This is a genomic window from Alishewanella sp. HL-SH06 (assembly GCF_052656265.1).
This window is the reverse complement of sequence record NZ_CP199752.1, coordinates 2,097,501-2,155,171: the sequence shown is the minus strand read 5'-3', so window position 1 is coordinate 2,155,171 and position 57,671 is coordinate 2,097,501. Positions and strand designations below refer to the sequence as shown.

39 protein-coding genes, 3 tRNA genes, 3 rRNA genes and 1 pseudogene (2 of these 46 cut by a window edge) are annotated in these 57,671 nt (G+C 45.2%); 11 read left to right on the top strand and 35 right to left on the bottom strand.

Going from position 1 to position 57,671, the window contains the following annotated elements; genetic code table 11:
- On the bottom strand, window positions 1–225 hold the 5' end (the start) of the coding sequence (locus ACUJFK_RS09970) for an EamA family transporter (RefSeq protein WP_445424733.1). 621 nt of this gene lie to the left of the window's left edge; 225 of the gene's 846 nt are visible here — the first part of the coding sequence; its start codon is at window positions 223–225; its stop codon lies off the left edge, out of view.
- Window positions 222–1,343, bottom strand: a complete 1,122-nt coding sequence (locus ACUJFK_RS09965; RefSeq protein ID WP_445424732.1) for a 1-acyl-sn-glycerol-3-phosphate acyltransferase — start codon at window positions 1,341–1,343, stop codon at window positions 222–224. Before ACUJFK_RS09965 ends, ACUJFK_RS09970 begins: the two co-directional genes overlap by 4 nt.
- Window positions 1,344–1,574: 231 nt before the next feature.
- On the opposite strand from ACUJFK_RS09965, the gene ACUJFK_RS09960 reads away from it, so the two are divergent.
- A tRNA-Pro gene (locus tag ACUJFK_RS09960) sits at window positions 1,575–1,651 on the top strand.
- 415 nt (window positions 1,652–2,066) lie between these two features.
- Window positions 2,067–2,762, top strand: a complete 696-nt coding sequence (locus tag ACUJFK_RS09955; RefSeq protein WP_369413467.1) for a superoxide dismutase — start codon at window positions 2,067–2,069, stop codon at window positions 2,760–2,762.
- Window positions 2,763–3,123: 361 nt separating this feature from the next.
- On the opposite strand, the gene ACUJFK_RS09950 is transcribed toward ACUJFK_RS09955, so the two are convergent.
- Entirely contained in the window at window positions 3,124–3,492 is a 369-nt protein-coding gene (locus ACUJFK_RS09950; protein ID WP_445424731.1) for a hypothetical protein, read from the bottom strand.
- 687 nt (window positions 3,493–4,179) lie between these two features.
- Here ACUJFK_RS09950 and ACUJFK_RS09945 point away from each other — a divergent pair.
- A complete protein-coding gene (locus ACUJFK_RS09945; protein WP_445424730.1) occupies window positions 4,180–5,037 on the top strand; it encodes a pirin family protein in 858 nt (285 codons plus the stop codon).
- 181 nt (window positions 5,038–5,218) lie between these two features.
- Here ACUJFK_RS09945 and ACUJFK_RS09940 read toward each other — a convergent pair whose 3' ends face one another.
- Window positions 5,219–5,653 carry a DUF1801 domain-containing protein gene (locus ACUJFK_RS09940; RefSeq protein ID WP_445424729.1) on the bottom strand — a complete coding sequence of 145 codons (435 nt, stop codon included), beginning with the start codon at window positions 5,651–5,653 and terminating at the stop codon, window positions 5,219–5,221.
- Between the two features lie 537 nt (window positions 5,654–6,190).
- Between ACUJFK_RS09940 and ACUJFK_RS09935 the strand changes: the two genes are divergently transcribed.
- Window positions 6,191–6,736 (top strand): YaeQ family protein, encoded by a 546-nt coding sequence (locus tag ACUJFK_RS09935; protein WP_226751653.1) that lies wholly within the window; start codon window positions 6,191–6,193, stop codon window positions 6,734–6,736.
- 84 nt (window positions 6,737–6,820) lie between these two features.
- On the opposite strand, the gene ACUJFK_RS09930 is transcribed toward ACUJFK_RS09935, so the two are convergent.
- The 3 genes from ACUJFK_RS09930 to ACUJFK_RS09920 all read right to left on the bottom strand — a co-directional run bounded on the left by ACUJFK_RS09930 (window position 6,821) and on the right by ACUJFK_RS09920 (window position 9,075).
- The gene (locus ACUJFK_RS09930; protein ID WP_445424728.1) at window positions 6,821–7,396 is read right to left on the bottom strand and encodes a glutathione S-transferase family protein; all 576 of its coding nucleotides are present in this window, start codon (window positions 7,394–7,396) and stop codon (window positions 6,821–6,823) included.
- A gap of 186 nt (window positions 7,397–7,582) precedes the next feature.
- Window positions 7,583–8,176: a dCTP deaminase gene (dcd, locus tag ACUJFK_RS09925; RefSeq protein WP_226751655.1), complete on the bottom strand. Its 594-nt coding sequence runs from the start codon at window positions 8,174–8,176 to the stop codon at window positions 7,583–7,585.
- Between the two features lie 2 nt (window positions 8,177–8,178).
- Window positions 8,179–9,075 (bottom strand): Mrp/NBP35 family ATP-binding protein, encoded by an 897-nt coding sequence (locus ACUJFK_RS09920; RefSeq protein WP_445424727.1) that lies wholly within the window; start codon window positions 9,073–9,075, stop codon window positions 8,179–8,181.
- A 129-nt stretch (window positions 9,076–9,204) separates the two neighbouring features.
- Between ACUJFK_RS09920 and metG the strand changes: the two genes are divergently transcribed.
- Entirely contained in the window at window positions 9,205–11,265 is a 2,061-nt protein-coding gene (gene metG / locus ACUJFK_RS09915; protein WP_445424726.1) for a methionine--tRNA ligase, read from the top strand.
- A gap of 33 nt (window positions 11,266–11,298) precedes the next feature.
- Entirely contained in the window at window positions 11,299–12,789 is a 1,491-nt protein-coding gene (locus ACUJFK_RS09910; RefSeq protein WP_445424725.1) for an MFS transporter, read from the top strand.
- A 1-nt stretch (window position 12,790) separates the two neighbouring features.
- Here ACUJFK_RS09910 and ACUJFK_RS09905 read toward each other — a convergent pair whose 3' ends face one another.
- Complete coding sequence (locus ACUJFK_RS09905) at window positions 12,791–14,254, bottom strand: hypothetical protein (RefSeq protein WP_445424724.1); 1,464 nt, start codon at window positions 14,252–14,254, stop codon at window positions 12,791–12,793.
- 39 nt (window positions 14,255–14,293) lie between these two features.
- Complete coding sequence (locus ACUJFK_RS09900) at window positions 14,294–15,295, bottom strand: NAD(P)H-quinone oxidoreductase (RefSeq protein WP_445424723.1); 1,002 nt, start codon at window positions 15,293–15,295, stop codon at window positions 14,294–14,296.
- Window positions 15,296–15,390: 95 nt separating this feature from the next.
- Here ACUJFK_RS09900 and ACUJFK_RS09895 point away from each other — a divergent pair, with 95 nt between their 5' ends.
- On the top strand, window positions 15,391–16,596 hold the full coding sequence (locus tag ACUJFK_RS09895; protein WP_445424722.1) for a class I SAM-dependent rRNA methyltransferase: 1,206 nt from the start codon (window positions 15,391–15,393) through the stop codon (window positions 16,594–16,596).
- A gap of 208 nt (window positions 16,597–16,804) precedes the next feature.
- Here ACUJFK_RS09895 and ACUJFK_RS09890 read toward each other — a convergent pair whose 3' ends face one another.
- The 4 genes and pseudogenes from ACUJFK_RS09890 to ACUJFK_RS09875 all read right to left on the bottom strand — a co-directional run bounded on the left by ACUJFK_RS09890 (window position 16,805) and on the right by ACUJFK_RS09875 (window position 22,716).
- Window positions 16,805–17,104 carry a PilZ domain-containing protein gene (locus ACUJFK_RS09890; RefSeq protein WP_306178732.1) on the bottom strand — a complete coding sequence of 100 codons (300 nt, stop codon included), beginning with the start codon at window positions 17,102–17,104 and terminating at the stop codon, window positions 16,805–16,807.
- Between the two features lie 61 nt (window positions 17,105–17,165).
- Window positions 17,166–21,051, bottom strand: a pseudogene (hrpA, locus tag ACUJFK_RS09885) (ATP-dependent RNA helicase HrpA).
- A 161-nt stretch (window positions 21,052–21,212) separates the two neighbouring features.
- Window positions 21,213–21,632, bottom strand: coding sequence for a CBS domain-containing protein (locus ACUJFK_RS09880; protein WP_445424721.1), 420 nt, complete (start codon window positions 21,630–21,632; stop codon window positions 21,213–21,215).
- A gap of 76 nt (window positions 21,633–21,708) precedes the next feature.
- Window positions 21,709–22,716 (bottom strand): isoaspartyl peptidase/L-asparaginase family protein, encoded by a 1,008-nt coding sequence (locus ACUJFK_RS09875; RefSeq protein ID WP_445424720.1) that lies wholly within the window; start codon window positions 22,714–22,716, stop codon window positions 21,709–21,711.
- A 422-nt stretch (window positions 22,717–23,138) separates the two neighbouring features.
- Between ACUJFK_RS09875 and ggt the strand changes: the two genes are divergently transcribed.
- Both ggt and ACUJFK_RS09865 read left to right on the top strand, forming a co-directional pair.
- Window positions 23,139–24,818, top strand: a complete 1,680-nt coding sequence (gene ggt / locus ACUJFK_RS09870; protein WP_445424719.1) for a gamma-glutamyltransferase — start codon at window positions 23,139–23,141, stop codon at window positions 24,816–24,818.
- An 89-nt stretch (window positions 24,819–24,907) separates the two neighbouring features.
- Complete coding sequence (locus ACUJFK_RS09865) at window positions 24,908–25,888, top strand: extracellular catalytic domain type 2 short-chain-length polyhydroxyalkanoate depolymerase (RefSeq protein ID WP_226751667.1); 981 nt, start codon at window positions 24,908–24,910, stop codon at window positions 25,886–25,888.
- A 4-nt stretch (window positions 25,889–25,892) separates the two neighbouring features.
- Here the strand turns inward: ACUJFK_RS09865 and ACUJFK_RS09860 are convergent, their stop codons facing one another.
- Entirely contained in the window at window positions 25,893–27,089 is a 1,197-nt protein-coding gene (locus ACUJFK_RS09860; RefSeq protein ID WP_445424718.1) for a class I SAM-dependent methyltransferase, read from the bottom strand.
- A 42-nt stretch (window positions 27,090–27,131) separates the two neighbouring features.
- Between ACUJFK_RS09860 and ACUJFK_RS09855 the strand changes: the two genes are divergently transcribed.
- Entirely contained in the window at window positions 27,132–27,308 is a 177-nt protein-coding gene (locus ACUJFK_RS09855) for a hypothetical protein (RefSeq protein WP_445424717.1), read from the top strand.
- 150 nt (window positions 27,309–27,458) lie between these two features.
- Here ACUJFK_RS09855 and ACUJFK_RS09850 read toward each other — a convergent pair whose 3' ends face one another.
- The 16 genes from ACUJFK_RS09850 to ACUJFK_RS09775 form a co-directional block, all read right to left on the bottom strand.
- The gene (locus tag ACUJFK_RS09850; RefSeq protein WP_445424716.1) at window positions 27,459–27,974 is read right to left on the bottom strand and encodes a cell division protein ZapC domain-containing protein; all 516 of its coding nucleotides are present in this window, start codon (window positions 27,972–27,974) and stop codon (window positions 27,459–27,461) included.
- A 98-nt stretch (window positions 27,975–28,072) separates the two neighbouring features.
- Complete coding sequence (pyrD, locus tag ACUJFK_RS09845) at window positions 28,073–29,083, bottom strand: quinone-dependent dihydroorotate dehydrogenase (RefSeq protein ID WP_226751671.1); 1,011 nt, start codon at window positions 29,081–29,083, stop codon at window positions 28,073–28,075.
- Between the two features lie 71 nt (window positions 29,084–29,154).
- Window positions 29,155–33,981, bottom strand: a complete 4,827-nt coding sequence (locus ACUJFK_RS09840) for an NAD-glutamate dehydrogenase (RefSeq protein WP_445424715.1) — start codon at window positions 33,979–33,981, stop codon at window positions 29,155–29,157.
- Between the two features lie 251 nt (window positions 33,982–34,232).
- A complete protein-coding gene (locus ACUJFK_RS09835) occupies window positions 34,233–36,542 on the bottom strand; it encodes an efflux RND transporter permease subunit (protein ID WP_226751689.1) in 2,310 nt (769 codons plus the stop codon).
- A gap of 7 nt (window positions 36,543–36,549) precedes the next feature.
- Window positions 36,550–37,563, bottom strand: coding sequence for a WD40/YVTN/BNR-like repeat-containing protein (locus tag ACUJFK_RS09830; RefSeq protein ID WP_226751673.1), 1,014 nt, complete (start codon window positions 37,561–37,563; stop codon window positions 36,550–36,552).
- A 148-nt stretch (window positions 37,564–37,711) separates the two neighbouring features.
- Window positions 37,712–39,076: a DUF1329 domain-containing protein gene (locus tag ACUJFK_RS09825; protein ID WP_306178753.1), complete on the bottom strand. Its 1,365-nt coding sequence runs from the start codon at window positions 39,074–39,076 to the stop codon at window positions 37,712–37,714.
- A gap of 13 nt (window positions 39,077–39,089) precedes the next feature.
- A complete protein-coding gene (locus ACUJFK_RS09820) occupies window positions 39,090–41,165 on the bottom strand; it encodes a DUF1302 domain-containing protein (protein ID WP_445424714.1) in 2,076 nt (691 codons plus the stop codon).
- 319 nt (window positions 41,166–41,484) lie between these two features.
- Window positions 41,485–41,709, bottom strand: a complete 225-nt coding sequence (locus ACUJFK_RS09815) for a DUF2835 family protein (protein WP_306178743.1) — start codon at window positions 41,707–41,709, stop codon at window positions 41,485–41,487.
- Window positions 41,706–44,285, bottom strand: coding sequence for an aminopeptidase N (pepN, locus tag ACUJFK_RS09810; RefSeq protein WP_445424713.1), 2,580 nt, complete (start codon window positions 44,283–44,285; stop codon window positions 41,706–41,708). The genes ACUJFK_RS09815 and pepN overlap by 4 nt, the downstream gene beginning before the upstream one ends.
- 241 nt (window positions 44,286–44,526) lie before the next feature.
- The gene (gene nhaC / locus ACUJFK_RS09805) at window positions 44,527–45,996 is read right to left on the bottom strand and encodes a Na+/H+ antiporter NhaC (protein ID WP_445424712.1); all 1,470 of its coding nucleotides are present in this window, start codon (window positions 45,994–45,996) and stop codon (window positions 44,527–44,529) included.
- 88 nt (window positions 45,997–46,084) lie between these two features.
- Window positions 46,085–48,106 (bottom strand): carboxy terminal-processing peptidase, encoded by a 2,022-nt coding sequence (gene prc, locus ACUJFK_RS09800; RefSeq protein ID WP_445424711.1) that lies wholly within the window; start codon window positions 48,104–48,106, stop codon window positions 46,085–46,087.
- A gap of 17 nt (window positions 48,107–48,123) precedes the next feature.
- Complete coding sequence (proQ, locus tag ACUJFK_RS09795) at window positions 48,124–48,855, bottom strand: RNA chaperone ProQ (RefSeq protein WP_445424710.1); 732 nt, start codon at window positions 48,853–48,855, stop codon at window positions 48,124–48,126.
- A 7-nt stretch (window positions 48,856–48,862) separates the two neighbouring features.
- Entirely contained in the window at window positions 48,863–49,177 is a 315-nt protein-coding gene (locus tag ACUJFK_RS09790) for a hypothetical protein (protein ID WP_226751680.1), read from the bottom strand.
- On the bottom strand, window positions 49,177–49,647 hold the full coding sequence (locus ACUJFK_RS09785; RefSeq protein WP_226751681.1) for a GAF domain-containing protein: 471 nt from the start codon (window positions 49,645–49,647) through the stop codon (window positions 49,177–49,179). Before ACUJFK_RS09785 ends, ACUJFK_RS09790 begins: the two co-directional genes overlap by 1 nt.
- 150 nt (window positions 49,648–49,797) lie before the next feature.
- Window positions 49,798–51,624 (bottom strand): protein kinase domain-containing protein, encoded by a 1,827-nt coding sequence (locus tag ACUJFK_RS09780; protein ID WP_255654616.1) that lies wholly within the window; start codon window positions 51,622–51,624, stop codon window positions 49,798–49,800.
- Window positions 51,624–52,310, bottom strand: a complete 687-nt coding sequence (locus tag ACUJFK_RS09775; protein WP_445424709.1) for a DUF4919 domain-containing protein — start codon at window positions 52,308–52,310, stop codon at window positions 51,624–51,626. Before ACUJFK_RS09775 ends, ACUJFK_RS09780 begins: the two co-directional genes overlap by 1 nt.
- A 305-nt stretch (window positions 52,311–52,615) precedes the next feature.
- Between ACUJFK_RS09775 and ACUJFK_RS09770 the strand changes: the two genes are divergently transcribed.
- Window positions 52,616–53,104, top strand: a complete 489-nt coding sequence (locus tag ACUJFK_RS09770) for a fasciclin domain-containing protein (protein ID WP_226751684.1) — start codon at window positions 52,616–52,618, stop codon at window positions 53,102–53,104.
- 970 nt (window positions 53,105–54,074) lie between these two features.
- Here the strand turns inward: ACUJFK_RS09770 and rrf are convergent.
- From rrf to ACUJFK_RS09745, 5 genes are all read right to left on the bottom strand, one after another.
- A 5S ribosomal RNA gene (gene rrf / locus ACUJFK_RS09765) occupies window positions 54,075–54,189 on the bottom strand.
- A gap of 153 nt (window positions 54,190–54,342) precedes the next feature.
- Window positions 54,343–57,227 (bottom strand): 23S ribosomal RNA (locus ACUJFK_RS09760).
- Between the two features lie 190 nt (window positions 57,228–57,417).
- Window positions 57,418–57,493: transfer RNA gene (locus tag ACUJFK_RS09755), tRNA-Ala, on the bottom strand.
- 4 nt (window positions 57,494–57,497) lie between these two features.
- Window positions 57,498–57,574, bottom strand: a tRNA-Ile gene (locus ACUJFK_RS09750).
- Between the two features lie 96 nt (window positions 57,575–57,670).
- Window position 57,671: ribosomal RNA gene (locus ACUJFK_RS09745) — 16S ribosomal RNA — on the bottom strand; it runs 1,536 nt beyond the window's last position.
- Together the 16S, 23S and 5S rRNA genes with 2 tRNA genes alongside form the textbook arrangement of a ribosomal RNA operon.

The window sequence follows — 57,671 nt, the reverse complement described above, 5'->3', positions numbered from 1 at the left end:
ATAAAAGATATACATTAAGCCTAATTGCACCGCGCCAAGCGCGGCCAATAAAAATGCATCGGCTAAGGCCACAGGTTTACGTAACAGCCAAGGCAAAAACACCAGCACCGCGAGCGCAATACGCATTAGCACCGCAAAATAAGCATCCACTTGGCCAGCCAAATAAACACCAATTAAGCTAAACGAAAACGCCCACAGCAGTGTAACGGCAACTAAATAACTCACTCTAGTTCAGACTGCCTCATGATCGGAGCAGCATATAAGGCACTCATTAATGAAGTCGCGCCTTGCGGTACCGTTTGCAAACGCTGTTGCCATAACTCCACCAGCTTTTCATCAACCGAAGCATGTGTTAAACCTGCAGCAAGATAGTTAACCGGATACAAACGGTAGTTTTGCCAAATTTGCTGGTCAATTAGCTGAGCAAGTGCATCGGGATCTGCAGGAACCTCGGTAAGTGGTTTTGCAAATGCCACATGAACCCGGCCTTTAAAGCCAACGATCCCTTTGATAATACTATCAATATCCTCAAATTCCGTTTTTTGGTAAGAACCAGAGGTTTGTTTTTGCCACAATTCGTTGATTTTATCGACATCGCAAGGATCATATTCGTAAGACAAACATACCGGCACAATATTTAGCCCTGCCATATATTCAGCAAAGCTTTCACCGCGTTTTTTGCCTTCCATATAAAACATTTTTAAAATCGCCGGATCCGTTTCATCCAAGCCATCTTTAGCACGACCTTCTTTTTGCGCAATCCACACAGAGTGCTTATGCTCTAACGAATGTTTAATGTAAGACGACAACAAGGTAAAGTTTTTCAGCATTTCACGTGGGCCTTTAGCACCGCGCTTAACAATAAAACTTTTATTTAATCGCATTAACTCAGAAGCGCAGGCCTTGCGTAATAAGTTGTCGCCAATGGCAATGCGCACGGTATCTAAACCATGGTGATATAAACACCAATTTACTAAAGCCGGATCCATCGCAATATCACGGTGATTAGAAACAAACAAGTAAGCTTTGCCTGGTGTTAAATGTTCTAAGCCAGATACCGTGATTTTATTGGTACTACTTTCGATCATTCGCTCCATAAAGGTCGCGACCTGACGCTGCACCGCTTGTACGTTATCTAAACGTGACCAACGGCGTTTTAACGAGAATTTCACCAGCGGTGATAATAACCAGCCCAAAGGCCCGGCCAAATGCGGGAAACGATAATGGAGAATGGCATGAATAAATTCGTCATCTGCAATTAAACGGGCGATCGCTGGCGCGACTTCGTCATCATGATAAGGCCGGATATCGGCGTAAATATCTTGCTCTGCCACAGTACTCACTACTTTGTCTGGGTAAAAGAGCGCCTATTTTACTGTGTTATTCAGAATTAACCAGTATTTCGATTAAAAGGCAACGAGGTTAAATTAAAGGATATAGCCATTCAGTTCAGTTATGAATAACGGGTTATCACAAATTGTATCCCTATACCTCGCTATGATGCTGCTTTTTTCAACATACGATTCAATCAGCATTGCATTATCGCTGAGAATCATTATGATACGCGCTTGAGTCGGTACGTAGCGCAGCTTGGTAGCGCACTTCGCTGGGGGTGAAGGGGTCGGAGGTTCGAATCCTCTCGTACCGACCAATAAATTTTTACTAAAAGCCAGTTTGCTTAAAGTGAGCTGGCTTTTTTTTATATTTGTTGTTTTTCGCGCAACCTCTTAGCTATTATGCCGCTTTATTTGCTGTAGTAAGCACTTTAAATTGCAGAGCTAATGCTCATTAATGCCGGTAAAAAGGTGCATCACGCGGCCACAGTATGCCTGCCGCTTAAAAATGAATGACACTCACGATAACGACATTTCTAGCGCTTGTTATCACAACGTCAAGCCTAAACAGTCGCTATTACCCCAATTATTAAAACACCTAGTCGCGTTTTATTGCCGATTGGTCCCTACTTTAAAATTAAAGTGATCGGGCAGCATCATACTACTGTAAGATTGGTTAGTCCCTAAATTGGTAAAACCTCATCTTCATAGGAGTACAATACCGTGTTAACTATGCTCAAAGCGAAACTCCCTGCAACCTTACTTTGTTTATTCCTTGCTGCCAGTGCTCACGCTGAACCCTTTACGTTAGCACCGCTGCCTTATGCTGCAGATGCTCTTGCACCGGTTATCGATAAAGACACCATGCAAATTCACCATGGCAGGCACCATCAAGCCTATGTGAATAACTTAAACGCCCAAGTAGCAAGCACCCCAGAGTTAGCCTCACTGTCACTTGAAGCGATGATGTCGCAAATATCACGCTTTAATACGGCGGTACGAAACAATGGTGGTGGTCATTATAATCATCAACTCTTTTGGCAATTAATGGCGCCACAGGCTGATGTTGGCGAGCCTTCAGCGGCCTTAAAAAAAGCCATCGAACGTGATTTTGGCTCTATCGATGCCATGCAAAAGTCGTTTAATCAAGCAGCCGCTACCCGTTTTGGCTCTGGTTGGGCTTGGTTAATCGTGGATAAGGAGCACAAACTACAGGTGACATCGACACCTAATCAAGACAACCCCTTGATGGATGTGGTGGAAGTGCAAGGTACCCCCATACTTGCGCTGGATGTTTGGGAGCATGCCTATTATTTACAGTATCAAAACAAGCGTGGTGATTACGCTACGGCTTGGTGGACTATTGTGAATTGGCATAAGGTCAATGAGTTATATCGTCATGCCACCGAGCAAACCAAAGCTCATTAAGCCTTGATATAGCATTTTAATACCGCCTAGGTGGCTATCGCTTAGGCGGATAAAACATTTTGTTATCACGGCCCTCACCTGACGATGAGCTCTTTGCTAGCGCATTTACGAATAAAGCCAGAATGCGACTACAGCCCCGAAAGCCGGTCAGAGTCACTCATGGCAACTCACATGAAAGCTCAACAGCTAAACGCTTACTTCTAAGAATATGCCCCGCTCTTGCGACGAGGCAACTGAATACTATTGAGCAAGGTGTTTAGAATAAGGGTATATCAAGTGCTCGTTATCTGACTCTGAAGGTTTCGAACAATCTAACAAATCAGTTTTTTGCGGAACAAGCGACCGCTGGCTATGATGCTTATTACGCTTGATGTTTTACAGTACGCAAGATGCTTGCATTTACTTTGTTAAGCGTAAACACAACAATCCCCCCGGTAACAAAAACAGCAATAAAGTCCTGAAGATCAAACACACCGGTTCCCACAGCTGGCTGTAAACACTCATAAGTTGCGCAACCACATGTGATCCACAATGCTGATTCGGGTGCTTTAGTTATCCAGTCTTTTGCTAAACCGATTAATAAAAAAATTGAGGTAATGGTTCCGGTAATACTTGGCAGATAATCTGCCAAACCAAAATCGGCTATTTGATTGGCGTATACCCAATCTCGATAATAGCTATCACCAATAGACGTTAACACTAAAAAACTCATTCCAATTAAAATAAACATGCAGCGAACTCTAGCCATACCATCCTCGGAATGAAAAATACTATTGATTGCACTACGAAATAAAACTGTAGTAACACCAAATCCCGTTTTCTGAAAACAAACAATTTGAATTGGCAATTAAGCATTAAATTTACTTTGTTTTTACCATAACCATTAACCTTTTCGCCATTGGCTATAAGTTTTCTTTTGGTTCCTTAAAAAAGTGCCTCGTTGTTAGATGAATTATTTCAAGCCGATAGTCACCAACAAGCTATAGAAGCTAAGCACATACCTCAACGGATATTCACTCCCTTGGCAGCGAGCCGGCTGATCATCGTTGGCCAAGGTTTTAAGAAAACGGGTGTTTGAGTGCGGCGACGAAGCCTAGCGCGAGTGACGTTTTCGCCTTGGACAACGTATGAGCAGTCGGGCTTTCGAGCGAAATTGGGTCGCATTTTCTTTGGATACTTTCTTTTGGCGACACAAAAAAAGTATCTCGCCAACAGCGAAAACGTTAAGCTCTGCTTAAAAAAGATCTCGGTATCTGACCTCAAAGGTTCCAAGGTTATTCTGGTCCATGTCAATCAGAACCTGCGCATTAGTTCTTTTAAATAGAACTATTCGCTTCTTTTATTCTAATATTATTACCCTGTTTAGAATGATACCGTGCTGAGTAGACTTAATTTCTGCATTGTTAAGGAGTACCACATGGCAAAAGTACTGAAGGCAACAACACACGATTTAGGTGGCTTACAAGTAAAAAGAGTGCTGCCTCACCAAGATAAAAAAATGGTTGGGCCTTTTATATTTTTTGACCAAATTGGCCCACATGATTTTCCTGCTGGGCAAGGTATCAATGTGCGACCGCATCCACATATTGGCCTAAGCACACTGACTTATTTGTTTGAAGGCAGTATTTTGCATAGAGATTCGTTAGGACATCATGTCGAAATACATCCAGGAGATGTCAACTGGATGACCGCAGGTAAAGGCATAACCCATTCCGAGCGAGAAACCTTTGAAGTAAGAGCGAATAAGCACGCCATTAATGGCTTACAGTGCTGGATCGCACTGCCAGAGCAGATGGCTGAACTTGATCCCTCTTTTACTCATGTAAAAAAACAGCAACTACCTCACCTCATTCACGAGGGTGTTATGATGCGGCTTATTGTCGGCGAAGCTTACGGCATGAGCTCACCCGTTAAAACTTACTCGCCGATGTTTTATATCGACATAACGGCAGATGAAAACAGCAAAATTACCAGACCCCATCCAACGCATGAAACCACGATATTCCCTATTAGCGGAAAAATAGACATTAACGGGGTCACCTATGGTGCGGGTGAGTTTGTCTTGCTCGATGATACCGACACTGAAATGACGGTTCTGCAAAGCGGACGATTTATCATGCTAGGAGGCGAAAAATTTACTGTGACCCCTTATTTACACTGGAACTTTGTGTCTTTCAGTAAAGCGCGAATAGAGCAAGCAAAAGCGGATTGGCAAAATGGCAAATTCCCCAGCGTCATCGGCGACGATAAAGAGTATATCCCACTTAAAAAATAACAATCACATGCCGCAGCTAAAGCTGATGCTTGAAAATTTTGCAGCAAAAAACCGCGACAATGCCCGTCTGCCAACTGGCGTTGCTGGCGAGCTGTTTTTAATCAAGTGAATGTTCATTCGGACGTGTTCTCGGTATCTGATCTCTGTTGCTGACTCCAACGCTGCCTTATCGCAGACAAAACTACGATTTTGCACAACTTGGACTTAAAGTTTGACATGCTCTGGCATAATCACGGGTAATTATTTCGCGTAAAACCTGTAGATCAATGTCAGCCAGTTTGTTGACATAAAGACACGCCACAGATTTTTTGTACTTACCCAAACGAGTATAAAGTGACTCTGCTTTTTCGACATTGCCACTAACATAAAAAGTTATATTTGCTTTACGAGGTGAAAAAGCAACAGCGGGCATTTCGCCTTCACGCCCTGAATCATAAACATAATGCAATGCGCCAAAACCTATAATTGATGGCCCCAACATCACCGGGGAAAGTCCGGTCACTTCGATGTAAATGTTTAAAACAGTCAATGCGTCGTTTCTACGACAAGAATTGTCAATCGACACAATAAAATCGTCAACAGACACCGAGGTAGGTTTTGTTTTGTTCTCAGCCATGCATATTCCTCAGCAGATAATGTTGAGTGATTTAAGCCGAAGTATACGCTTTCGCCATTGGTGGTCTACCTTAGTTGGCAAGAGTTCTGGTTATTTGACCCCAAAGGTTGCCAGAGGTTGAGCCAGAAGGTTAGGTAAATGTACAAAAGGCAAAACACTTTATCTGAAGTATTATGGTGAAATTTAGGATAGTAGCCCTTAACCTTTTCGCCGTTGGCGAGAGACTTTCTTTTGCGTCGCCAAAAGAAAGTCTCGCAAAGAAAAGGCGACCCACGTTGCTGCGAAAGCCCAGCCAAACTTTCACGACCAAGGCGACGAGGTAACTCGCTCGGCGCTACCGCTTCTCACTCAAACACCCCTCGTCTTAAAACCTTGGCCGAGAAAGCCTGTCTGGCTTGCAACGTAATGGGATTTAAAAGCAAAAAAGAGCTCGGTATCTGCCCCCGAGAGAACGATAACACCTTGGTGCAAACAGCTAACTATTCAAAACTTCAGGCTTTAAGGTACACTGCGTTTTTTTATAAGCTGGGAATGGTTATGGCGCTTAAAGCGACAGTGTGCAAAGTACAATTGCAAATTGCGGATATGGATCGGCATTACTACGCCGATCACAGTTTAACCTTGGCGCAGCATCCTTCTGAAAATAACGAACGATTAATGGTGCGATTACTGGCTTTTGCCCTTAATGCCAATGAAACCTTAGGTTTTACCAAAGGGCTTAGCGGTAGTGAAGATGAAGCAGAGTTGTGGGACTTAGGTTTAGATGGTGTAATCGCGCATTGGGTTGAGTTTGGTCAAGTTGATGAAAAATGGCTGAGAAAAGCCTGTAACCGCGCTAAAAAGGTAACACTATATTGCTATGGTGGCCGCGTTGTTCCAGTGTGGTGGAAAGCCAACAGCGCGGCGTTAGCTCGCTATCAAAATTTAACCGTTATCGACATTCCCGAACAAGCAGTAGCGGATATGGCTAAGCTATTTAACCGTAATATGCAAATTCAATGTAATATTAGCGAAAGCCAAATTTGGTTATCTGATGCGACGCAAAGCGTGTTAATTGAACCGGAAGTATTGCAGCAAGGCTAAGATGTTACGCCATGGCATGAACGTCGCCATGGCGCTATTTCGCTATTTCGCTATTTCGCTATTTTTAATTTACTAACCAAGATCTTAAGTTAAACGCGGATCGGTGATTGCAATGGCAGCTTGTTGTTTATTTTCAGCATAAAAGGCCTGCAGCGCCGGGTATTCGTCTAATTCTAACAGTTCTCGAAAGATCACCCAGTCTAGTAAGCTGTAAAGTGACATCGCTATATAATTCCACTCTGCAAACTCATGGTTTTGCGCTTGTTGCTCTAGCACGAACATCGAAGCGGCAATACGTTGTTTTTGTACATTAAAAAACAACCGATCTTCATTAGTATCTAAGCCACTTCGCGCAGATAAAAACAACGTAACCAGTGAATCATTAATGGCGTTAATCACCGTTAATTGATTCTCTTGATACCAACTTAGGGCGGGTAATGATAAAACCGTAGTGAGGTAACGGTAAATAACCCCTGAATCGAACACCATTTGCCCGTCATGCTCAAACATCGGCACTTTAAGTGTCGGGTTCAAGGCTAAAAGCTTTTCACGATCGCCTTCTGCAAAAATTTGCATATCAACAAACTCATACGGCTGTGCCGCCAGTAACAAACGAATGCGTCGCACATAAGGTGAGGTTTGTGAGCCATATAATTTCATTTCACTTCCTTTAAAGCTGTATTGAGCTAATAAAAAATCATTTTTTATGCATTTAAAACACAGAAACCTATCACTATGCTTAGCACACAGTTGCCAGACTATGCAGTTTTATTGCATAATCATTGCGCTTCATTTTTGCTTTATAAGCTTGCGCCCACCTGATACGTGGGCTTTTTATTTTTTAGTTCAGCCACCTTTATGGTCATGGCTAATCCGGCTGGCAACCGCCCCTGTTTGTTCTTTGTACTTCGCATCCAGCCTTTTATTGTAAGGTCTGGCAGCAGGGCCAGTCATCAGTTCAAAGTTTAACGCGCCTATCTTCATATTAGGGCGTAAAGCTAAGGGTAACTTACCACTGTTGTAAAACTCTAAAACGATATTACCTGACCAGCCTGGATCAATGCGATGTGCCGTCACGTGCACCATTAAGCCTAAACGCGCTAGCGACGAACGGCCATCCAACCAGCCCACAATATCATCAGGCAAGGTCACTGACTCTAACGTGACACCAATGGCTAATTCACCGGGATGCAGAATAAATACCCCATCATCGGCTAACACGATCTCATCGCTCATGACGGAATGTAACGCCGCATCCACCTCGGCGCGGGGGCCACTTAAATCGATGTAAGGTGCGGCATGCGCCACAAATACCCGAAACTTATTACCCAAACGAATATCGACGCTCACGCCACTGATCATGTCAACATCGGGGGCTGGCGTGATGCAAATTTTGCCGTCGGCTAGGTAGCGCTCTATATCGCGGTCACATAATCTCATGTTTAATCATCCGTTATTTTAATTTCAACCGAAGCGTACTCCGGTAATTCACCGCTTACCCGCTGTAATAGCGCCAAGCTAATATCATGATACAAAGCGGCAATGGCCGCATCGCCTTGTGTTAAAGCCACGCCCTGATCAGACTGCTGACGAATACTCCCCTGCAGAGGTAGTTGCCCTAGTACCGGGACTTGATGGCGCTCAGCCAACCTTAGCCCCCCCGCACTCCCAAATACGTCATCATGCGCACCACAGCTTGGGCAAAGGTAAAAGCTCATATTCTCAACTAAGCCCAGTACAGGAATAGACACTTGGCGAAACATACTAATGGCTTTTTGGGCATCGGCCAGTGCTAAATCTTGGGGTGTAGTTACCACAACCGCGCCGGTTACCGGTAACTTTTGTGACAAAGTTAACTGAATATCACCGGTGCCTGGGGGTAAATCAATCAATAATACATCCAATTCCGGCCAAATCGTTTCGTTAATCAGTTGCAGCAAAGCTTGGCTTGCCATTGGGCCACGCCAAACACTGGCAACCTCGGGATCCACTAAAAAACCAATAGATTGTAATGTTACCCCATGCTGCTGCAGGGGTTGCATTAATTTATTGTCGGGCGATCTAACTTTTTGCCCCGTTAAGCCAAACAAGGTAGGTAAAGAAGGGCCATAAATGTCGGCATCAAGCAAGCCGGTGCGCACACCCGCGTTAGCCATCGCCATGGCCAAATTTGCAGCCGTAGTCGATTTACCCACGCCACCTTTGCCCGACGCGACCAAAATAACCGTGTGGATCGCTTTAAATACCGGGGCCTGTTGGCGAATTGCCAACAACGCGTTTTGCCAAGGCTCAGCCTGTGGTGTTTGGGTTAATGCTGATTTTTTCAGCCAATTAAACATTGAGACTCCTCAAAAACCAAAAAGGGTGGCATTTTTCCCAGCAATCTGACAATGCCGGATGCGATTTAATGGCGGCTATAGTATCATTAGCGCATATATTTTCAGTCATTTATGTAAGAGCGATCTTTAATGTCAACACGGAAAATTCTGATCACCAGCGCCCTGCCGTATGCAAACGGCCCCATCCACCTTGGTCATTTATTGGAATATATCCAAACCGACATTTGGGCCCGCTTTCAGAAAGCACGTGGCCATCAATGTTATTACGTGTGTGCCGATGATGCCCACGGCACACCGATTATGCTTAAAGCGCAGCAGCAAGGCATTAGTCCTGAGCAGATGATTGCGCAAACTAAAATTGAACACAGCACTGATTTTGCTGACTTTGGCATAGCCTTTGACAATTATCATTCTACGCACAGCGAAGAAAACCGCGAGTTTGCTACTACCATTTATAACCGCTTAAACGCTGCGGGACATATTAAACGTAAAGTCATTAGCCAGTTATACGATCCACAAAAATCCATGTTTTTACCGGATCGTTTTGTCAAAGGCGATTGCCCCAAGTGCGGCGCACAAGATCAAAATGGCGACAGCTGTGATGTCTGCGGCGCAACCTATAGCCCAACAGAAGTTAAAAATCCACGGTCGGTTGTGTCAGGCGCAACGCCCATTTTAAAAGACAGTGAACATTACTTCTTTGACTTACCGGCCTTTGCAGAAATGTTGCAAACCTGGACGCGCAGCGGTGCCTTGCAAGATGAAATGGCCAATAAACTACAAGAGTGGTTTAAAGATGGCCTCCAAATGTGGGATATCAGCCGGGATGCGCCTTACTTTGGCTTTGAAATTCCAGATGCGCCAGGCAAGTTTTTTTACGTATGGTTAGATGCCCCCATTGGCTATTTAGCCAGCTTTAAAAATTTGTGCGATCGCATCAATGTCGATTTTGACAGCTTCTGGGCCCCCGGCTCAGATGCCGAGGTTTATCATTTTATCGGCAAAGATATTATTTATTTCCACAGCCTGTTTTGGCCTGCCATGTTAGAGGGCGCGGGCTTTCGCAAACCCAACGCGGTTTATGCACATGGTTTTGTCACAGTAAATGGCGCGAAAATGTCAAAATCGCGCGGCACCTTTATCAAAGCACGTACTTACCTAGAGCACTTAGATCCTGAATACCTTCGCTATTATTTTGCCAGCAAATTAACCAGTGGTATTACCGATCTCGATTTAAACCTCGAAGATTTCACGCAAAAAGTGAATGCTGATCTCGTGGGCAAAGTGGTCAATATCGCCAGTCGCTGTGCCGGTTTTATTAGTAAGCGCTTTAATGGCACCTTGTCGGCAACGCTGGCCGAGCCAGAGCTGTATCAAGATTTTATTAATGCCGGTAGCAGCATTGCGCAATTCTATGAGCAACGTGAATTTGCGAAGGCCATTCGCGACATTATGGCGCTTGCTGATCGTGCGAATCAATATATTGATGCCAAAGCGCCTTGGGTATTAGCCAAAGACGAGAGCAAACAACAAGAAACGCATGATGTTTGCTCTATGGGTTTAAACTTATTCCGCGTGTTAATGCATTACCTTAAGCCGGTGTTACCGAAAATGGCCGCGGATAGCGAAGCCTTTTTAAATACCGAACTGCTGTGGCAACACTACCAAAGCCCTTTATTAAATCATGCGATTAACCCGTTTAAAGCCTTAATGCAGCGTGTCGATCCGGTTAAAGTGCAAGCCATGGTTGCGGCGTCTACCGAAAACTTACAACCCACAGCAGATGCTAGCAGCACAGCCGCAAAAGCAAAAGCACCGGCTGCTGCGCCAATAGCAAGTGCACAGCGTGAACCGATTAGCGACACCATCAGCATTGATGATTTTGTCAAAATCGATTTGCGCGTCGCCAAAATTATTGCCGCCGCGCCGGTTGAAGGCGCTGACAAGTTAGTACAATTAACCTTAGATATTGGTGCGGGTGAAACCCGTCAGGTATTCGCAGGCATTAAAGCAGCCTATACTCCAGAAAGCCTCGTCGGTCGCCAAACGGTGATGGTCGCTAACTTAGCTGCACGCAAAATGCGCTTTGGTTTATCTGAAGGTATGGTGCTCGCAGCGGGGCCTGGCGGCAGTGATATTTTCTTGTTAAGCCCAGATGACGGTGCTCAGCCCGGCATGCGCGTTAAGTAACGCGTAACACAGTTCAACACTTAGAGGTAAAGGATGCCATCGCCATTTCGCAGTTTTTCGTCGCTGTTTTCTACCACGCTGATTATGGTGTTGGGAGCCGGCCTACTGACCACCTATTTAGCGTTGTCATTAGCCCGCGATGGTGTCGAGCAACTGTGGATTGGTGGCATGATGTCGGCTTATTATTTCGGTCTGGTTGCGGGCTCCAAAGTAGGCCATAGACTCATTGCGCGGGTGGGTCATATTCGCACCTTTGTGGCCAGCGCCAGTATTGTAACGGCCTCGGCCCTGTGCCACGCACTTACCGATACACTTGAAATTTGGTTGCTGCTGCGTCTGCTCGTTGGCACCGGCATGATGTGTCAGTATATGGTGCTTGAAAGCTGGCTGAACGAGCAAGCCGATAGCTCACAGCGTGGCTCCGTGTTTGCGGGTTATATGATAGTGTCTTACCTTGGCATGGTAGGCGGTCAAACCCTGTTGTCGTTCTTTCCACAGCTGGGAATAGAGCCGTTATTACTGGTTGGTATCTGTTATGCGCTTTGCATTGTGCCAATTGCACTCACTCGGCGCATCCACCCACAGCCGCTGCATCCTGCACCGCTCAAAATCATGGCGTTTTGGCGTAAAGTACCGCAATCTCTCACCACCATTTTAATTGCGGGGGGGATTTCCGGTTCATTTTACGGTTTAGCGCCCGCCTTTGCAGCGGGTATTGGCCTTAGCAATAGCGAAGTTGCCAGTTTTATGTCTGCCACTATTTTAGCCGGCTTATTAGCGCAGTGGCCGATGGGTAAGCTATCGGATCGGATCCCGCGAAGTCGTCTGGTCCGGGTCAATAGTGCTTTGTTAGGCCTGATTGTGTTAGTGATTGCCTTAGTCCCTCTTAACACCCTACTGTTGTTAGCAGCGACCTTCTGTTTTGGCATCCTCGCCTTTACTTTATATCCGCTGGCGACAGCCATGGCCAATCAGCGTATTGAACAAAGTGAGCGTGTCGCGCTATCCGCCACCATTTTACTGACCTTTGGTATTGGTGCAACCTTAGGGCCCTTAGTGGCCTCTTTTAGCATGCAGCTGTTTGGTAATAGCATGCTTTACCTCTATATGGCGGTATGTTGTGTGATCTTGTTCTTGCGCTTGGCGCGGGTCAATTACAACCAAAAAGTGGCGACCCGACTGCTATCCGAACAGCAACCTTCCGATTATCAACTGGCTTCGGGTGATTTAGTGTCATCGCCTTTAGCGGCCGCTTTAGATCCGCGAGTTGATGAAGAGCTGGTACAGCAACAAATGCGTGATGATGTTGAGCCGCTAGCAGAACAAAACACGACAGCAAATGAAGCAACTGCAGAAGGCGTCGTTCAGTCAGCTGTTGCCTCTGAGCCAACAGTAAAACACAACAACTTTGTGCCCAATATCCAAGAAGATGCGCCCCCCTTCGCTCCCTCTGACAGCTTGATAGAGCCTGAATCCCCCCAAAACCCTAAGCACGAGTTGGCTCGGCTTAGGGTGCTTTGCTAGCTTAGTTCGAGATCACTATGGCTTTATTCCACAAGTTTTGGTTTTTGGTATGTAGAAAATAATCATAAGGATGCCAAAACTTTGGAATGAGCGGTGAAGCCATGCGCTCTTGGAAGTCGTAAACGAGCTTGCGTAAAATATCTAACAAACGCTCTTCTGGTATCACTTCAAGCTTTTTACGGGCAGGCGCAAAATATAAGTTATTTTCAATGCTTAACACACAAGCTCGCGCAGACGCTTGGTAAGTTAAACTGTAGGTCACAATACGACAAAACGGCTGGCGGAAATTGCTCGGATAAAGCCCGGCAACGATGGCGTATTCATAACGATCCATGTCATTACCATCTGAGTCTTTTGGAATATAAGGCAAGCCATAACCTTGCGGAAACATCCCGACAATCCGCAAAAAACCCGCCACACTATTTTTACTAATTTTGCCAAGCTCAGCACTTTTATCTAGCGCCAAAGCGGCCTTTGGCAGATCTTCATAATTGTAAGATTGCTTGGTTGATAACACCATCGAAGTGTAGATTTGCGGGATCCGCAGCACATTACCAATGCCCTCTTGCGGCCGTGCCGCTTGTTTCAGCAGCAATAGCAATAACTCACGTTTTTGCTCCTCATCACGCACAAAGCGATCTCGCTCATCACGAGCACGCCCACGATAGCGGCCCTTACTCAGTGCATGCTGCACATAGTTAAACGCTTCAGTGTAACTGTCCTGTAAAAATGTATTGCGCTCATCCGCCTCGAGTTCACGAAACTCATCGAAGTTACCTTCAGGCCCTTTCAACAGCAATTGACAGCTGGGATGACAACGGCCGATATCTTGTAAAATCGCCGCCATTAACACCGTGACATGAATATTATCGCGATAAGGATGGTGAATAGCATTGTCCGCATAAGGAAGTTCTTTACTGGCTTGATAACATTCCATGATATACGGATGATCAATCAGACCGTCCATGACTAAACGGTCTAACAGGCGTAAGCTGAGTAATGCTTTATAAAGATGACGCACTTTTTGGTTGGTTTTGGCGACATGTCGGCCTTTAGTGGGCGACATCAATTGGATCGTACCGAGCATCTTGGCAGTTTGCTGGTTCGTATCCACAAAGGTGTCACTTTGGCATAGCTGTAATACGTCATAACAAATCGCTTCTAGCTCGCTATAACGCTGAAATTTTGCCTCTTCAATTTGATTATTGAATTCTTGAGATTGGCTTTCTGCCTCTTTTAAATTACGCGCTGTACCTGCCTTACCTTTCGCGCCGCTGTGATTGTTTTCAAATAAATACAATTGCTGCTCTAACGCAGCAGCCTGTGCATCTTCCTCTGGCTTAGCGGCAAACCAGAGCACAGCTTGCTCATAAATGGAGTCTTTCAACGGACTATGGTTATAAATCCGCTCTATTAGCCTTTGCACCGTTTTTGCATAGTTGGCCTTGCCAAAACTTACTGCCATGCGTATGTCGTCCTTTCACTTGGCGAAACACCAATCAATTTAAAACGTTAAAACTAATTTACCAATGGTTTGATTCGACGCCAGCATTTGGTGTGCTTGCTCGACATCTGAGGCAGCAAACTGTTGATGAATCACCGGTGTAACCTTGCCGCTGGCCATATCTGCTGCAAAATCGTGAATAAAGTCCGCAGTTAACTTGCCCTTATAGGCTAAATCGCGATTACGTAAGGTAGAACACCAAAGCTGACCGCGTTTTCGAAATAACGGCACGAGTTCGAATTCGGGCACCGTGCGTCCTCCCATCATCGCATAAATAATGATCTTACCGTCTTGAGCTAATAAGGCGACGTCTTGATTAATATAAGGCCCGGCAACCGGATCTAAGATCAGATTAAAGCCTTCTGGCCAAAACTGTTTTAACGCGTCACTAAACTGTTGCTGCCGATAGTTGATAGCATATTCAGCACCGAGCTTTAAACATGCCTCGGCTTTGTCAGCACTGCCCACCGTAACGGCACTATGCAACCCTTTAGCTTTGGCTAATTGAATAGCAGAAGTGCCAACACCACTGGCTCCCGCATGAATAAGCACACGCTGGCCAGGTTGCGCTTGGCCTTCGGTAAATAATAATTGGTAAGCCGTTAAAAAGGTTTCTGCGGTTGCTGCGGCCTGAACCATGCTCCAGCCAGTTGGTACGAGCATAGCATGCGCTTCTGGCATCACCACATATTCGGCATAACCCCCACCATTGACTAAACCAAACACTTGCCGGCCAAGCCAAGCCTCTAAACGGGCATCCGCCACCGCCACCACGATGCCAGCCACCTCTAAGCCTAAAATGTCGCTATCGCCTGGCGGTGGCGGATACAACCCTTGGCGCTGCATCAAATCAGCACGATTAATCCCACAAGCCGCTACTTGAATTAATAGCTGACCGGTCATCAATTCTGGTATAGGTTGGCTTTGCCATACTAAAACACTGTTTTTACCGGGTTGCTGTACCGAAACGGCAAGCATTTGCTGCGGAATTGGCTTGTTCATAGCACTCCATAACGATAGCTTTACGAATTTACTTTAGCTTTGTCGGTCTCTTCTCTAAAATACGCCCTTTAGTCTAGCACAGCGTACATAAAATCATGAATAGAACCGTAAACTTACCTACAATTGTCTTGCAAGATGGTCGTGAAAAGGCTCTGAACCGCCGCCATCCGTGGCTGTTTTCCAATGCCATAGATAAGGTGTTAAATACCCCTAATCGCGGCGACACGGTTGAAGTACTCAGTAGTAAAGGACAATGGCTGGCACGGGCAGCCTATTCACCGAGTTCACAAATTCGCGCCCGCATCTGGACTTTCCAACAAGATGAAGCGATTGATGTTGATTTCTTCGTACGTAAAATCAGCCGAGCATGGCAGATCCGTCAAAGTGTCTTTAATACCGAAGATACCAATGGCCTGCGCATCATAGCAGCCGAGTCGGACGATCTTCCCGGCATTACTATCGATAAATTCGCCGATGTATTGGTGGTGCAGTTATTATCCGCGGGGGCGGATGCCAAACGCAAAATGCTAGTAAGCGCTTTGCGTCAGGTTTTTCCTGAGCACAGTATTTACGAGCGTTCAGATGTTGATATCCGTAAAAAAGAAGGCTTACCACTGGTTAAAGGCTGGTTACATTTACCCCGCGAAAGCGGCGAAGTGCTCATTAAAGAGCACGGAATGACGCTGATTGTTGATATTATTGAAGGCCACAAAACCGGTTTTTACCTCGATCAACGTGCCAGCCGAGCAGCCGTGCGTCGGTATGCGAAAAATGCCGAGATTTTAAACTGCTTTAGCTATACCGGTACCTTTGGCGTAGCTGCTTTATTAGGCGGTGCTCGTCATGTGACTAACGTGGATATGTCAGAGTTAGCCTTAACTACCGCCAGCCGTAACGCCGAGCTTAATCACTTAGATTTAAATGCCCTCACCCATACAAAAGCCGATGTGTTTAAGTTATTACGACAGTATCAAGAAGAAGGCAAAACCTTTGATATGATTATATTAGACCCGCCGAAGTTTGCGGATAATAAATCACAACTCAATGGTGCCTGTCGGGGTTACAAAGATATAAACCGCTTAGCGATGCAATTAGTTAAACCTGGCGGTTTGCTCTTCACCTTTTCTTGTTCAGGCTTAATTGAAGAAGCCTTATTTCAAAAAGTCGTGGCCGATGCAGCGCTGGATGCCAAGCGAGATTGTTTGTTTATCGAACGCTTACAACAAGACAGTGACCATCTGATTGCCAGCTTTTTTCCTGAAGGCTTTTACTTGAAAGGCTTAATTTGCAAAATCTATTAAGGCAGCTTGAGCTTGGCTGAATATTTGCTCAAAGCAGATTAAAGCTCTGTATGACAGAGTATGTCAGTGTGATGTAATTGACTTGAGAATATGTCAGCAGCAGTAAACAACATGGCAATGTTGCTAGCATCAGCCAATTAATAAAGTTGCTATGCCTTTTTATTAAAAGGCACAGCAACATTTTATAGAGACAGAGTGATTAACCGCTTTAGTTAAGCTCGATGAAAGCTAATCCCAAATTGTAGCTCTCTTCGCTGTCTTGACTGCAACGCATCACCTTAGCAGTCGCATCAAGCGGCGGTACGCTGGCATTCGGCGATTCTAAACGGATGCGAATTAAAGTGCCTAACTCAATCAACTCATCGGTTTCAACCGACATCCCCGAAGCACTTAAATCACGACAAACCCCATCTATGACTCGGGCGGCTTCTGGGTCGTTAATCATCAGCTTTACATCAGCATTTACCATCATGCGGTAAAAATGCCGGTTATCATTCCTGTTTACCATATCGATTTCCTTACACTACTTAACCTTAATCTTAGCAAGCTTAACACAGCCTGCAAGTATATTATTTAAGCTCTTGTACGGCATTAAGGATCCGCTTCGCAGAAATAGGATAAGGCGTTCCCAATTGCTGCGCATGCTGTGATACTTTTAGCTCTTGTAACATCCAACTTATCGCGCTTACGGCCTCAGGTAAGGGTTGTCCAGCAAATTTGCCAAGTAGTTGCAAATAAGCTTGTTCGGCATGTTGATATTCGTGCATTAACAAGCGATCTCGATTCGGATCGACCGGCAGTTTTTCTAAACGCTTCACCATAGCACTGAGATAACGCAGTAAATCGTCCATACGCGAAGCACCATGCTTTGTAACAAAGCCTTTAAAAATCAATTGCTCTAATTGACTTTTCACATCGGCTTGTGCCTGATAATGCGCCAAGTCGACTTTGCCCTTCAAACGCTTTTGAATTTCGTGATACTGATTAAGGATCCGCTCAACCTGCAGCGCAATTTGCCGCACCCGTTCAGCTAAATCAGCACGTAAGCGCTCTTTTAGCTGTTGAAACGCGTTGGCATCTTGTACCGGCAGTGCTTGCGTAATTAACTCATCGGTGGCTGCCGCAATACAATCATCAATCAGCTCTAATACCTTACCAAAAGGATTAAAGTACAAACCCAATTTGGCGCGGTTAGGTAACGTATCTTGTAAATACTTCACTGGGGATGGAATATTCAGCAATAATAAGCGACGCAAGCCTTTGATATGTTCTTGTTGCGCGCGCTGCGGATTATCCAACAGCCGAATGGCGACACTATCGCCTTCATCAATTAAAGCCGGAAAGGCTTTAATTTCAAAACCCGCTTGCAGCTTGACATACTCTTGCGGTAAGTCACCAAAGGTCCAGTTCGTCAACGCCGCTTGCTCAATACCCTGCTCTGCCACTTCGCTAAGGCTCTGCTGTACTTCACCTTGCAGCTGCTGTTTTAACAAAGCCAACGAACGCCCCTGCGCCACGAGCTTGCGCTCATCGACAATTTTAAAATTCATTCGCAAATGCGCCGCTAAGCCTGACAGTTCCCAAGCATCTTCTGGAATATTCAGCCCCGACATTCGTTTTAATTTATACGTAACAACGTCTAACAGAGGGCCATCCTCTGGTTGAATGCTTTGCAACAAGGCATCGGCGTAATTTGGCGCAGGCACAAAATTACGCCGTAAGTTTTTTGGTAACGATTTAATCAAGGCCACTAATAATTCATGACGCAGTGCTGGGATCAACCAATCAAAGCCGGTATTTTCAACCTGATTCAGCAGCGCCAGTGGGATCAACACACTGACACCATCATCAGGTTCACCAGGTGCAAAATGGTATTCTAACGGTAAGGTTAAATTACCCTGCTGCCAGCTTTCTGGAAATTTAGCCGAAGTAATATCTGAGGCATCCCGCTGCAATAAAGCATCAGGATCGAAATTTAAAAAAGTCGCATCTTGTTGCCGTTTTTTCTTCCACCATTTAATAAAATCAACACGATTATTAGCATATACGGGAATACGCTCAGCATAAAAACTGGCTAACGCATCATCATCGATTAAAATATCGCGACGCCGAGATTTCTCTTCGAGCGATTGCACCTGCTCAATTAATTGCTGATTGTGTTGTAAAAATGCATCTTGTAGCCCCGACTCGCCATTAATCAAGCCTTCGCGAATAAACAATTGGTGAGACACGGCTTCATCAATACGGCTATACAGAACCGGTCTTTTTCCAACAATGATCACACCGTATAACGTCACTTGTTCATAAGCGACGACAGCGCCTTTTTTTCTTTTCCCAATGCGGTTCACTGTAACTGCGGTTAACCAAATGCTGCGCCAAAGGTTCAACCCATTCAGGTTCAATTTTGGCTAAACTTCGCGCATACAAGCGACTGGTTTCAACCCATTCAGCGGCCATAACCCATTTAGGTTTGCGTTTGAACAAATGGCTGCCCGGAAAAGCATAAAAACGGGTTTGCCGCGGGCCCAAATAATCGGCTTCGCTGTCTTTACAGCCAATTTGCCCTAATAAGCCGCTTAATAATGACATATGCACTTGCTGATAATTCGCGGCTTGCTCGTTGCTTTTTAGTTGCTGCTCTTGGGCCACCTGGCTTAATTGCGAAACGAGATCTTGCCACTCGCGCACACGTAGGTAGTTTAAAAATTCTAACCGGCAGTTACGGCGAAATTGATTATTCGTTAAGGCATCTTGCTGTTGTTGCAGGTGATCCCACAGTTTAAGCCAACTGCTAAAATCCGAATCCGGATCGGCAAAGCGGCTATGTAATTCATCGGCTTTTTGCTGTTTATCCAGTGGCCGTTCTCGCGGATCTTGGATCGATAACGCCGCCACAATCACTAACACTTCCCGCAAGGCGCCATTATCACTGGCGGCTATCACCATCCGAGCTAAACGCGGATCGATAGGTAAACGTGCCAGTTGTTTTCCTAACGCGGTTAATTTTAGTGGGTCTTTACCGCGCTGCTGTGCAATTGCACTGAGCTCTTCTAACAGCTTTAAACCATCATTGACGAAGCGGCTATCGGGTTTTTGTAAAAAAGGAAAGGCTTCAATATCACCTAATCCCAGCGCCAGCATTTGCATAATCACCGATGCAAGGTTCGTACGCAGGATCTCCGGATCGGTAAACTCGGGGCGTCCGATAAAGTCTTCTTCGCTATATAAACGAATACAAATACCGGCAGCGACCCGACCACAGCGGCCTTTTCGCTGATTCGCGCTCGCTTGACTGATCGCTTCAATGGGTAATTGTTGTACTTTAGAGCGATAACTATAGCGCGAAATACGCGCAGTACCCGGATCGATCACATAACGGATCCCCGGTACCGTTAAGGAAGTTTCGGCCACGTTGGTTGATAACACAATACGTCGGCCTGCATGTTGCTGAAAAATCCGATTTTGCTCGGCAGCACTTAGCCGTGCATACAGCGGTAAAACTTCGGTGTGCGGTAATTGCAGTTTTTCTAGCGCATCGGCCGTATCACGAATTTCACGCTCACCGTTTAAGAAAATTAAAATGTCACCTGGCGGCTCTTGATAGAGCTCATTGACGGCATCAAAGATACCTTGCAGCTGATCGCCATCTTTATCATCCAGTTCACTGTAAGGGCGATAACGCACTTCTACCGGATAAGTTCGCCCCGACACTTCAACAATAGGCGCATCGAAAAAATGCTTCGAAAACCGTTCAGGATCAATTGTCGCAGAAGTAATAATGACCTTTAAATCAGGACGCTTAGGTAATAATTGCTTCAAATAACCTAATAAGAAATCGATATTTAAGCTGCGCTCATGCGCTTCATCAATGATCAACGTATCGTATTGATTTAAAAACCGGTCATGCTGCATCTCGGTCAGCAAAATACCGTCGGTCATTAACTTTATTAAGGTATCGGCATGAGTATGATCGCCAAAGCGGATTTTATAACCAACTTGCTGCCCAACCTGACAATGTAATTCTTCAGCTAAACGCGCACAAACACTGCGGGCGGCAAGACGGCGGGGCTGGGTATGGCCGATCGTACCGGCCACACCTCGGCCAAGCTCTAAACAAATTTTCGGGATCTGAGTGGTTTTCCCCGAACCGGTTTCACCGGCAATGATTACCACTTGATGCGCAGCAATGGCGGCTTTAATCTCATCTTTTTTAGCAACAACCGGTAACTCTTGAGGGTAATGAAGCGCCGGCACGGCTTTCGCCCGCACTTGGCGCAGCGCCATGGAGCGCTCAATATCGGCACAGAGCCGAGACAATTTACTTTGTTGTGCTGCAACGTCAGCGAGTTTTTTTAGCGCAGATAATTGGCGACGGAAACGAAACTGATCTTGCAGTAAGCAATCAGCCAATTTTGCGTAACATTCGGAAACAGAAAATGGTGCTGTAGCAGACAAAATAACGCCCTCAGAAGTCAGAGGGCGCAATGCTACCAAGTAAGGGTGCGGCAATCCAGTAATACGCTACACCGCCGGCTAACTGAAGTGTAAATATACTGAGGCGTCAGTGATTAACCCACTTTACCGTAATAAGTGTAAATTTACTGAGGCGTTAGTGTTTAACCTACTTTTCCGTAATGCGAGTGCAGTTCCTTGTCTATTGCCGCTAACACAGCGGAACGGGTAATGATCCCCAGTAAAAAACCATCATCGTCGACAACCGGATAGAGTTTCGGCTGCGCTTTCAACATAGTTTGTGCCACATCAATGATGCCGTAGTAATCTTTAACCGTCAGCACATTCGTTTGCATAATATCTGACACTTTAAATGATTGCTGATCGTGATAGGTTGACATCAGCATTCTGGCTAAACAATCTTGCTCTGAAATAAACCCAATAATTTTGCGCCGTTCATCAATAACCGGCCCACCGGTTTGTCGGCATTTAATTAATCGATCAACAGCCATTTCTACTGGCATCTCCGCATTAAACGTCACGGGATGCTTATTCATATAATCAGCGACTTTCAGTAAATCCATATTTCCCCCACAACAACCTGTTAGTTAACTTTTTAAGCTTAGCTCATCAGGTTAATTTTGCATGGGGGGTTAACGATTAATTCTCAGCGTTGTCACTAAAAATTTCTACCCGCAATGGCGTGACTGCGCCACGCATTGCGCGGTACATCCCTTCAGTATTAAACGCCCAGCTTAATTGCCCTGCCGCGTCCACCACAATAACACCGCCAGTGCCCCCTACTTTTGCCAGTTCACTCATGACTTCTTGCGCGGCCAAAGAGCCCGTTTTACCTTGATATTTAACCCGTGCGCAGATATCAGAAGCCACTTGATAGCGGATAAAGTATTCACCATGGCCTGTCGCAGAAACCGCACAGCTGCTGTTATCCGCAAAGTTACCGGCACCGATCACCGGAGCATCGCCAATGCGGCCATAGCGTTTCGCGGTCATACCACCGGTTGAAGTGGCAGCGGCTAAATTACCAGCCTGATCTATCGCAACCGCGCCCACGGTGCCCATGCGCCAGGCTGGATCAAATGGGATCTGTGCTTGATGCGGTTGCGGTGCCATAGCTTGCTTAGCGCGTTGCAAGGCTTCATACCGAAACTCGGTGTTGTAATAGGTATTTTTCACTCGCTCAAGTGGTAAGGTATCTGCAAAGGCTTCAGCTCCGGCGCCAGCAAGCATGACATGCTCAGATTGCTCCATCACGGCGCGCGCTAATAAAATGGGGTTTTTAATCGTACTTATCCCCGCCACGGCACCGGCTTGTCGGTCTTGTCCCTGCATGATTGACGCATCCAATTCATGCTGCTCATCAAAGGTATATACCGCCCCCTTGCCCGCATTAAATAACGGTGAATCCTCCAACAGCATCACTGCAGCAGTCACGGCATCTAAGCTGCTACCGCCTTGCTGTAGTACCGCGTAACCCTGCTCTACGGCTTGGGTTAACGCCGCTTCATAGGCTTGTTGCTGCACGGTTGTCATCTGTGTTTTGTTGATCGTGCCTGCACCACCATGAATAACAATACCAACGGGGCTTGCTGCGAATGAACTAACACAAGCAACACCTAGCAATGCCGCTAAAACGGAAACTTTCATCGTCTTTTCTACCTTTTTCAGTGAATAAGTTCTGCTATTAGATGTACGTTATTTCAGCGGGCTCAGCAAGTATATCGGTTGATTATGCTATTTCTTGCGATAGATCAAAACGTAAAATCAGCTAGTGCTTATATTAACGCTCGTTGTTAGCATTTTTGGTGATACAACACTAACCTGACATTTGGCGCCTTTATTGGGCGCCTTTTTTTTGTTGCTCACCCGCTTGCTAAGCGCTGAGTCAATCGAAGGTGTATTGCATGCTGGATGGCACTGACCGCCTTAAGTTAGCCCATAAATGCTTTGCAAAACAGCATTCAACGCCGCTTTATTCTTGCTAAGACAAAAAACGAATTACAACATCGATTTCTTTTCTTAAACGTCAATGCTATGTTCTGTGTTTCATCTTTGTTCGGAGCTTCGCTATGTCTTTCTTCACTCGTCCGTTCAGCCGCTTAGGGCTGATTGTTTGTCTCACCGTTATGTCTCCCGTGCAGGCAGAAAACGTTCTTAGCGCCGGTGCGGTCGCCAGCCCAGATCGTTATGGTGCAGAAGTAGCGGCTGCGGTGCTAAAACAAGGCGGCAATGCCGTTGATGCAGCAGTGGCTACGGCTTTAACCTTAGCGGTAACCTATCCTGAGGCAGGCAATATCGGTGGCGGTGGCTTTATGACACTGTGGTTTAACAATAGAGCCTATTTTCTTGACTATCGGGAAATGGCACCGGCAAAAGCGCACCGTGATATGTATTTAAATGCCGAAGGTGAAGTGATTGAAGGCATGAGCTTAGTGGGTCATCGAGCTTCGGGCGTGCCAGGTACCGTCATGGGCTTGTGGCAAGCACACCAGCAATTCGGCAGCTTGCCTTGGGCAAGTTTAGTCGCGCCAGCGATTAAACTGGCAGAGGAAGGCTTTACCGTGCCAGATAAAGCCTATCATTATGAAGGGAATGCACTGCAACGTTATGCCGGACGGACAAACTTTGCTGACTATTTTGGCGCAATGCGCCCAGGCGAACAGTTTAAACAACCGGCTTTAGCAAAAACCTTAAGCCGAATTGCTGAGCATGGGCCAGCCGATTTTTACCAAGGTGAAACCGCAAAATTACTGTTAGCTGAAATGACAAGGGGGCAAGGTTTAATCAGTGCCGAAGACTTAGCTAATTATCGGGCAGTCTGGCGCAACCCTATTGTGACTACTTGGCGCGATAAACAATTGATAACCGTCGCACCACCTAGCTCAGGAGGTATTGCGTTAATTCAATTGCTAACGTTAAAAGATCTGAATGCCCCCCACTTTGCTAATGTCAGCCATAACTCGGCCCAATACGTTCACTTGATTGCCGAAATCGAAAAACGCGTTTTTGCCGATCGTGCCGATTATCTTGGTGATCCTGATTTTACTGAAGTACCACAGCAACGCTTACTCGATCAGCGTTACTTAGCCAAGCGCGCCAGTGAAGTGAATGCCAAGGCTATTTCAGAGACGGCAAAAGTACGCCCGGGTTTAGAATCTGAGCAAACCACGCATTTTTCCATCGTCGATAAAGCCGGTAATGCGGTGTCAAATACCTATACCCTGAATTTAGATTATGGCAGTGGTGTTGTGGTGACCGATGCAGGCTTTTTATTGAATAATGAAATGGATGATTTTTCTGCCAAAGCCGGTGTGCCGAACGCTTTTGGTGTGGTTGGTAGCGATGCCAATGCCATTGCGCCGAAAAAACGCATGTTATCCTCGATGACGCCGAGTATTGTGTTAAAAGATCAAAAACTGGAATTAGTGATTGGCACACCTGGTGGCTCAACCATTTTCACCAGTATCTTTCAGGTGATGCTGAATATTTACGATTATAAAATGACTCCCGCTGCTGCGGTAGCTGCGCTGCGCTTTCATCATCAATTATTACCTCAAGATCAAATTCGCTTAGAACCCTATGCCAATTTAGCCAGCGAAGTGGCAGCAGAGTTAAGACAGCGTGGATATCAGCTTCACACGCCAAACTGGAACCTTGGCGATATTCAATTAATTAAAATTGAAAATCAGACACCGATCGCCGTGGCCGATCCACGAGGTCGCGGTGTAGCGTTACTGGTTGAAGATTAATTACCGCTCGCTACTGTACTAAAGCCTTATTGTCGTTAGTCGCATGCTGACCGATAGTAAGGCATCTAATTGTTATTTTTGGAGTGACTATGTTGTCATGTCGTTTAGCTGTGCTCAGTGCTATGGTAGTCAGTACCTCTCTCGCGGCCAGCGAACCCTTACCTAAATTGAATTTAACCGCAAATATCACCGTTTCAGGCTTGTCTTCCGGCGGGTATATGGCCGGTCAGTTTCATCAAGCTTATGCTGAAGAAGTGACGGGGGTCGCCATTTTAGCCGCTGGGCCGGTTAACTGTGCTCAAGGCGATTTACGTATTGCTATGGGGCACTGCATGGCGAACCCGAACTCAGAGCCTGATTTAGCCTCTATTGAAACGAAACTGAATCAGTTACGCGAGGCGGGAGAATTAGCGCCACTGAGCGCGGTACAAGGCGCTAAAGTGTGGTTGTTCAATGGCAGTGCCGATCAAACCGTGTCAGCTAAAGTCGGCGCGGCCTTAGCCAAACAATATACTCATTGGTTACCTGCAGCGCAGTTAGCCGTTGTGGCCGATCAACCTTTTGCGCACCACTTTCCCACGGCAAAAGCCGGTTTAACTGAGTGTGATAAATCAGAATCACCTTTTATCGCCAGTTGTCAGTATGACGCTGCAGCAAAACTACTGGGCCATATCTTGGCGAAACCTTTAAAAGCCGCTACGGATCCGATTGGTCAGTTACTGAAACTGGATCAACACCAGTTAGCACCCGCCAGTCAAGGTCAGTTAGCACAGTATGGTTATGTGTATATCCCGCAAAGCTGTGCTGCCGGTCAACGTTGTGACTTGCACATTAGCTTTCATGGCTGTCGACAAGACGCTAGCCAGATTGGAGAAGCCTATCTGCGACAAACCGGTTTAAATGACTATGCTGAAGCTAATCAACTGGTGGTGTTATATCCGCAAGTTGAAAAAAGCACGTTAAACCCGTTTGGCTGTTGGGATTGGTGGGGCTATAGCGCAAGCAATTATCTCACCAAAAAAGGCCCACAGAACCTTGCCGTAAAACAATTGGCGGCGGCTCTGCGTTAACACTCTAACAAGAGGCGGTGTTTGCGGACGCCGCCAATAATTGCTCCAAACAATGCTGCTCTACCCCATAAAACTGCTTTAAAGCGGCAATCTTGGCTAACACAGCGCTATTATCCTCAGGGCTTTGGCGCTTTGTTGCTAAGATCATTTTGTTCTTACTGGTATGTTCCAACGAAATAAACTCAAACACCTTGGTCTGATAGCCGTGTGCTTCTAATAGCAATGCGCGCAAACTGTCGGTGAGCATTTCTGCTTCCTGCCCCAAATGAATACCATGCTGTAGCATGGGGGCTAGCACGTCGGGTAAGCGTACCTGGGGGCGAATTTCTTTATGACAACAGGGTGAGCACATGATGATCTCTGCTCCGGTACGGATCCCCATATGCAGTGCGTGATCCGTCGCGGTATCACAAGCATGTAACGCCACCATGATATTAATACCCCGAGCTTTAAAGTGCTTTACATCACCTTGTTCAAAATTCAGACCGCTTAACCCCAGCGATTGGGCCGTGTTATTACATAAATCCACTAAAGGTTGACGCAACTCTACACCGGTAACCTGCACCGTTAAACCTAAGGTATGGGTAAAGTAATCATGCATAGCAAAGGTTAAATAAGCTTTACCCGAGCCAAAATCGGCTACGCGTAACTGTTGCCGCTGACTCAAACCGGTTTCTTTTACCGCAGCCGCTAAAATTTCGACAAACTTATTCAGCTGTTTCCATTTATTGGATAGCGCCGGAATAATCTGACCTTGCTGATCAGTGACCCCTAACGCTTTTAAAAACGGCTGGCTTTGCTCGACATAGCGCTGCTTTTGCCGATTATGACTGGCCACATTCACAGCTTGGACTTGGTGCGCTTGGCAGCTTATAAGAAACTTACCTTTTTTGCTTAAACTAAGCTGACATTGCTGCGAGCTAGTATTTAAATTAGCTTGCCGAAAATCATTCAGTAATAACCCCGCAATAACACTAAGCGCCTGCTCTGGCAGCAAGTTTTTTGTAACATGATTGGTTTGATAATGATAAACACACTTTAGCTGCCATTGTGCTTTTAGCTGCACAGGGGTAATTTCTAAGCGTTGCAAAGCAGTTTCTTTACCATGGTATTTACTCAAGACTATTTTCACCAGTTGCTCGGTACGGATGGCCTGCTTTAGCACATCGATAAACTGCTGATAGTTTGTTTGTTCTAGCATAACAATACTCCTAAAGGATCGGCGCCAGCATATGAGCCGCAGATGAAAACACACGATGCCACCAAGGCTGGGCCTGTAATTCTGTTAAGTATATTTGGCAGGGCGAAGCAAAGTCATGTTGAAATTTTGCTATTTGAATTGATATCATCACTTCAACGGGTAACAACATGCCATAAAGATGAAACAAGACAAGAGGGATTAATAACAGACGGTACTTAATCACTAAATATGTGTTAATGAAGCTATAACCATCGCTGATTTTGCGTTGAATAACTCACTGAAATGATTTTTACAGGAAACAAAAAGCGCTTCACCTAGCCCTAATACCCATATCGACATTTAATGTAGCAGTAAACATAAAGGATGAATTTAAGCCGTTTGGGCAAAATCAACGTTCATTTCAAAGAGTTGTGCACGATTACGCAATACGCGGATCACGCTGCCACGAGTGAGCAACTTACCCGCTAAGGTTTCGCCTTTGGTCAGCAGTAAACATTCGATACATTCTAAGTCTGAAGCGACCACTAAAGCAGGAATAATATCTTTACCCTGTAATTGCACTAACTGATATAAACCAATGTCTTGTTGGCGCTGAGTAACGAAATACCAGCTTTTATGCGCAGATAATTGGCGATAACGATTAGCTAAAGCGTGCAAAGCAAACTGTTCTCGCTCTTCATCACTTAAGGGCAAAGGTAATAACACATCATGAAAACGCCAAAACGCCTCAGCTTCCTCTAACGAAAAAGGCTGTGAGACGATTTTTTGATTGAGCACAGCGCCCGTTAACTCGGAAGTGAACGATGACGATGCACTCAAGGTTAACAACAAGCGATCTGCTTCTTGGCAATAATGCCAAACCCAATGTTCTGATGGCGTTAACATCTGATGTTCTTTACTCCTTGAAACAGAACAGATAACTACAAAGTACTATAGCACGCAGATCAGATTTGAAAAGCGCAATTCACATTAAAAACGTTTTTTTATAGCGATTCAACGATGTTTTTCACGAGTTTAGGGCCATGATAGATAAAACCGGTGTAAACTTGTAGCAGATCTGCTCCTGCCGAAAGTTTTGCTTGCGCTGAAGCCGAATTGTTGATACCGCCCACACCAATAATAGGAAAGTCTTTACCTACTTTATGGCGTAACTGAGCGATGACTTCCGTACTTTTGTGTTGTACGGGTAAACCACTTAAGCCACCTGCTTCATTGGCAAAAGGTAAATTCACCACTTGGCTACGATCTAAAGTGGTATTGGTGGCAATAGCACCGTCCATTTTACTACGCAGTAAGGTGTCAGCGACTTGTTCCACCGCGATTAAATCCATATCCGGTGCTATCTTCACGAAAACCGGCACATACTTATCATATTGAGCTTGTAAGTCTAATTGCTCGTTTTTTACCGCCATTAATAAATCGAGTAAGGCTTCACCAAATTGTAAATCACGTAAGCCCGGCGTATTTGGCGATGAAATATTGACCGTGATATAGCTGGCATGGGCGTAAACCTTGCGCATACAGTGAATATAGTCATCTTTACCCTGCTCGTTCGGGGTATCTTTGTTTTTACCAATATTAATACCCAGCACGCCTTTGTATTGGCTGTTTTTGACATTGTTAACGAGATAGTCAACACCTTTATTGTTAAAGCCCATGCGATTAATAATGGCTTCGGCTTGTGGTAAACGGAACATCCGCGGCTTATCATTACCCGCTTGTGGCCGTGGCGTTACTGTACCTACTTCAATAAAGCCAAAACCCATTTGGCCAAAAGCATCAATACAATCCGCATTTTTATCTAGACCGGCGGCTAAACCAACCGGGTTATCAAAATGGATCCCTGCTATCGTTTTGGGTTTTGCCACTAATTGTTGCCGCCATAAGCCTGCAACAGGAGAATGCGCTAACCGTTTTAGGCTGCCTAAAGCGAAGTCATGCGAGCGTTCAGCATCACAGGTAAATAACAGTTTCTTGGTCAATGAATAAAACATAGTTGGTCCTGCAATAAAAAACCCCGGAAAAACCGGGGTATTGTAATGACTTTACGGCTAAAACAACAGCATCAAACTGACTGACTTAACAACATCAATTCACGCATCGCCACTGAGAATTTTGCAAATTCATGACTTTGCGTTGTTTTAAACTCGGCTAACATTGAGCGCCAGCGCTCAACTAAGCTATGATGTTGATCTAACCAATTGTCAATTATTTCGTCGGTATCACAAGCATTACCGCAGTTTTTCACCACTACCGCAGTTAAACCTCGTTGTTGCCAATCTAATTCTTCACGATAAGAGGCACGTGCCAGCGCTTGCCAGTGGTTGGCAACCGGTTGCCGAGTGATTTGCTCGAGGAACCAATGTAACTCCAGCTTGTCGCCCAGTTTGAAGTAAATTTCTGACACCATCGCTAATGGCAGTTGTTGATTATCCGCCACTTGGGCAATATCCATTACCGAAAATACCGTGCTTAACTGCGTCAGATAACGGGCAATCTCAGCCGGGATACCCTGTTCAGTTAACACCTTGCTCTTTTCCGTTAATTCCTGCATTTCACGCTCGGCCACGTATTTCGACAGATCGTGAACCAGATCATTATAAGCAGGCTGGAAGAAAGCAATCGTTTGTTTGATATCTAATGACTTGTCACGATGACGCACAAACCAACGCGTGGCACGGCGAATAGTACGACGTAACTGGAACAGCACACGGCTTTGTAAATCTGCAGCAATTTTATTGTCGAGTAACTCTAATTGTTTCCAATGGCTTCCCACTTCAAACAACTCACGGACGATAGCATAACAAATGGCCACTTCCGATACTGAGGCGCCCGTTTCTTCGAACATACGTTGCACAAAGTTAGGCCCCATTTCATTAACCAGCATATTGGCCAGTTTAGTGGCAATAATTTCGGCTTTTAACGGGTGTTGGCTGATTTGCTCAGCAAACTTTGTTTGCAATACTTTTGGAAAAGCGCCACTGAGTAACTGTTGGAAATAGGCATTATCGGAAATATCTGGCGTAACTAAACGCTCTTTTAATACCATCTTGCCATAGGCCGTTAGGATAGCCAGTTCTGGACGGGTTAAACCCATGCCTTTAGCCATACGATCGGCAAGATCATCATCAGAAGGTAAGAATTCTAATTCACGATTTAGCTTACCGTCTTTTTCTAAAGCGTGGATAAAACGCGTGTATTCTTTAATTTGCTCAGAGCCGAGTAATGAAGACAAGCTAATGCTTTGCGTTTGACGGTAACAATCTTTAATCACGATTGCCGCCACATCATCCGTCATTTCGTTTAACAACTTATTACGTTGTTTGATGGTTAAATCACCACCTGTGACAAGCGCATTCAAGAGGATCTTGATATTAACTTCGTTATCAGAGCAGGTGACACCACCGACGTTATCAACGAAGTCGGTATTGATACGACCACCGTTGTTAGCAAACTCGATACGACCACGCTGCGTCGCACCTAAGTTACCCCCTTCACCGAAGATCTTCGCTTTTAAATCACGACCATTCACCCGCAGGGCTTCTGAGCCACGATCGCCCACTTCAGCATGACTTTCATTCGTCGCTTTCAGATAAGTACCGATACCACCGTTCCAAATTAAATCCACTGGCATGGTTAAGCATTCACGAATTAATTCATTCGGCGTCATGGTCGCTTTGCTCGTGCCTAACATCTCTTTCATTTGTGATGAAAGTTTGATGGATTTCGCACTGCGACTGAAAATAGCACCACCTTCTGAAATCAATGACTTGTCATAGTCATCCCAAGTTGATGTCGGCAGATTAAATAAACGCTCGCGCTCTTTAAACGAGCTTGCCGCATCAGGATTCGGGTCAACGAAGATATGCATATGGTTAAATGCCACTTGCAAGCGGATATGTTTTGACAACAGCATACCGTTACCAAATACGTCACCGGCCATATCACCGATACCGACACAGGTAAAATCGGTCGTTTGACAATTGATGCCAATTTCACGAAAGTGGCGTTTAACCGCTTCCCAACCGCCGCGAGCAGTAATACCCATCTTCTTGTGATCGTAGCCATTAGAGCCACCTGAGGCGAAGGCATCACCTAACCAGAAGGAATACTCTTCTGAAATACCGTTTGATATATCTGAGAAGGTCGCCGTGCCTTTATCTGCTGCGACGACTAAATACGGATCATCTTCATCTAAACGCACAACATCAGTAGGTGGAACGATACTGCCTTGCACGATATTGTCGGTAATATCTAACAAACCACGAATAAAGGTGCGATAGCAATCTTTACCTTCATTGATAAAGGCTTCACGCCCGCCGGTTTCCGGTAGTTTTTTACATACAAAACCGCCTTTTGCACCTGACGGCACAATAACGGTGTTTTTAACTTGCTGAGCTTTAACCAAGCCAAGCACTTCGGTACGGAAATCTTCGCGTCGATCTGACCAACGTAGCCCACCACGCGCCACCTTACCAAAGCGTAAATGCACACCTTCAACCCGAGGTGAATAAACGAAAATTTCAAACATCGGTAGCGGCAATGGCACTTCAGGGATCAGATCAGGTTTGATCTTAAATGAGATGTATGGCTTGTCGCTGTTATCAGCCGCTTTTTGATAATAGTTGGTACGCAAGGTTGCGTTAATCATATCAACGAAACGGCGGATAATCCTATCATCATCCAAGTTAGCGACATTTTCTAACTGTGCGGCAATTTGCTCTTCCAGTTTTTCAATCGACTTAGCGGTAGCTTTCGATTTTGGATCGAACTTCATGCTAAACAACTGCACCAATAAACCGGCTAAGCCCGCATAGCGCGAGAACGTATTTTCAACGTAAGCCTGCGAGAAGGTGCTACCAATTTGCCGTTTATACTTAGCATACGCACGAATAATTGACGCTTCACGACCAGTAATGCCTGCACCTAAAATTAAGCGGTTGAAACCATCGTCTTCTAACTGCCCTAACCAAACTTTGGTTAAAGAATCTTGAAAGCTTTGTTGTGCTGCAGCAAAGTCGGCCGGTAACTCCCCCGTTAACTCCATAGCGAAGTTTAAGATCCAACTAACAGAACCATCCGGACACTTCACTGCATAAGGCGTTTCACCGATAACCCGTAAACCGAAGTTCTCTAACATCGGTAACACATCAGATAAGTGGATAGGATGATCTTTATGGAATAAGTTTAAACGTACTGCTTTGCTGTCTTTGCTCTCTTCTTGTGGCCGGTAGAACAACATTTCCAGCTTATGTTCAGCATTTAAGCCTTCTAACTTACCGATATCAACCAAGGCATCATTCGGTAACATGTCTTCTTTATAGGCTCGTGGAAAGGCAAGTAAATACTTACGACTAAGGTCACGACCTTTGGCTTCGCCATAAACACCAATTAAGGCTGTTTCGAGTTTATCTTCCCAAGTACGGGCGGCTTCAACCAGGTTACGTTCAATTTCTTTCACTTTATACTCAACTTGGCGGTCATTGATCCGCACCAAATAATGGGTGCGGGCCAACACAGATTCAGAGAAATACGTAGTAAACTCAACTGGCTCAGTCGATCCTAAAGCTTGTGCCAGTAAGGCTTGCGTATCTTTACGTAATTGCGTGTTATAGCGTTCTCGCGGCACATAAACCATCGCCGTAACAAAGCGGCCAAAGGTATCTGCACGCAAAAATAAACGTGTCATGTCACGCTCCTGCATTTGCAGTACGCCCATGCTCACATCTAATAATTCATCAACGTTCGCTTGTAATAATTCATCACGCGGATACGTTTCTAAAATATTCAATAACGCTTTGTAGGCATGTGTGCCCACCGCGAATTCTGAACGGGTCATCACTTGTTGCAGTTTACTTTGCAGTAATGGAATATCTGCTGCACTGTTGTTGTACAAACTGGATGAATAAAGACCGATAAAGCGATCCTCACCCACCACCTTACCATTCTTATCAAAACGCTTGATACCGATATAATCGATATAGGCTGGGCGATGTACACGAGATTTATTGTTGGTTTTGGTTAATACCAGCAACGAGCTATTTAACGCTTGCACACGGCCACGTTCGGGTAATTCGGATAACATCAAATCACGTGGTTCAGAGCGACGCATTAAGCCGAGCGCACTGTCTTTATGGGCAACAATTTGGTAATCGCCCTTTACCGGATTAATGTCATAAGCGCGATAACCCAATAAAGTGAAGTTATCTTTCACTAACCAATTTAAAAACGCCGTAGTTTCGGCGATGTCTTCTTTGCTGGCTTTACCCGCATGCTTAGGTAATGCCGCGATCACCGCTTCTAATTTTTGTTTAGCCGGTTGCCAATCTTGCACAGCTAAAGACACATCTTCCATCACAGACAACAACTCGGCTTTTAACGCGTCGATAGCGCTAGCATCCGTCATCCGGTCAATTTCAATATGAAACACGGTTTGTTGTGTGGTGGGATCGGTTAAACGACCTAATTTTGAAAAATCGGTTATGGTGCCGTCTTTCTCACGTTTAGTTTGCAGCGGGTTGTGTAATAACAAGTGTGCGGTAATGCCATGACGGGTTAACGCCATTCGCACCGAATCAACTAAAAATGGCATATCTTGCACAACTAACTCAACAATAGTGTGCTTAGATTCCCAACCATGGCGAGCCAGTTCAGGGTTAAACACCCGGATCCGTGCGGCAGCATCGGCATGCTGATTTAATGTTTGCCATAAACTGAGGGCAGCACCATAGAGATCACTGTCATTACGACCGACTAAATCTTCGTTGGACATATTTCCATAGAGGGTTAAAGCAAACTTTTCGACTAACGTTACTTGCTCTTTTACTTTTTGTTTGATGAGCTTGCTGACGTTTTGTAGTAACACTGAGGGTAGACTGTCTAACTTGGTCATTATTATTACATCCTTTTATCAATCACTGCGAGGTCGCATGATCCACAAAATTATAAGGGATGGTGCAGGTGCAGTGTAGTAATTATTGTAGCGCTTTTGAAGTGATATTTCTGGCTTTTATGCTGGTTAAACCAGTGTTTAGCCTGAAGATTTGGTTGATTATTCAAGCACCCTAAATAGAAAATGGCCTTACGGCCATTTTCTCATTGCATCACTGCATAAATATGTCAAAACGCGTTAAGCGCAATCGCTTAGTTTTTGCGCCAAAAGAAGCTCGCCAGTGCCGGTAAAACCACAATAGCGCCGAGCATATTGACAATAAACATGAAGGTTAACAGGATCCCCATATCTACCTGGAACTTCAGTGCTGAAAACACCCAGGTGCTTACACCAATCGCTAAGGTGATACCTGTAAACAAGACTGCGCTGCCCCGCTCTTTTAAGGCTTCAAAATAAGCTTGGCGCAGTGGCATACCTTCACGCAACTGCTGGCTCATTGTTGATAAAATATAAATGCCGTAATCAACACCAATACCCACACCCAGCGCAATCACTGGCAACGTTGATACGGTTAAACCGATTTCCAGTTTCGTCATTAACGCGGTCGCTAACACGGATACGACATACAGCGGGATAATCACGGCAGCCGTTGCCCGAACAGAGCGGAAACTCAGTAAACACAATACGATGACCGCAGCATAGACATACCACATCATCGGTTGTTGCGCATCGCTCACCGCCTCATTGGTGGCGGCCATCACTCCTGCAGGGCCTGTCGCTAACGCAAACCGCGTTTGCTCATCACCTAATTCTGCACCGTATTGCTTCACCGCAGCAACAACACGCTCGATGGTTTCAGCTTTGTGATCTTCTAAAAACAACATCACTGGCATCACCGAACAATCGGCGTTAAGTAAACCCGTGCTGGTTTCAACGCGCGAAGACGCTTGCACCAAACTTTGTGTGTTACGGGGTAAAACTCGCCATTTCGCATTACCTTCGTTGTAGGCTGCGTTAATCACTTTTGATACCGACGGCAAAGAAACGGCTGACTGCACCCCAGGTACGTTTTCCATTAACCAGTGAAATTGATCGATCCGATCCATTATTTCATGGTGAGTGCAAGCACTTGGAATGGTTTCAACCATCACATTGATATAATCCACCGAAATTGCAAAACGGTCGGTGATCATAAAGGTATCTTGGTTATAACGAGAGTCTTCATGTAAAGCCGGGGCACCGGCATGCAGATCACCGATTTTTAACTGCTGGCTTTGCCAATGGCCATAAGCAAATAACAAGGCCGTAGCGAGTAAAATGACCGTTGCATAAGGCCGAGTTGCGAAGGCCGATAAGGCCATCCATACTTTTTCCGCACGCAGATTAGGCGCAGCTACTTTTTGCTTGTACTTATCGCTAAAGCGCACAAACGACATTAACACCGGTAACAACACCAAGTTAGTCAGGATGATCACAGCAACACCTAAACTGGCTGTGATAGCAAGCTCACGGATCACGCCAATTTCGATAATTAATAGCGTTAAGAAACCCACCGTATCCGATAACAGCGCCACACCACCTGGTACTAACAATTTGCGGAAGCTGGCTTGGGCGGCCGTTTTTGCATTCATGCCGCTAGCAACCCGTTTACCGGTGGAGTTAATCATTTGCACACCATGACTTACACCAATGGCAAAGACTAAAAACGGTACCAGTATCGACATCGGATCGATACCAAAACCCAGTACCGTTAATAAACCAATTTGCCAAACCACCGCAATTAATGAACAAGCAATGGGCAATACCGTAAGCATTAACGAGCCGGAGAACAAAAATACCATGATGGAAGTGATTACAATCGCAACGCCAAAGAACGCCACGACACCCTTAGCACCTTCAGCCACATCGCCAACCATTTTGGCAAAACCAATAATATGCACACTGATTTGCTCAGATTGATATTTTGCCCGAATGTCGTTTTCTAACGTCGAGGCAAAAGCAATGGTATCGACGGGTAAGTTGGTTTCTGGATCCAACTCTAATAACGAAGCGGTGATCATGGCACAGCTGTAATCGTCAGCAACCATCCGGCCAACCACACCCGCTTTTTCGGTATTTTCTTTTACTTTGGCAAGACCACGCGCGTCAGCCGTAAAATTAGCCGGGATCACTGGGCCACCAGCAAAACCATCTTCTACCACTTCAATAAAACGCGTACTAGGACTGAACAGAGATTTAACTAATACCCGCTCAATACCGGGTGTATACACCACATCATCGTGGGCACGACGAAAGCTATCAAAAAAATTGGCATTGAAAATATCACCACTGGCATCGCACATGGCGATCAGAATGTTATTTGCACCACCAAAATCCGCTTCATGCTTCAGATAGGTTTGCATGTATTCATGCTTTAAGGGGATGTTCTTACTAAAAGCGGCATCCAATTTAATGTCTGTTGCTTTAAACAACAGCAATAACGTGGTGAGTGCAAAAAGCACAATCACGATCAGCCGATGCCGAAACAAGCCAATTTCAATTTTATTTACCAGCCAATTCATACTCATATTATTCAGACTTACTTAATGGTGTTAATTTAATGCCTACCTCAGTGACCAGTAACAACTGCTCACCTAGGGCGACACCATTTAAAATAGCGCGACCATCGGCTTGTGACATATCTTGAAAACTTTGACCGTTATCTTCGCTTCGCAGCAGTGCGCCAGCATTACCAGTAATAAACAGTCGACCTGCTGAATCAGCAAAAAGACTGTTGAGGGTAGCAGACACCGGCAAATCAATTTGCTGCCAACTATCGCCATCATCCTCACTTAAAAAAACGTGACCGCGTAAACCCGCAGTCACAATACTGCCCTGTTCGGTGCGATGCACAGCAAACAAGGAGCCATTGTAAAATTCTTCTAAACGCTGCCAACTAGCGCCGGCGTCGTCACTTTTGGCCATAAAACCCGCTTCGCCCACCATGATGATTTGCTGATCGTTGACAATTAACCGATTAAAATGTGGCAACACCGACTCGCGTTCTAATAAATACATTTCAGGATCGGTTTCTTCTAAATCAGCTAAATATTCAGCGTCATCTGCTGAGACTAAGGTTTTGTGGAAGGTCGGTTGCCAAGACACTCCACCATCAGACGTCGTAAAAAACAGACCGTATGCGCCAATAGCCAAGCCTTGTTGCCGATTGAAAAAATAAATATCCATCAAAGGCTTATCTTGTTCTGGCAGGAATTGCTGCAGTTGCCAGTTTTTGCCACCATCTTGAGTATGTAAAATGGTCGCGTCGTGCCCAACCGCCCAGCCATACTGATCGTCTGTAAAATAGACCGAAGTAAGTAATGATTGAACAGGCACAGTAGCTTGTTGCCAGTTTTTGGCATCATTGCTCAGCAATATGTGACCACGTTGACCCACAGCAGCAAAACCTTGCTGCCCGACCTTAACCACATCAGTTAAGAGCGATTGGCTTGCCAACGGCATCATATAAGCCGCTTTAGGCGACATTTCGGTGTTTTCGTCTGCATCGCTGGCGTGTGCATAAGCACCCTGAACCAGGAACATCACGGCCAGACATCCGGTAAAAATTTTGTTATACATGAGCTGAGTTCACTCTGCTTAGCGCGTCAGTTAATTAAAATATAGCAGTGAATGACACTTGTCTTGTTAAAAAAAAGGCTGGCTACTAGCCAGCCTTGTTTCGAACTAAGTGTTATCGAGTACCTTCACGACGCAGCGAAGCTGGTGTGAAATCATTATCAGACAGGGTTACCGAGAAATCATACATCTTGTCTTCGTTATCTAAACCGATAGCGATATAACGACGAGAGTTCAAATCGTGATACACCTCTAAAGTACTCCAGTGCGTTGGCACTTCGTAGTAGTTCAAGCCATGAGCAACAGCAACACGATACAAATCACCACGGTTGTCATATAAATCCGCTACATGGATCTGCCAGCTGTCTTCATCAATAAAGAATACTCGCTTACCATAAACATGACGGGTACCTTCTTTTAAGGTTGCTTCAACCACCCACACACGGTGCTTTTCATAACGCACATGTTCTGGATTAATATGACCGGCTTGCAAAATATCGTCATACTTAAGGGTGTTGCTATGCAGTTTGTAATCGTTGTAGGCAATAAACATTTCCTGTTTGCCTTTTAACGTCCACTCATAACGATCTGGAGAACCGTTGAACATATCGAAATCGTCCGTGGTACGCAGACCATCTGACGCAGTACCTGGTGCATCATAAGCCACGTTTGGTGCGCGACGAACACGACGCTGACCGGTGTTATAAGTCCATGCTTGGCGCGGTGTTGCCACCTGGTCCATGGTTTCGTGCACCAACAACGCTGTACCCGCTAAACGCGCAGGTGAGTTTACGCTTTGTTTAAAGCGGAACAGGATGTTTTCCGCTTCTAATGCAGCCGGCGTCGCATCAGGATGTGAATACTTGAACATGATTTCTTCGTCAAAACCAATGATCGTGAAAGTACCATTCGACGTCGGTGCAGCTTGGCCACCATTACGAGAGGCGGCTACACCACGGTAACGTACAATGTGGTTCCAAACCGCCTCAACACCGTTAGATGGCACAGGGAACGGAATACCAATAGCGGCATTGCGTAAACCATTGCCCCCCTGCACTAACTCAGCACTACCAGCAATTTGTTTAGTTGCATCATAAAAGTACTGTGGAAAAGACGCACTACGGCGTGTTGGGTAGATATTCATTTTGAATGTATCAGGATACAAATCAAATAAAGCAATTTGGCCAGGGCTTAGAAACTGACGATATTGCTCAAGATTCGCTTTGCTGATAGTAAATAACACTTTGTCATCAGCAAATGGGTTTGGATGGTGATTACCCGGGGTAAAACCCGCTGGAGCAGATTTAATACCACCAGTCCATTCCGGAATAGAACCATCGGCATTGCCCGCGCGTTCTGCGCCAATTGGCGTAAGATCTTGACCTAAACGGGCAACTTGATCAGCCGGTAATTTAGCCAGTGCATTACAGCTGAACACTAACGCTACAGCTGAAGCTAACAGGGTGAGTTTTTTCATAATTCGTGCTCGTCCCTTAAATAGAGTATTTAATATTGAATGAAATAAAATCGCGATCTGCAATGTTGTTTGTTGTACCAACACCATCCCAGAACCAGTTGTAACTGAGTTCACCAGACCATTTACTCAAATAATCGAAAGACAAGGCATAAGATGCCGACTTACGATCTTCAACAAACATAAACAGTGGGTCAGGTGTAATACCATTCACGTCATGTGATAACACTAAACGTTGAGATAAGTTCACCCCAGCAAACACGTTATTGTAATCAGCTTTTGCTAAGATCCGGTAACCCCAGGCTGACGCAGTTGGGAACGGGTTTGTTTCAGCACCATTTGATAAGCCAGTATGCAAACCATCTGACACGCCATTAGCACCAATTAACGGGCCACCGCTACGATCGGTGCTGGGCCCGTTTAAGCGCAATACGTCTTGGCTTGGCATATTGTTGATTCTGACACCACCGACTTCAGCCAACATCGTAAAGTTATCAGCACCTAACATTGGGCCAAACAAATGGGTTAAGGTGACTTGAGCTTGTGCGGTATCACGTAGGATATAACCTTGCGCATAGTTACCTGGTGTGGCTTTTACGCCAATGTCACGACCTAACTGAGAAATACCCGCTAAATCAGGACGTAAACCTGCATTGGCTAACTGCTCTGGCATACCCGCGTATAAAATCTCCACGTCATCAATTTGTAGAGGATCATCTTGACGGTAAGAAATCTCACCCGCTACAGAGGTGGTACCTAAGTTAGTGTTAAAACTAAAACCGTACAATTTGATATCTTCAGGGTATTCTAAGATGCCTTTAGAGAACGCTTGTAGATTTTGTACATTGCTGGCATCTAAGTTACCTGCGTTTTGTACCAAGTAACCAATATCAGCTTGAATAGCCGCTGAGCCAAAGTTAGAAGCAACACCGGATATAACAGGTACACGACTATGGTAGTTCATATAATACAGTGCAAATTCGGTATCACCCAAGCTAGGTGCAAAATATTCAAATTTAATACCGTACTGACCGCCATTTTCAGGCGTTAACTCACCCGCAGAGCCCGCTGGACGTAACGCCACTTTTGTTGGGTAGGCTAAGTATAATTGCGCTGCTTGCGCTGCACTGACTTGACCTGCGGCAACTGCAGCACCTAAACCATTTAAGTTTTGTAGCAAGAACGCCAGATCGATATCAGGGTTACCAGCAAAACCTAGCTGAATGTTTTGTGCATAACCACCACGACCAGCAAAGTCATTGGTTGAAAAATAAGTGCCTGGAGGCGGTAAATAACTTTCTTGCCAATCGTATTGATAGAACATTTCTGTCGACAGGTTTTCAGTTAAACCTATCGATACAGTAAACATACCCGTTGGAATAAAGGCTTCTTTTAAATCGGCGCCCGGTGCACGTAAAATACCTACGTCAACGGGTGTAATGTTTATACCGTGTGGAATGAAAGTACTTTCACCCCAGCTTAGTACTTGATTACCTAAACGCACGGTCACCGGCGTCATACCGTCATTGAAAGAAAAGTTGCCATAGATGTATGCATCTAATAAGCGAATATCTTTACAGGCTAACTCGCTTGAACGATCGTCAGCGCATGGGTCAACACTAGCACCACTTAACGGATTGCTATAAGCAAAGTTACCGTTGTTCAGTGCAGTGTCGTAAAAATACATAAACCGGCCAAAAAAGCCGATGTTATCTTTAGTGATGGAAACTTCGTGTAAGCCTTTAAATAAGCTACTGAACATATCACCACGATCAAAATTCAAATTACCCGCATCACCGTTGCTTGAATAAGCACCTGGTTGAGCCCAGATATCAGCAGAGGGGTAAATCACGTTAGTGGCCGCGTTATAGCCTGTCCAATCAAAACGTGGATGGTTTACTTTCGCAATGGTATCCCAGTTGCGTTCTTCAGTACGCCAGCTGGCACCGTAAGAGAAAGTTGAATCGAAAACGATATCAACATCACCTAAGCTAAAGGATGCTGCCTGTGCAGGTGCATAGGCGAGCATGAGCAGCGCGGCAGTGACACCCGCAGCTAATGGGCTTTTTGCAAAGCGGTTGGGACTTTTTAACATGTTGTTGTCTCCCCCCTGTCTAACAGGTTATGGTCTGTTCTTTTAGTTGTGATCTGTTTCTTATGCCCAAGCATAAGCAGACTCTTTCACTAAAATAATTACATCATTTTTGGGCGTTAGCAAGGCTTGCTACAGCGTAAATCTATTGATTTACATTCATTTTTTCGTTTTTTAGCCAATATGGCATGCGATTTGGTCAGACCACAGTTTAACCCATCAGGACAGACCAGAGACCAAAATCACCAAAGTATTGATTAATATAGAAATAACACAAATCGAATTAAGAATATTCAGCAAGCTATCGTTTGAAGTTATTACTCTAATTAATTTTCTCTAAGCTAAAGAAATCTCCGTTGTTGGTCAAGGTTAATCGAAATCGTCCTCGGATCCCCAATTGACTAATAAAAGGTTTAAAGTGCTTAAAAGCCAATTGGATACGTTCGCCACTGTCTGCAGTAACAATAACATAGCGTATTTCACCGCGGTAAAACTGCTGACACTTCTCAGTTGAAATAAAACCGGAGAACAGGTACTGGCGATTCATGGCAAGCTTTTGCTGACTTTTTCAAAGACATCATCCGATAAACCAGGCTGGGCCAACAATGCCGATAGCATGGCAATTAATTGCTGCTGTCGTGCTTTATCATAACGTCGCCAAGACAATAATGGCGTCAATAAACGCGCGGCTAATTGTGGATTGACCGGATCTAATTTACTGACAACATCGGCTAGTAACTGATACCCCTTGCCATCTGCCCGATGGAATTGTTGCGGATTACGCTGTGAAAAGGCACTGTATAATGCGCGGATGCGATTTGGGTTTTTCCAACTAAACCAACTGCGCTCGGTAACTTGCTGCATCTTACTAAAAACATCATCACTTAGCGTAACGGCGACCAAGTTACTGTATTTATCCATAACTTGGACATTGGCATGATACTGTTGCGCAAATTGCTCTAACAACTGCGCTGCGCTTGGCAAAGCCGCCGCTTGTGCCGATTGCAACGCGGCTAAACGATCGGTCATATTATCAGCCTGCTGATAATGCTGCGCCACCCAATTCTCCCCCTCTGTAGTCAAGGCTAAATAACCTAAACAGCGCCGCTTTAAAGCACGCTTTGCTACCGCCTGCTCACTGTATTGATAAGGCTCGCGAGTGATTTGCTGATAACAAGCAGCAAAGTCGGCCTGTAAACTTTTCGCTATCTGCTGCTGCAGCAAGGTGAGACATTGCAATAAGGCTGCTACCGGGATCTCATGATATTGCCCTGCCAAAGTATCAAAATCAGGCAATGTTAATAGCTCTGCCGTTAAAGCCAGATCGGTTAACGGCTGTAGCAACCAGCCACGAAATACCGCGATTAATTCAGCTGATAACACGGGTGTTTGCTGCTGTTTTATCGCTTCAGCAATTAATAACGACCAATATTGTTGCATCGCATCCCAACGCGCTAAACCATTACTGGCGCTGCTGGCAATCATTAATAAATCGGTTGCTTGATAACTAGTATGTAATTTTACCGGTGCTGAAAAATCTTCTAACCACACCACTAACGGTTGTTGAGGTATTTGATCTAATTTAAACTGTTGTTGCTGCTCAGACAGGAGTAATAGCTCAGCCCGAGCGGGAGTACCATCTTGATAGAGCAATTCGATCCGTACCGGGATCAGTAAAGGCAATTTCTCTGCCTGCTCAGCACTGGCAGGAGTAAATTGGCTAATATCTAACGTTAATTGCTGGTTTGTTGCATCATATTGCTGTTTTACCGTAAGCTCAGGTGTGCCGGACTGATTATACCAACGCCGAAACTGCGTTAAATCAATACCACTGGCATCTTGCATTGCTTGAACAAAATCATCGCAGGTAACCGCCTGGCCATCATGGCGTTGCAAATACAGCTTTAAACCTGCACTGAAGCCTGCTTTACCTAAAATGGTTTGCAACATGCGGATCACTTCGGCGCTTTTGTCGTACACCGTTACCGTATAGAAATTGTTCATCTCGATCACTTGCTCAGGTCGGATCGGATGCGCCATTGGGCTGGCATCTTCGGCGAACTGGGCGGTGCGCATAACTTTAACGGCATCAATTCGATTGAGGGTGGGTGAGCCCATATCTGCACTGAATTCTTGATCGCGAAAAACCGTTAAACCTTCTTTCAAACTTAACTGAAACCAATCACGGCAGGTCACGCGATTGCCCGTCCAGTTATGAAAATATTCATGGCCAATAATAGATTCAATATTAAAATAATCTAAATCTGTAGCTGACTGCGCATCCGCTAAAACAAATTTACTATTAAAAACATTTAAGCCTTTATTTTCCATCGCGCCCATATTAAAAAAATCAACAGCGACAACCATGTAGCGATCTAAATCATATTCCAAACCAAAGCGTGTTTCATCCCAGCGCATCGCCCGCTTTAGTGAAGCCATAGCAAACTCAGTTCGTGGTAAATCGCCCTTCTGCACATAACACTCAAGCAGCACTGAACGCCCTGAAGCGGTAACAAAGTTATCGCTAAGACAATCAAAATCTCCCGCGACTAAAGCAAATAAATAAGCGGGTTTGGGAAAGGGATCTTCCCAACGCACTACACGACGACCATCAGATAAGGTTTGCTCACTGATTTTATTACCATTCGATAATAAAAACAGTAATGCCTGATTATCGGTGATGATGGTGGTGCTAAATATCGCTAGGACATCAGGGCGATCGGGATAATAAGTAATACGCCGAAAACCTTCCGCTTCGCACTGGGTGCAATACACACCATCGGCTAAGTATAAGCCCTCTAAAGCGGTATTTTGCGCTGGGTTAATTAGCGTAACAATTTCTAATTCACCCTCATCAGGGGCATTGCTTAACGTTAAACTATCAGCGGTAAGTTCGTACTGGGCAGCAGTTAAAGTTTCACCGTTTAACGTGATGCTCTCTAAAATTAATTGTTGACCATCTAACACCATTTTACCTGGCATATTACGCTTAAAACGCAATATAGACGTCACCCGAGTTGCCGTGGCAGCTAGTTCAAAGGTTAAATCAATGGTACGAATAGTAAAACAAGGAGGTTGATAGTCTGCAAGCCGTTTGGGTTGACGATGTAAAGTGTCGTTCATAAAAAATCCTGTGTTGAAGTCGCTGTTCAATAACAAAAACCTAAACAAGATCTGATGCGGCTAACTCAGTCGGGCGGCTTTTCGCCTTTTTCCTAAAATCGTTACTTATCACCACAAACCAGCCTGAGGCTAGATTATGGGATAAGTAAAACAAAGCCCTTATCGCCATAACGAGACGTTAGCATTAAGATCATCAGCTTCAGGCGTTTAAGCATCAGCGAAGATAGTAAATATAATGAATTTAATTTGCCAATACGCGTTCAACCACTGATTTAGGAGGCGTCAGTTTTAGGATTTTTATGCCCATGTAAGCATAAATTACGGCCAATATTGGGTTAATTAAATTAAAGAACGCATAAATAAAGTAATCCAGTGGGTTCACATTTAATACACCGTGCATATAAGCACCGCAGGTGTTCCATGGGATCAAGGGGCTGGTGATCGTGCCACCATCTTCTAGCGCTCGAGATAAATTTACGGGGGCCAAATTACGCCGTTGATATTCCTCTTTAAACATCCGCCCAGGCATCACAATCGAAATATATTGATCTGCCGTTAAAATATTGGTTGCTAAACAGGTGCCCATGGTACTGACTATCAATGAACCACTGCTGCGAGCTAACTTTAAGATGGCTTCAACAAACTTGCGTAGTAAACCGATGTGTTCAACCACAGCGCCAAACACCATAGCACTAAAAATTAACCAAATGGTATTGAGCATGCTGGCCATACCGCCGCCACTGAGTAAGTCATCCATACTTTCGTTACCGGTAGAGATAGAGAAGCCGGCGAATAAAGTTTGCCAAATGATTTTAAAAACAGCCACGGCGCGCGGTAAATCATCCGATGCTAAACGGCTCAGGAGATCATCTTGAAATAATACCGCCCACACACCGCCCAACAAGGCACCAATGAAGACGGTAGGAAATGCGGGGACTTTTTTGATCGCCATGACCAACAGCACTAATAACGGTACTAATGACCATAAACTAATATTGAATTGTTGCTGTAAGATGTTACTAATGTCAGTGATATGCTGGAAATCCGCAGAAACATCGCTGTTAAAGCCAATGATCACAAAGCCAAACAGCGCCAGAATAATACTCGGAATAGTCGTCCACAACATATGACGAATATGCTCAAAAAGATCGGCACCAGCCACCGCAGGAGCAAGGTTGGTCGTTTCACTTAAGGGCGAAATTTTATCGCCAAAATAGGCCCCTGACACAATAGCACCAGCCGCAATAGCGGGAGACAACCCTAAGCCACTTGCTACACCAATTAAGGCGACACCAATGGTAGCGGCCGTTGTCCAACTGCTGCCGATACTCATGGCAACGATGGCACACAGCAGGCAGCTGGCGGCATAAAACCAAGAAGGATTTAAAAGCTGCAAACCATAATAGATTAAAGTGGGAACCGTGCCCGATAATAACCAAGTACCAATTAACGCACCTACCGCCAATAAGATCAACACCGCGGCTAAGGACACCGAGATGCCTTTGACGATCGCTTGTTCGATGCTTTGCCAATGGTAACCGTTTTTCAAACCAATTAAGGACGCGACTGCTGCGGCAATGAATAACGCAATTTGATTGGGCCCGTATGAGGAATCATCTTTAAACAAATAAACCGAACAACCAAGTAACGTAATTAATACCACCATGGGTATTAACGCATCTAACATACTGGGGGATTTTGGCGCTGCCATCGTTATAAGGCCCTTTTATAATTATTATGGTGTCTTTTTTGTAACATAAAAGAAAGGCGGTAAAAACCGCCTTTGGCTAAATCATGTTTTATTTTTTAGCGACTTGGTTTAACTGTATCCAATCAACAGTAATATGCGCCGCCTCTTCTAAAAACGGATCCAATTTAGATAATAACTCTGGGGCATCATCTACTGAGGTCACCGCAGGTAACGCTAAACGTTTTAACCGTTCATTTGTACGCGCTAGCGCACGCGCTTCATCCGCTTCGCGTTTGGCGATACGCTCTGCTTTGTTCAACGACACACTTTTCTCATCTTTTTGCTGTTGATACTCGGCAATATCGGTTAGCAAATACTGAAATTCCGTTTCTTTGGCTAAGCGCTGTTGATGTTTTTGCTGCAAAATCGGCACTTGTTGCTGAATACCCGTAGACCCTTGATATTGCGCAGGCGCAATGGCATCCCAAGGTAAGGCATATTCTTCTTTGCTTTCACCCCACTCCGCTGGATCTATTGGCGATGGGAAGGTGATGTCAGGGATCACACCTTTGTGTTGCGTACTGCCGCCATTGATCCGATAAAACTTGGCCATAGTGTATTGCACGCTACCTAGTTGTTGCTCAAACATATCATAGATGCGACCAATACCACGATGCTGCTGCACCGTACCTTTACCAAAGGTTTGTTCACCTATAATAAGAGCACGGCCATAATCTTGTAACGCCGCGGCAAAAATTTCTGAAGCAGAAGCGCTATAACGATCGACCAATACGGTTAAGGCGCCGTCGTAATAAGATACGCCATCGCTGTCCCCATTTAAGCCAATTTTGCCATCACCATAACGGATTTGCACCACTGGGCCACGATCAATAAATAAACCGGTTAATAATGTGGCTTCTTGTAAAGAACCACCGCCATTACCACGTAAATCGATAATAAGCGCATCCACTTTTTGTTCATTGGCCTCTACCAGAAGCTTTTTCACATCTTCTGATAAATTGTTGTAAAAACCAGGAATGTTAATGACACCGATTTTACTTTGTAACTCGCTTAATTTAGGGGCCAGTATTTCAAATTTGGCTGCTCGATCTTCTAAACGAATTTTATCACGAACAATCTCAATCACTTGTGTTTGGCTGTTCGCTTCGCTGCCACCCAATACTTGTAAACGTACTTTACTGCCTTTGGGCCCTTTGATCAGATCGACCACATCATCTAACCGCCAGCCTACGACATCAACAAAGTCTTTCGCTTCCTGTGCGACACCGACAATACGATCCTTTGGCTTAATTTTCTGTGTTAAGTCAGCAGGACCACCGGGAACTAAGCTTTGAATGACGGTGTAATCCTCGTCTGCTCTTAATACCGCACCAATACCTTCTAGCTGTAAGTTCATTTCTTGTTGGAAACGTTCAGCATTACGAGGTGATAAATATGAGGTGTGCGCTTCTACAGCACGGGCAAAAGAGTTCATCACAATTTGAAACACATCTTCACTTTGTGTTTGTACTAAGCGTTTTTGCGTGTTTTTATAACGCTTAGTCAGGATCTCTTTCGCCTCATCAACGGTCTTACCGGTGAGTTTAAGATTTAACAAATCAAACTTGACGCGTTGACGCCATAACTCGTTCAATTCATTTAAATCGGCTGGCCAAGCAGCATCTTCACGATCGTAAACGTACTCATCGTTGACAGCAAAATCGTAATCTTGCGCTAACTGCGCTAACGCAAAGTCAAAACGCTCAAAACGGCGCTGTTGCGCCAAATTAAACATGTCAAAAGCAAACGTTAAATTGCCACGATTAATGCCATCATCAAATTGATTACGGTATTGCTCGAAATCAGCAATATCTGACGCCATCAGGTGATTGCGATAATAATCGAGATTTTTTAAATAGAGGTCAAAAATTCGTCCCGACAACGCATCATCCAATTGCACAGGCAAATAATGCGATCGCGTGAATGTTGCTGCAATGCGCTTACTCGCTGTGGCATGTTGAGCTGATTGGCTAATAACCGGTAGCGCACTACTGTCGAGTGGCTCAGGTGTTGCTGCTGTTACGCCTAAAGCTAAAAATAAACCAACCGTTATCAGGGATAATTTCTTCATAACACTCTCTATATTCGTCAAGCTTTGTACAAGCTATCCTGACGTGTTTTGATGATCATGCCAGAACCAAGTTGCACCGTTACATCCGGTAAATTCACTTCAGTTATCGTGGCGTGCATCGGTGACGAGCCTAATTTAACAAGCACTTTATCACCTGTCGCTAACTGCGTCGGTTCAACGGTTGTTAACGTGACGGCAACGGGCGCAACGTCAATTGTGGCTTTTACAGGTGTCGCTTTTGCTGGCACCTTCTGAGCCTTAGAGACGCGTTCTGCCATTTTGTTCGGTCTTTTTTTATCAACACCGGCAGCAACAGGTTTGGCGACGTTTTGCTTAGCACGTTGCTCTTGCATTTTAGCTTTACGCTTCTCAGCGGCTTTTTGTTTACTTTCAGCTAATAATTTTGCGGCATGCTCAGCTTGTTGTGCATCAATTTGCTCTGCAGCTTGACCGTCAAGGTCAACGCGACTAACGCCTTCTTTTACAGATTCAAGGTAACGCCAGCTTAAGGTATAAACTCTTAACGCTTGACGTAATTGGGTTTTACTCACTGGGCTATCTGCAGCAAGCCGTGCAGCTAAATCCTGAAAAATACCTACTTTCAGAGGTTTAACTTGTTGATCAGCAGCGAAACACAATGGGAATTCACTGACTAAATACGCCAGTACATCTTTCACATTGGCCAGTTTTGCATGTTCGGCAGTAGGTAGGTCTGTTGCTTCAACTAGCTCAGCAGGGGAATTTGTCATTCAGGATTCACTCTTCTTCATCATCTTGTTCAGCAAGCAGTTCTGCTATGCCTTCATCTATTTGTTGTTGGACAAAAGATAGCGCCCAACCAACCAACTCGTCTTGATCTACATCCAATAAAATAGTGTCTCCGCGCAATTGTTCCCACAATTGCGGCATCAAAAACGCTATTTCTACTGATGTTAGGGTGTCGGGTAAAGCATCCCAGACAGCGTGAGCAATAGCATTAAACTTATCTGCTACTAGCTCTTCTTCGCCATCCCAGTCACCGACTTCATCAACTTGCAGTAAATAATCCTGCACAGATAATAAATCTTTCATTAAACCTGAGCCAAACGTTGTTCAAAAATGTCGACTAACTGACCCAGATAATCTTCATCAATGTCATCAAAGCGGTTTAGCAAAGGGCTATCAATATCGAGTACCGCAATCACGATACCATTGTGCCGCACGGGTAAGACAATTTCTGAATTACTGGCAGCATCACAAGCGATATGACCCGGGAACTCGTGGACATCTGCCACCCGTTGAATAGCGCCTGTGGCCACACAGGTTCCACAAACACCTTTACCCACGGCAATGCGCACACAAGCCACTTGCCCTTGAAACGGGCCTAAAACTAATTCACCTTCGCGCATAATATAAAAGCCTGCCCAATTGAGATCGGGTAAGCCATTAAACAACAAGGCACTGAGATTAGCCATATTGGCGATCAGATCAGATTCGTGCTCTAACAAGCCACGTGCTTGCTCTAGCAATAAACGGTAATTGGCGCTTTTCTCGCTCGACATACTTCTTATCAAATTCAGGTTACACTAAAGGCCATACATTACTTGTTTTAAGCGTTAATTTAAACCTTTTTTAGCTTAAACCACGCAGCCAGAGCGCGACATTCAGCGCGGAAAGCTTGGTTTGCTGCTTATTTCAACAGCCTTGCCGTATTAAACGACAAAACTATATGGATTTGCCGGATACAAGCATTGTGGCGCTTGTGGTTGATGGCTAAAGCGTCGCGTATCTTTGTAAGGCAACTTCATAAAGCCACCGACGCCTTCACCACTGATTAAAGCAACTTTACTTAAAATACTTTGTAGTAAGGCATTAAACTCGCGTTCAGCGGTAGGATCGAGTAAGCGGTAATAGCTATGCACTTTCATATAAAGTGGCGCTACCTCAAAGATAATACAACCGGTATGTCGAATTAAGTTAAGCCGAGCAATATCATCCATAATCGCATCAGGCAACACCAATTGCTCATCCGGATCTTTACCATCTTCAAAGTAAGAATGTTGCTTGCTGGCCTCTTCTAAACTGATCACCGGGGCTAATTGATAAGGAATGACGCTATTCTCCGCCGGAATAAAAGGCAGCTGAGTCGACTCACGACTAATATGAATGGTGTTGCGGGCATTGAATAAACACGCTTTGAAGATACCAACTTTGCTGATCGCGCGCGCTAAAGTCACCACATTATTAACAGCTAATGCAAAGGCTCGCGCCAACTTATCATTGTACAAGTTTAAGCTACAATCGATATAAACCCCATTAGCTTGCCAGTGGATCGCAATACCGCCTACCACCGGATAACGGGCTAAACGGCTGACTGCCGCAATAAAGGCTTTTTCTGTCTCGCCCATACCTTCTAAATAATTTTTATAATATCGCTCGAGTTGCACATCATCGACATAGCCAATATCCTTATCTTCATTGTGCTCCCGCAAAAACGATTTACGTGAAGAGTAAACCACTGTGTCTAATTCACGCTGTTGATCGCTTACCCACACCGGTAACAAAGGATCATCATTAAACAATGGCAGCTCTGGTAACACTAAGCGCTGCAAACGGGCCATATGCTGTAAAAAATAGTCCCCTGCTTGTTCGCGTAATGTTAAATCATCGGACAACATACCATCGAGCATAGTGGCAAATTCGAGCGGTAAACCAAGACTTCTAGCCGGAATCGCTTTACGACCAAAGCGGCTAGGTTGGCCGGATGCTAAGGCATATAGCGTGCTGGCAACACCTTGCTCATCAAAACGCGGGCTAGATAACTGCCCCGCACGTTGCTCAGGCCCAGTGAAATATACATCCCCCATTCGAGCATTCGAATTCTGTAAGTCTGCCGACATCAGTTGCATCACATTATTGGATAAGTAATGTCCTTCATGATCAAGTTGTGCAAAAACGGATGAGCCCCAATCAATTAAGCTTACGAGGCCGCTTTCCTCATCAAACACCAAATTAGACGGTTTAACATCGCCATGGACAATCGGTAAGGCTTCACCGTCTTTTTGATTACGTCGTAAATGCCAGAGTAAATCGGCTAATTGTCCGGCAATAGAAATGATGAGTTTTACCGGTAAACGCCCATGTAATAAGCTATATTGCTCCAGATCGATACCGGGAGCCCGCCCCATCATTAAGATCCCCTGCTTTTTAATCACCTGATAAGTGACAAAAGGCGGCACTGCAGGATGATCGACCTGCGATAGCATAAAGGCTTCATCCGCTAAACGTTCTTGAATATGCTGCGGCAAATTGATCCGTGAGAATTTAAAAACATAAGGATGCTCATCAATACCAAAACCCGCAAAGGCAAAGCCATAAGCGCCCTTACCCAGTAAACTAATTTGTTGGTATCCCAGTTTCTCTAACTCATCAATACAAAGCGCCACCCAGTCTTTCAGCTTTTTCGCATCATTGGCATTTAACAGGTAAATAGACTGCTCTTCGGGGATATAAAAGTTACGTAGATTACGATCTTGCATCATAGCCCTGCCGTTGACTTGCTACGCAACATTTGTGCACTGATATCAAAATACCAAACAAACTCAGTACCATCTCTTGGATTCACAATCGTCATCACGTCATAAGGCGTGTCATCCTGCCAAAGCAACGCTTGTGCTTGAATATCAAAACCATGCATTTGGATAAAAGTATACAACTCAGTTGTACTGGTAGCTTGAAAAGCTGAAGCAGTACTTTTACCGTCGCCACTTTGCCAGATAGCCGCCATTAAGCTGTCTAACACCTCTTGATGATATTCGCCCTGTGTCTGTTGCTGACTTTCCAAATGACAAAGCATGGCACCGTAATGACCATTAAGGCTGATATAGTTTGTTTTTAAAATTTTGTCACTTTGTAACAAGCAATCTTGCCATTGCTGCTGTTTGATAGCATCAAACATTGCTGTCGATAACACGCGTTCCGTCATGGTATGAGGCTGGTAAAACGAAGTACTTATATAATGCTTACGTAACGTGGCTAATCTAGCGGGATCAGGGCCTTGCTCTATATCCGCAATTAAACTTTTATATTGCAAATTGGCTTGTGCCAAACGTTGCTGTTGCAGCGGATATGTGCTGACTTGACTACATCCCACGATTTGTAACATCAAAACAACCCATAAAGTTCTTGCTGCGCGACAAACTTGCATAAACATTGTTATAGCCATATTGGTGATCATTCGACAATAGTATGCAACTATTTGACTGGCAATTACTAGTCAACTCGTACCGACATAGCAAATGGATCAATTCATAAAACACGTTGCACAAGACTCACTTTGGCGATTTTTAAAGCAAAAATGCAGCAAAAAAAGGGCATATTATCAATCATGTTTGCATTAATGCTGCCAGCTACGTAATTAGTTAACATCTGGTTTCAGCAAAATTAAAAAATATAAATCTGATCCTTGCAACTGTCTACAGCGTTTCTATTGCGACTTTTATGTCTAACCTAAAGCTAAAAGGAAAAATTATGAAACTCTCACGTATGATCACAGGTTCGTTATTAGCAACATCATTATTTTTTGTCGCACAAGCGCACAACCATGGCATGAAAGCAGATATCGTTGATACTGCCGTTGCTGCTGGCAATTTCACCACTTTAGTCACTGCAGTAAAAGCGGCTGATCTTGTAGATACGTTAAAAAGCGAAGGCCCATTTACTGTATTCGCACCAAATGATGCCGCATTTGCCAAAATCCCTGCTGCAGATTTAAATGCGTTAGTCGCAAATAAAGAAGCGCTTACCAGCGTTTTAACTTACCACGTAGTCGCTGGCAAAGTGATGGCTGCTGATGTTGTAAAACTAACTAAAGCAACGACTGTACAAGGTCAAGATTTAGCCATTGAAGTAAAAGATGGCAAAGTTTATGTCAACGGCGCGCAAGTAATTGCTACAGACATTAAAACAAGCAATGGCGTGATCCACGTGTTAGACACTGTTGTCATGCCAAAAATGTAATTAATCCTTTCTTATCAAAAGCCCACTTTTTAGTGGGTTTTTTATTGTTTAGAATAGTGAATTAACCATGCAGCAAACAATATTTACGACTGCAAAAACACGCAAATGCGACTTAACTGATGCTTTTTCCAACAACTAGCCACAACTCAAGCCATACCTCGTGCAGCAACAACCACTGAGTTGCTAATGAAATGCTTTTTAACCACATAAAAGCACGGTTTTATCTCTTAAATTTTATAAGAAAGCCATTGTTAATACTGTGGCCATGCTTGGAAGCGTTTTGTCATTGATACTGCACGCGTGATTAGAGCGAACCCAGAGATTGGGCGGTACTGAACACACGTTCAGAAGGAAGGTGTATTAACGCTGAGTTTTGAGTTTTGAGTTTTGAGTTTTGAGTTTTGAGTTTTGAGTTTTGAGTTTTGAGTTTTGAGTTTTGAGCATGATGGTGACGTCCCGTTAAAAATTTGTCTAACGGCGTACTTCGTTACTCGGAACAATTCGAGCTAACTGCTTTAATTGCCTTTTACTATTCTTAAGTACCAAATCGCATGGCGACAAATTCCTCAGGAACGAATTTGGACTGCCGCAGGCAGGTCGCGAAGCGATGCAGGCCAAGGATGGCTTTGCTCAATGCCACCAGCGCCGCGAGGCGCTTCAACACAAAAAGGCTTACCCGTTAGGATAAGCCTTTTGCTTGAATGAGGTGCCTTCATGCCCTTCGCAGAGCTCAGGGCGTTCAGCCGGCGTCAAACCAAACTGTTGGCTTGTCGTCTCCCGGCCTCACTGTACTACTTTGCTCACCCCTTGCCTGGGGTTCGCCGCTGCGCGGCCAGCTAAAGCTGTCCAAAAACGTTCCAGACGTTTTTGTCGCATGGTATCGCCCTGCTCGAGCAGTACACCGCCTCAAGATATTTCAACCAATAAAAAAGCCCCACTCTTGCGAGTAGGGCTTTCTATTGAATGAGGTGCCTGGCGGTGTACTACTCTCGCATGGCGAATGCCACACTACCATCGTCGCAGCTGCGTTTCACTTCTGAGTTCGGAATGGAGTCAGGTGGTTCCACAGCGCTATTGCCACCAGGCAAAAACTTGTAGGGAACACGTTTTAACGCACTTTAGCGCGGCCCGTTAGGGTCAAATCCATGGAAGGATTTGATAAAAACGTGTTCCAATATTCGGCAATCTGATAAGTAAATTCACACTGTATTCTTTTCTTAAAACATCTTGGGCGTTGTATGGTTAAGCCTCTCGGGCAATTAGTATGAGTTAGCTTAACGTGTCACCACGCTTCCACACCTCACCTATCAACGTTGTGGTCTTCAACGACCCTTTAGTAGACTCGAAGTCTAAGGGATGACTCATCTTGTGGCCGGCTTCCCGCTTAGATGCTTTCAGCGGTTATCCGTTCCGAACGTAGCTACCGGGCAATGCCATTGGCATGACAACCCGAACACCAGCGGTTCGTTCACTCCGGTCCTCTCGTACTAGGAGCAACTCCACTCAATCATCCAACGCCCACGGCAGATAGGGACCGAACTGTCTCACGACGTTCTAAACCCAGCTCGCGTACCACTTTAAATGGCGAACAGCCATACCCTTGGGACCGACTTCAGCCCCAGGATGTGATGAGCCGACATCGAGGTGCCAAACACCGCCGTCGATATGAACTCTTGGGCGGTATCAGCCTGTTATCCCCGGAGTACCTTTTATCCGTTGAGCGATGGCCCTTCCATACAGAACCACCGGATCACTATGACCTACTTTCGTACCTGCTCGACGTGTCTGTCTCGCAGTTAAGCTGGCTTCTACCATTACACTAACCGTACGATGTCCGACCGTACTTAGCCAACCTTCGTGCTCCTCCGTTACTCTTTAGGAGGAGACCGCCCCAGTCAAACTACCCACCAGACACTGTCCGCAATCCCGATCCAGGGACCTACGTTAGAACATCAAACATACAAGGGTGGTATTTCAAGGACGGCTCCATCAGAACTAGCGTTCCAACTTCAAAGCCTCCCACCTATCCTACACATGTAGGGTCAATGTTCAGTGCCAAGCTATAGTAAAGGTTCACGGGGTCTTTCCGTCTAGCCGCGGGTATACGGCATCTTCACCGCAATTTCAATTTCACTGAGTCTCGGCTGGAGACAGCCTGGCCATCATTACACCATTCGTGCAGGTCGGAACTTACCCGACAAGGAATTTCGCTACCTTAGGACCGTTATAGTTACGGCCGCCGTTTACCGGGGCTTCGATCAAGAGCTTCGCTTGCGCTAACCCCATCAATTAACCTTCCGGCACCGGGCAGGTGTCACACCCTATACGTCCACTTACGTGTTTGCAGAGTGCTGTGTTTTTAATAAACAGTTGCAGCCAGCTGGTCACTGCGACTCTCCAATGCTTACACCGCAAGGGCTTCACATCAAAGAGCGTACCTTCTCCCGAAGTTACGGTACTATTTTGCCTAGTTCCTTCAGCCGAGTTCTCTCAAGCGCCTTGGTATGCTCTACCTGACCACCTGTGTCGGTTTAGGGTACGGTCACCAATACCTGAAGCTTAGAGGCTTTTCCTGGAAGCATAGCGTTAGCAACTTCATCACCTTAGTGACTCGTCTCGTGTCTCAGTCTTAAGAAACCGGATTTTCCTAGTCTCTCAACCTACACACTTTCACGCGGACTACCAACGCCGCGCTTGCCTAGCTTTCTCCGTCCCCCCATCGCAGTATTGGCCGGTACAGGAATATTAACCTGTTTCCCATCGACTACGCCTTTCAGCCTCGCCTTAGGAGCCGACTCACCCTACCCTGATTAGCATGGGATAGGAACCCTTGGTCTTTCGGCGGGGAAGTTTTTCACTCCCCTTATCGTTACTCATGTCAGCATTCGCACTTCTGATACCTCCAGCATCCTTCTCAAGACACCTTCACAGGCTTACAGAACGCTCCTCTACCACTTACACATAATGCAAGTCCGCAGCTTCGGTGAATGATTTTAGCCCCGTTACATCTTCCGCGCAGGCCGACTCGACTAGTGAGCTATTACGCTTTCTTTAAAGGGTGGCTGCTTCTAAGCCAACCTCCTAGCTGTCTATGCCTTCCCACATCGTTTTCCACTTAATCATTACTTTGGGACCTTAGCTGGCGGTCTGGGTTGTTTCCCTTTTCACGACGGACGTTAGCACCCGCCGTGTGTCTCCCGAGTAGTACTCATTGGTATTCGGAGTTTGCATGGGGTTGGTAAGTCGGGATGACCCCCTAGCCCAAACAGTGCTCTACCCCCAATGGTATTCGCTCGAGGCGCTACCTAAATAGCTTTCGAGGAGAACCAGATATCTCCGAGCTTGATTAGCCTTTCACTCCGATCCACAAGTCATCCCCTAATTTTTCAACATTAGTGGGTTCGGTCCTCCAGTTAGTGTTACCCAACCTTCAACCTGCTCATGGATAGATCGCCCGGTTTCGGGTCTACACCCTGCAACTATTCGCCCAGTTAAGACTCGGTTTCCCTACGGCTCCCCTATTCGGTTAACCTCGCTACAGAATGTAAGTCGCTGACCCATTATACAAAAGGTACGCAGTCACACCACGAAGGTGCTCCCACTGCTTGTACGTACACGGTTTCAGGTTCTATTTCACTCCCCTTACAGGGGTTCTTTTCGCCTTTCCCTCACGGTACTGGTTCACTATCGGTCAGTCAGGAGTATTTAGCCTTGGAGGATGGTCCCCCCATGTTCAAACAGGATACCACGTGTCCCGTCCTACTCGTTTTCACTATAAAAGCATTGTCGTGTACGGGGCTATCACCCTGTATCGCTACCCTTTCCAGAGTATTCCACTAACACCAATATAGCTTAAGGGCTACTCCGCGTTCGCTCGCCGCTACTAACGGAATCTCGGTTGATTTCTTTTCCTCGGGGTACTTAGATGTTTCAGTTCTCCCGGTTTGCCTCGCTACACTATGTATTCATGTAGCGATAGTGAGTAAACTCACTGGGTTTCCCCATTCGGATATCTACGGATATAATGCCTCTTACCGGCTCCCCGTAGCTTTTCGCAGGTTAGTACGTCCTTCATCGCCTCTGACTGCCAAGGCATCCACCGTGTACGCTTAGTCACTTAACCATACAACCCCAAAATGTCTTGAAGTGTACAGTGTGAATAAGGTATACAATTAAATGTAACCTTAGTTTTTTTACTTTTTACATCAGCTTGCCAAATTGTTAAAGAGCAGTTTTGAGATTAAACTCAAATATAAACACTTATATAATAAGCACTTATATTTGAATTCCTAGAGCCGGTTTAAAACCAGAAGTGGTGGAGTTAAGCGGGATCGAACCGCTGACCTCCTGCGTGCAAGGCAGGCGCTCTCCCAGCTGAGCTATAACCCCAATCTGGTTGGTCTGAGTAGACTCGAACTACCGACCTCACCCTTATCAGGGGTGCGCTCTAACCACCTGAGCTACAGACCAATTTTAACACGCTCAATTCCTCAAGCATGCAAAACCGTTTGCTCTATCTCATGCAATCAATCATCTGTGTGAACACTTATAAATCCGTTCTTTAGGT

Excerpts from the sequence above, each read along its gene's own strand:
- ACUJFK_RS09880 (WP_445424721.1), bottom strand. The coding sequence starts at position 21,632 with ATGGATTTACTGAAAGTCGCTGATTATATGAATAAGCATCCCGTGACG.
- proQ (WP_445424710.1), bottom strand. The coding sequence starts at position 48,855 with ATGACAAATTCCCCTGCTGAGCTAGTTGAAGCAACAGACCTACCTACT.
- ACUJFK_RS09860 (WP_445424718.1), bottom strand. The coding sequence starts at position 27,089 with ATGCTAGAACAAACAAACTATCAGCAGTTTATCGATGTGCTAAAGCAG.
- ACUJFK_RS09865 (WP_226751667.1), top strand. The coding sequence starts at position 24,908 with ATGTTGTCATGTCGTTTAGCTGTGCTCAGTGCTATGGTAGTCAGTACC.
- ACUJFK_RS09950 (WP_445424731.1), bottom strand. The coding sequence starts at position 3,492 with ATGTTTATTTTAATTGGAATGAGTTTTTTAGTGTTAACGTCTATTGGT.
- ACUJFK_RS09955 (WP_369413467.1), top strand. The coding sequence starts at position 2,067 with ATGCTCAAAGCGAAACTCCCTGCAACCTTACTTTGTTTATTCCTTGCT.
- pyrD (WP_226751671.1), bottom strand. The coding sequence starts at position 29,083 with ATGTTTTATTCATTGACCAAGAAACTGTTATTTACCTGTGATGCTGAA.
- ACUJFK_RS09820 (WP_445424714.1), bottom strand. The coding sequence starts at position 41,165 with ATGTTAAAAAGTCCCAACCGCTTTGCAAAAAGCCCATTAGCTGCGGGT.
- ggt (WP_445424719.1), top strand. The coding sequence starts at position 23,139 with ATGTCTTTCTTCACTCGTCCGTTCAGCCGCTTAGGGCTGATTGTTTGT.
- ACUJFK_RS09910 (WP_445424725.1), top strand. The coding sequence starts at position 11,299 with ATGCCATCGCCATTTCGCAGTTTTTCGTCGCTGTTTTCTACCACGCTG.
- ACUJFK_RS09790 (WP_226751680.1), bottom strand. The coding sequence starts at position 49,177 with ATGAAAGATTTATTATCTGTGCAGGATTATTTACTGCAAGTTGATGAA.
- ACUJFK_RS09780 (WP_255654616.1), bottom strand. The coding sequence starts at position 51,624 with ATGCAAGATCGTAATCTACGTAACTTTTATATCCCCGAAGAGCAGTCT.
- ACUJFK_RS09770 (WP_226751684.1), top strand. The coding sequence starts at position 52,616 with ATGAAACTCTCACGTATGATCACAGGTTCGTTATTAGCAACATCATTA.
- ACUJFK_RS09775 (WP_445424709.1), bottom strand. The coding sequence starts at position 52,310 with ATGGCTATAACAATGTTTATGCAAGTTTGTCGCGCAGCAAGAACTTTA.
- dcd (WP_226751655.1), bottom strand. The coding sequence starts at position 8,176 with ATGAGATTATGTGACCGCGATATAGAGCGCTACCTAGCCGACGGCAAA.
- ACUJFK_RS09930 (WP_445424728.1), bottom strand. The coding sequence starts at position 7,396 with ATGAAATTATATGGCTCACAAACCTCACCTTATGTGCGACGCATTCGT.
- ACUJFK_RS09785 (WP_226751681.1), bottom strand. The coding sequence starts at position 49,647 with ATGTCGAGCGAGAAAAGCGCCAATTACCGTTTATTGCTAGAGCAAGCA.
- ACUJFK_RS09920 (WP_445424727.1), bottom strand. The coding sequence starts at position 9,075 with ATGTTTAATTGGCTGAAAAAATCAGCATTAACCCAAACACCACAGGCT.
- ACUJFK_RS09840 (WP_445424715.1), bottom strand. The coding sequence starts at position 33,981 with ATGACCAAGTTAGACAGTCTACCCTCAGTGTTACTACAAAACGTCAGC.
- ACUJFK_RS09935 (WP_226751653.1), top strand. The coding sequence starts at position 6,191 with ATGGCGCTTAAAGCGACAGTGTGCAAAGTACAATTGCAAATTGCGGAT.
- ACUJFK_RS09835 (WP_226751689.1), bottom strand. The coding sequence starts at position 36,542 with ATGAATTGGCTGGTAAATAAAATTGAAATTGGCTTGTTTCGGCATCGG.
- ACUJFK_RS09830 (WP_226751673.1), bottom strand. The coding sequence starts at position 37,563 with ATGTTCCTGGTTCAGGGTGCTTATGCACACGCCAGCGATGCAGACGAA.
- pepN (WP_445424713.1), bottom strand. The coding sequence starts at position 44,285 with ATGAACGACACTTTACATCGTCAACCCAAACGGCTTGCAGACTATCAA.
- ACUJFK_RS09895 (WP_445424722.1), top strand. The coding sequence starts at position 15,391 with ATGAATAGAACCGTAAACTTACCTACAATTGTCTTGCAAGATGGTCGT.
- prc (WP_445424711.1), bottom strand. The coding sequence starts at position 48,106 with ATGAAGAAATTATCCCTGATAACGGTTGGTTTATTTTTAGCTTTAGGC.
- ACUJFK_RS09945 (WP_445424730.1), top strand. The coding sequence starts at position 4,180 with ATGGCAAAAGTACTGAAGGCAACAACACACGATTTAGGTGGCTTACAA.
- ACUJFK_RS09900 (WP_445424723.1), bottom strand. The coding sequence starts at position 15,295 with ATGAACAAGCCAATTCCGCAGCAAATGCTTGCCGTTTCGGTACAGCAA.
- ACUJFK_RS09875 (WP_445424720.1), bottom strand. The coding sequence starts at position 22,716 with ATGAAAGTTTCCGTTTTAGCGGCATTGCTAGGTGTTGCTTGTGTTAGT.
- metG (WP_445424726.1), top strand. The coding sequence starts at position 9,205 with ATGTCAACACGGAAAATTCTGATCACCAGCGCCCTGCCGTATGCAAAC.
- ACUJFK_RS09940 (WP_445424729.1), bottom strand. The coding sequence starts at position 5,653 with ATGGCTGAGAACAAAACAAAACCTACCTCGGTGTCTGTTGACGATTTT.
- ACUJFK_RS09815 (WP_306178743.1), bottom strand. The coding sequence starts at position 41,709 with ATGAATCGCCAGTACCTGTTCTCCGGTTTTATTTCAACTGAGAAGTGT.
- nhaC (WP_445424712.1), bottom strand. The coding sequence starts at position 45,996 with ATGGCAGCGCCAAAATCCCCCAGTATGTTAGATGCGTTAATACCCATG.
- ACUJFK_RS09890 (WP_306178732.1), bottom strand. The coding sequence starts at position 17,104 with ATGGTAAACAGGAATGATAACCGGCATTTTTACCGCATGATGGTAAAT.
- ACUJFK_RS09850 (WP_445424716.1), bottom strand. The coding sequence starts at position 27,974 with ATGTTAACGCCATCAGAACATTGGGTTTGGCATTATTGCCAAGAAGCA.
- ACUJFK_RS09855 (WP_445424717.1), top strand. The coding sequence starts at position 27,132 with ATGAAAACACACGATGCCACCAAGGCTGGGCCTGTAATTCTGTTAAGT.
- ACUJFK_RS09905 (WP_445424724.1), bottom strand. The coding sequence starts at position 14,254 with ATGGCAGTAAGTTTTGGCAAGGCCAACTATGCAAAAACGGTGCAAAGG.